Here is a 56,907-nt window from a genome sequence, read left to right as displayed (position 1 = left end):
CACCTTCGTCCGGAACGGGTCGCTGACGCCCGTCGCGGTGGGCGCCCCAGGCAGGTGGTCGGCGTTCACGTAGGTCTGGGCGCAGGTGATCAGGTTGCCGCCGGCGGTCTTCATGTCGCCGGAGAGCCCGTCCAGCAGCGTCTTCCAGGCGGTGCTGCACCCCTGCAGCGCCACCCCGCTCTGCCAACCCGCCAGGCTCCCGGCCGCCTTGTCGCTGGGCTCCGCCAACTTGGCGGTCTCGTCCGGGACTTTCCCGGCCACCGTCAGCGCGTTGTTCCCGGCGGCCGTCAACTCGCCCGGTTTGACGGTGAATCCGTTGCCGTCCGCCATTGTGTCCCCCCGGAGTCGCTGTGGCAGTCGTGGGCTATGGTAGCGGTGAGTACTGGGGGGAGCACTCATGGCTGATCCGGATCAGAAGTTAGCGGGGAACCGTCTCGCCCTGGCGAGCCTGAAGAACGCCAAACCGGAGGACCTGCACGCGGCGGGCGACGCCTACGACGCGCTGCACAAGGCGTACGCGCAGCACACCGCCGACTGGAAGAGCGGAACCACCGACCGGGTCCACGCCTCCGGTTGGAGCGGACCGGCCGCCGACGCCGCCATTCCCTCGCTGGACGCGACGACCACCCAACTGCACGCCGCCGACATCGAACTGGCCACCGTCGGCCAGACCCTGCGGGACTACGCCGACCTCTTCGGCCTCGCCCAGTCGAAGCTCCGGCAGGCCCTCACCGACGCAGCGGCGAAGGGCCTGACCGTCAGCGATACCGGCGCGGTGAGCTGGCCCGCGCCGACCGGCCCGGTGGACGCGAGCTGGGAGGCGAAGCAGAAGACGGCGGCCGAGGACATCGCCACGCGGATCGGCGCCGCCCTCACCGAGGCGGGGACGGCCGACCAGGCACTGGCCGCGCTGCTCAGGGGCTTCGCCCAGCACGCCACCGGAAAGTCGGGCCTGACCCTCGCGGTCGCCGAGGCCGACCAGAAGGCGGCGAACGGGCCGAACTCGCCGTACCTGAGGGACATGCCGGCGGCGGGGGCGCCGCCGACGGAGGTCAACCGCTGGTGGAACGGCCTCGACCCGGCGGGCCGGCAGTGGTTCATCGACCACCACCCGGAGAAGGTCGGGAACCTGGACGGCATCCCGGCGGAGGTGCGGGACCAGGTCAACCGGGCGTACCTGGAGAAGCGGATGAAGGAACTCGACGGCAAGAACCGGACGAAGGAGGAAGAGGAGGAGTTCCAAAAGCTCAAGCCCATCCGGGACCGCCTGGATCAGGACTCCAAGGCGAAGGACGGTCGGCCGCACACCTACCTGATCGGTATCGGCGCCGAGGGCCAGGGCCGCGCGATCCTGTCCTTCGGCAACCCTGACACCGCCACCGACATTTCGTCCTACGTGCCCGGAATCACCACGACCCCCGACTCGCTCGGTATGGCGAAGCCGGGAACCACGCCCGGGACCAACGAGGCGGAGAACGCGTTGAACGTCTGGCGGGAGGCCAACAAGAAGGTCAAACCCGGCGGATCGGTGGCGTCCATCATCTGGCTCGGTTACGACCCGCCGGACATCGACGTCACGGCGACGACGCCCGAGCGGGCGCTCAAGGGAGCACCCGACTACGCGAGGTTCGTCACCGGGCTCCGGGCGACCAACACGAGCGGCCAGTGCCCGCACATCACCTCGATCGGGCACAGCTACGGCTCGCTCCTCGTCGGACAGGCCACGAAGATGGCCGCCCACCAGGGGAACTACACGCTGCCGGACGACGTGGTGATCATCGGCAGTCCCGGTGTGGGCGTGAAGCACGCCGCGGACCTGGGCATGCCCGCCGGCCATGTGTGGGCGGGCGCGGCCGCCAACGACCCGGTCACCCAGCTCCCCTCGCCGAAGACCCAGTTGGCGCCCTGGCCCTTCGGCGGGCTGATCGGAGCCGACCCGCACGACCTCTGGTACGGGAGGGATCCGGCGAGCGACTCCTTCGGGGCGACGCGCTTCACCGTCGACGGCTGGAGCAAGTCGGGGAGCTGGGTGGACTTCGGGATGCACACCAAGTACCTGGCTCCGGAGACCGGCGGCCCCTCGCTGGGCAACATCGCCGCCATCATCTCGGGCAGGCCCGACGACGTCCACGTGACGGAGGGCCGATGACGGCCCGCTGGAAGGTGATCGGTTCGATCGTGCTGTCGCTCGTCGTCCTGGTGTCCGTCGGTGCGGTGTTGTTCTCCAACGGATACGGGCCGTTGGCACTGGCCGACCGACCGGGCCGATTGGGCACGAGCGAGGCGAAGAGCCGGATCGACCGAGTCCTGCGCGCCACCATGGACGGGATCTCACCTTCACTCGCCTATGCGGGGGCCGACTTCGAGGTGATGAGGAAGCACGATCTCTGGGACGGCGAGCCGAGCATGCGATCGGACGTCACCGAGATCGTCACCGCGCGGACCGTGGTGTCGCGGGCGAAACTGCCGACCCTCATGGATCAGGTGGCTCGGACCTGGAAGACGCTCGGGAACAGCATGCCCCCGCCACCGAACGATCCCTCCGATGAGATCCAAGAGTTGAGGGGGATCGGCGAGGATGGCGGGGAGACGCTCCTGACGCTCTACGCGAAAGCGCAGGCGGATTCGACCTACCTGGTGAACATCAGGGCAGAAGCCTCCAATGTGCTGTACCAGCCGGCCCACGAGTACGAGCCCGTGTCCCCGCTCGCCAGGACACCGCGCGACGCCAGGGGCTACGTGATCACCGACCCGGTGACCGATCCGTACTGGTCGCACTGACCCCCTCACTCCCAGTCCCACCGGATCCCCAGGATGCACGGCTGCAGCGCTGTGGCGACCAGGTGGACGCAGTGGTGGCCGTCCAGGGTCAACTCCTCGGTTTCGTACGGTTCTTCGCCCGGTGAGTGGAGGGCGAAGCGGTGGCAGCGGACGGGGAGGGCGGCGGGGTGGAAGGTGACCTGGAGGACGTACTGGCCGGCGCCGGAGTGGAACCCGCGGACGTACTCGCAGCTGGGGTCGGGGGAGGGGGCGTCGTCGAAGCCGTAGCCGAGCAGGTGGGTGTCGCCGGCGCGGAGGCGGCGGTCGAGGAGGAGTTCGGCGGCGAGCAGGTGGTGAGCCTGGTCGCGGCGGATGCGGCCGGGGCGGCAGTTCTCCTCGGCGCGGACGCCGACCGTGGTGATGTCGCTGCCCGGGTCGCCCTGGTAGAGGGCGAGGTAGCGGTCGATGCCGTCGCGGTGGGCGCGCAGGGCGTGTTGGGAGTCGCGGCGGGTGAGTTGGCGGTCGGGGCCGATGCGGATGCGTTCGATGTGGGTGACGGTGTGCAGGCCGGTGTCCCGTGGGCCGGCGAGGGCGGTGAGCAGGTCGTCGACGGCGGTGGCCGGTGAGATGAGGTCGCGGTAGGGGCGTACGGGCGGGCCGGCCGGGGTGGTGTCGGCGGCGCGGCGGGGGCCGAGCAGCCGGGTGAGGGAGTGCTCGGGCAGGTCGAGGACGTCTTCGAGGGCGGCGACGGCGCGCAGGGATTCGGGGCGTTCGGGGCGGCGGCGGCCCTGCTGCCAGTAACTGAGGCTGGTGAGGCCGACGTTGACGCCGCGCAGGGCGAGGTGGCGGCGGATCCGGTGCAGCGCGAGGCCGCGGGCGCTGATGGCGGTGCGCAGGGCGAGGTGGAACGGGCCGGTGCGCAGGGCGGCGGCGAGGTCGGGGTGGTCGCTGCGTTGGATGGCGGCCTCCTCGGAGGGGGAAGCGGGCTGACCGGCTTTTGACCGTGAATATTCACATCAGAGTGGCGGTTTGTCACCGTCCGGGCCGTGGTGCGCGGGGGTTTCCGGGGCCTCGTTCACACCGGATCGCGACCGTTCACACCTGAACCCGGGCTTCCGCCAAGCCCGTTGACCGGTCTCGGGTGAGGCGCGATGCTCGGGGCGCGATCCGGACCGCACCCCCACACAGCACTCACTGCACTTGTGCAAGGAGGCAATTCCCCCATGCAAGTTCCACGGATACGGCTGCGCCGTGCGGTCTCGGTGCTCGCCCTCGGCGTGCTGGGCCCGGCGCTCACCGCCGCGGTGGCGGCGCCCGCGGTTGCCACCCCCACGCAGGACCGGGCCCCCCACCAGGTCCGCCAGGCCGCCGCTCCCGGGAGCACGGCCGATCTGGCCGGCACCTTCAAGAAGCTCAACATCACCATGCAGCAGCAACAGCAGACGAACTGGTGCTGGGCGGCGAGCGGGAACACCATCGCGACCTGGTTCGGCTACAGCTACAGCCAGAACCAGTTCTGCAACGCGGCGTTCGGCCGCTCGACCAACTCCAGCTGCCCCAACAGCCAGGCCACGCTGGCCGATGTGCAGAACGGGCTGAGCTGGGTCGGTATCAACCCGGGCTCCTACGTCACGGGTTATCTGCGCTACACCACCGTTCAGACCGAGGTGGACGCCAACCGGCCGATGGAGACCCGCATCCAGTGGAGCTCCGGCGGCGGGCACATGCACGTCCTCTACGGCTACGACACCGGCAACAACTGGGTCTACTGGGGTGACCCGTGGCCGTCCAACTACCGCTACAACTGGGCGGATTACTGGTACTACGTGAACAACGACACGTTCTCGTGGACCCACTCCCTGTACCGGATCGGCGCGTGAGGGGCGACCATGACCGAGCTCAGTAGTCTCCGTCGGGCCGCCGCCGGCGCCCTGCTCACCGCCGGCCTCGCGCTGGTGCTCGCCCCGGCCGCGCACGCCGACGCTCCGGCCGCGCAGCCCGACGCCCAGGCTCCGGCGGCCGCCGCCCCGGCCCCGCTGCCCGCCGCCGAACTGGACCAGGCTCGCAGCGCGGTCCGGGATCCGGCCGTCCTCGACAAGGTCGGTCACTTCTTCGCCCGCAAGGGCGTCCCACCGACCCAGCAACTGACCATCGGTGCCGCCGAGGAGGCGCGGGCGGCGAGCGCGTCGGCGCCGCGGCTGGCCGGTGACACGGTGCCGGTGTACGTGCTGGACGCGGGCTTCGTGGCCGGGACGCCGGGCGCCCCGGTGGCGAAGGCCGAGTTCACCGCCAGCAAGGTGGTAGCGGCGGACGGGCAGACCGCCTCGGTCTGGACGGTCCGGCAGGGCGAGGCCTGGCGGGTGGTCAACATCGCCTCGGGCGGCGACGAGAGCGACTACGCGGCGAAGGCGGCGGACAGCGGCGGCGGCACCGCCTTCCGCGAGCCGCAGGTCAACGCCTGGTACGTGCTGCGCGACGGCCGGGTGCTGCCGCTGGACGACGAGGCCCGGCGTTCGGTGGGCGCGGGCGGGGTGTCGCTGGCCGCGTACCAGCAGCTGGTGCACCAGCGGTACGGGGACAAGCTGCCCGGGTCGGCGTACGACCGGGCGGGCAAGGGCGGCGGCTACCAGGTGGACGCCGCCCAGGTGGACGCCGCCGCGCAGCCGGTGGCCGCAGCGGAACCGGCGGCGGGCGGCGGATCGGTGCTGCCGGCCGTGACGGCGGCCGCGGCCCTGGGGGCCACCGCGCTGGTGGGCGCGGGCGCCGTCCTGCGGCGGAGGACGGGCGTCCGCCGCGGGTGAAGGGGGAGCGGGGTCCGGCCGGTCGGCCGGACCCCGCTGCCTGTCCGTCGGGGCCGGGGCGCAGACCCCGGTCTCAGAGCCCGGTCTCAGACTCAAGTCTCAGACGCCGGTCTCAGATCCCGGCGAAGCCGCTCTCCAGCAGGCCGAAGGTGTGGTCGACCAGGTCCGCGATGGACTCCCGCCCCCCGGCGGCAGCCCACTGCAGGAGGGCTTCGGCGGTGGCCGCGGCGATGACGGCGGAGGTGACCCGCATGTCGTACGTGGGCTCCTCGACGCCGGCCCGCCGGGTGAGCACGGCGAGGAACAGCTCCTGCGGGTTGTTGCCGGCGCGATGGAGTCCGGCGCGCAGCGCGGGGACCTCGGTGACCAGCCGCATCCGGGTGAACAGCTCCTCGCGCTCGTGCTGGAGCAGTTCGCGGACCAGGCTGGTCATGGCCTCCCGGCAGGAGGTCAGGAAGGGTTCGTCGGCGGGCCGCTCCAGCAGGGCGGCGACCATCGCCGGATCGTACTCGTCGGAGAGGACCAGGTCCTCCTTGGTCGCGAAGTAGCGGAAGAAGGTGGAGGGGGAGACCTCGGCGGCGGCGGCGATCTGCTCCACGGTGGTGTTCTCGTAGCCCTGCTCGGAGAACAGCCGGTACGCCTCGCGGCGGATGCTCTGGCGGGTCTTCAGCTTCTTGCGCTCGCGCAGCGACAGCGGCGCCTCCAGTTTCGCCTGGACCGGGTTGGTCGAGGCGTCCGGGAGGGCCGCGGTCGGCTGCTGGGGAGTCATGCGTCCGATTATCCGCGATCCCCGGTGGCGGTTTGGGGATCGCCCGGCATCCGGGCCGCGACCAGCACCGCCGAGACCACCGCGACCAGGCCGGCGACCAGCAGGACCAGCCCCATGCCGTGCGTGTACGCGGCGTGCGCGGAGGCGCTGAGGGCGGTCGCGTCCCCGGCTCCGCCCCCGGCCGCGTCCCCGCTTCCGGCCCGGGCGACGGCGTCGGCGGCGATCACCGACTCCCCGGCCCGCTGCGCGGCCCCGGCCGGCAGCCCGCCGGTGTCCAGCGCGCCGCGGTACGCGCCGGACAGCAGGCTGCCGAAGGCGGCGATGCCGAGCGCGCCGCCGACCTGCCGCAAGGTCTGCAGCAGTCCGGAGCCGACCCCGGCCCGGGCCTGGGGCAGGGTGGCCAGCGCGCAGGCCTGGGCGGTGATCAGCGCCAGCCCCATGCCGCCGCCGAGCACGGTGAGCCAGACCGCGGCCCGCCCGTAGCCGTCGCCGACGCCGGTGCGGCTGCCGAACAGCAGGGCGGCGGCGAGCAGGGTGAGGCCGAGGGCGATCACCGTACGGGCGCCGAGCCGACCGACCAGCGGGTCGGTGAGCCTGGCGGCGACGATCAGCCCGAGCATCATCGGCATCAGCCGCAGCCCGCTGCCGAGCGCGTCGGCGCCGAGCACGCTCTGGAAGTAGGGCGGCAGGACGAAGAAGGCGCCGAACATGACGAAGGAGATCAGCGTCGCCGCGACGGAGGCCCAGCGGAAGGTCGGGTCGGCGAGCAGGGCGAGGTCGAGCATCGGATCGCGCCGTCGTCGGCTGCGCAGCACCAGGACGGTGAGTGCGAGCAACGAGCCGGCCAGGGTGGTGAGCACCAGCGGGTCGGTCCAGCCCCGGTCGGCGCCCTCGATGATGCCGTAGGTGAGCGCGCTCAGTCCGGTGGCGGCGAGGGCGGTGGCGAGCAGGTCGATCCGGGGCGCGGCCGGGTTGCGGCTCTCCGGCAGCAGCAGGACGCAGGCGACGATGCCGATCGCGGTGAGCGGGATGTTGATCGCGAAGATCGAACCCCACCAGAAGTGCCGGAGCAGGAGGCCGCCGATCAGTGGCCCGAGTGGGGCGCCGACGGAGAGCGCGGCGGCCAGGACGGCGGTGGCGCGGCGCTGTTCGGCGGGCGGGAAGAGGCCGGGGATCACCGCCAGGGACATCGGCATCACCAGTGCGCCGGCCAGGCCCATTCCGGCGCGGGCGGCGATCAGGGTGGTGGGGGAGCCGGTGAGCATGCCGACGGCGGACGCGAGGCCGAACAGGGCGAGGCCGACGGTGAGGGTGTGGCGGCGGCCGAAACGGTCGCCGAACAGTCCGGCGGGGAGCATCGCGGCGGCGAAGACCACGGTGTAGGCGTCGACGATCCACTGCTGTTGGCCGGTGTCGGCCGGTAACTGCGCGGCCAGGGTGGGCAGGGCGACGTTGAGGATCGTCATGTCGAAGCTGATCACCAGGACGCTCAGCGCGACGGCGACCAGGGCGAGCCAGCGGCGCCGGTCGGCGGCCCGGGTTGCGGCTCGGGTGGCGGTGCCGGTGATGGGCATGGTTGGCCTCCAGGAGGGCTCCAGCGAAAGTCTCTCTCAAATGAGAGTAACTATCAAAAGATGGATGCCGTCAATACGCTGGACTGCTCCCGAGTTGTTACGCTCCGTGATGTGTCCTGGAAGTGCTGTTTGCGCACGAGGAATTGACGCAACGTTGATCTGTCGTTCGCCGCCCGGAGGCGGCGGGGAGTGACTGTCGGTAGATACCATGTGGCAATCGGTCAGTGCTGGCCGACGCGTGCCGAGAGCGGAGAAGGGGTGGGGCGGCAGGAGCCGACCACGAGCCCGGCACCGGGAAAGGGGAGCCGAAGTGGCCGACACGGACGACACGCACGACAGCAAGGCGAAGGCCCAGGTGTGGGGCGCGGCGGTGGTGGTGGCCTCCGCGCTGGCCGTGGTCGCGGCCTATCTGATCAATGGCGCCCCGCTGGTCCTGGTGGTCGCCGGAGTCCAGACCGTGCTGCTGATGGTGTACGTCGGCCGCCGCTGGCGTGCGCAGCACGGCCGTCCGACCCGGTCCGGGCACCGTCCGCGCCGGGGCATCCCGGACGCCGCGCACTGCGAGCGCTGCCGCCGGGCCCGCGAGGCGCTGGACGCCCGGCAGGCGCGCCCCGACTCCGCCCCGCAGTCGGAGCCCGGCGCGGGCGACCGCTCGCCGTACCCGCGCCGCCCGCAGGTCCGGGCGCCGTACGAGCGTCCCTGGACGGCCGAACGGGCGGCCGCCCGGTCCGTGGACCGTTCGACCGCCCGTCGTGGTGCGCCGGGTTCAGCCGGCCGTGCTGTACGCCACCAGTGAGACGCCGACGTACTGGACGATGAACGCCCCGAGGGTGAAGGCGTGGAACACCTCGTGGAAGCCGAACCAGCGCGGTGAGGGGTTGGGTCGCTTGAGCCCGTACACCACGCCGCCGATGCTGTAGAGCACTCCGCCGACGATCATCAGCACCAGGACGGCGACGCCGCCGGTGCGCAGGAAGTCCGGCAGGAAGAACGCGGCGGCCCAGCCCAGGGCGAGGTACACCGGTGTGTACAGCCAGCGCGGCGCGCCGACCCAGAAGACCCGGAACGCTATCCCGGCGAGCGCGCCGCCCCAGACCGCCCAGAGCAGCAGCTGCTGGTTCGCGCCCTTGAGCAGTAGCAACGTGAACGGCGTGTAGGTGCCCGCGATGATCAGGAAGATGTTCGCGTGGTCCAGCCGGCGCAGCACGGCGTCGCCGCGCGGGCCCCAGGTGAAGCGGTGGTACACCGCGCTGACCCCGAACAGCAGCCAGGCGCTGACCGAGTAGATCGCGCAGGCGATCTTGGCGGGCGTGGAGTCGGCCAGGCAGATCAGCACGATCCCGGCGGCCACCGTGGCGGGGAACATCGCGGCGTGCAGCCACCCGCGCCACTTCGGCTTGCTCTCCCTGTTCTCGGCAGGGCCGTCGTTCTCGGCGGGGCCGTCCGCGAGGCTCTCGGCGAGCGCAGCAGCAGTCATGCGCAGCATGCTACCGGCTACCTACGGGTCCGTAGGTTACCGGTGCGTATGGAAGTGGCGCTCATCACTCTTGGACGTTTTGGAGCATTTGAAGTGTGGCGCCGCGCACTCCGGCCCGGATGTCGGCGGCCTATTACCCGCCAGTAATCATACTTACTGTCGTAAAAGATGCGTCAATTTCGACGCTTCGCCGCGTTCCGGGCTTGAGCCCGGGGCTACGCTGCAAGCACCCTCAGACCCCCGCGACGCCATCTCCTCGCCGAGATGGTGTGAAACGGAGCGATCGTGTCGTACGAGATCTCTGCTCTCAGCGCATCCGCGCCCACCCGCCACAAGCAGCTGCTCGCTTGGGTGAGCGAGATCGCCGAGCTCACCCAGCCGGACCGCATCGAGTGGTGCGACGGTTCCGACGAGGAGTACCAGCGCCTCGCGGACCTGCTGGTGGATCAGGGCACCTTCAAGAAGCTCAACGAGGAGAAGCGCCCCAACTCCTACTACGCCGCCTCGGACCCGACGGACGTGGCACGCGTGGAGGACCGCACCTACATCTGCTCCGAGCAGGAGAAGGACGCCGGCCCGACCAACAACTGGAAGGCCCCCGCCGAGATGCGCGAGGTCTTCCAGGGCGAGCAGGGCCTGTTCCGCGGCGCGATGAAGGGCCGCACGATGTACGTCGTGCCCTTCTCGATGGGCCCGGTCGGCTCCCCGCTGGCCGCATACGGCGTCGAGATCACCGACTCCGCCTACGTCGCCGTGTCGATGCGCGTGATGACCCGCATGGGCCAGGCCGTGCTCGACCAGCTCGGCGAGGACGGCGACTTCGTCAAGGCCGTCCACACCGTCGGCGCCCCGCTCGCCGAGGGCGAGGCGGACGTGCCGTGGCCGTGCAACAGCACCAAGTACATCTCGCACTTCCCGGAGACCAAGGAGATCTGGTCCTTCGGCTCGGGCTACGGCGGCAACGCCCTGCTCGGCAAGAAGTGCTACGCGCTGCGCATCGCCTCGACCATGGCCCGCGACGAGGGCTGGCTGGCCGAGCACATGCTCATCCTGAAGCTCACCCCGCCGTCCGGCGAGGCCAAGTACGTCGCGGCCGCCTTCCCGTCGGCCTGCGGCAAGACCAACCTGGCCATGCTCCAGCCGACCGTCCCGGGCTGGAAGGTCGAGACGATCGGCGACGACATCGCCTGGATGCGCTTCGGCGCCGACGGCCGCCTGTACGCCATCAACCCTGAGGCCGGCTTCTTCGGCGTCGCGCCCGGCACCGGCGTGGACACCAACGCCAACGCCATCGAAACCCTCTGGGGCAACACGGTCTTCACCAACGTCGCCCTCACCGACGACGGCGACGTGTGGTGGGAGGGCCTCACCGAGGAGCCCCCGGCGCACCTGACCGACTGGCGCGGCAACGACTGGACCCCCGAGTCCGGCACCCCCGCCGCCCACCCGAACGCCCGCTTCGCCGTCCCGGCCGCGCAGTGCCCGACCATCGCCCCCGAGTGGGAGGACCCGGCGGGCGTGCCGATCTCGGCGATCCTGTTCGGCGGCCGCCGCGCCACCGCCGTCCCGCTGGTGACCGAGTCCTTCGACTGGCAGCACGGTGTCTTCCTCGGCGCCAACATCGCCTCCGAGAAGACCGCCGCCGCCGAGGGCACCGTCGGCGAGCTGCGCCGCGACCCGTTCGCGATGCTGCCGTTCTGCGGCTACAACATGGGCGACTACTTCGCCCACTGGCTGAAGGTCGGCGCCCAGGCGGACGCCGCCAAGCTGCCGAAGATCTACTACGTCAACTGGTTCCGCAAGAACGCCGAGGGCAAGTTCGTCTGGCCCGGCTACGGCGAGAACAGCCGCGTGCTCAAGTGGATCGTCGAGCGCCTGGAGGGCACCGGCGAGGGCGTCGAGACCCCGATCGGCGTGCTGCCGACCGTCGACGGCTTCGACCTCGGCGACCTGAAGCTGTCCCAGGAGGACCTCGACCTGCTCTTCACCGTGGACGCCGACATCTGGCGCCAGGAGGCCGCCCTCGTGCCGGCCCACCTGGAGACCTTCGGGGACCACACCCCGAAGGAGCTGTGGGACGAGTACCGGAGCCTGGTCGCGCGCCTCGGCTGAGCCTGAGCCTCAGCGAGCGAGAGGCGGTCGCGCGGCACGAACCGAGCGCCCCGCCGAGCGACAGGACGGCCGGAGTTCCGCCGGACGATCTTTCCCCGACCAAGGAGATCGTCCGGACCGGGACTCCGGCCGTAGTGCTTCACCCCGTGGAATGCCGTCGTGCTGCACCCCGGGGAGGGGTCACGGCTGCGCGTAGCCCCCCAGGAACTCGCCGATGCGGGTCACGGCGTCGGTGATCTCCTCGGCGCGCGGCAGGGTGACCAGCCGGAAGTGGTCCGGCTCGGGCCAGTTGAAGCCGGTGCCCTGGACCAACAGGATGCGCTGGGAGCGCAGCAGGTCGAGGACCATCTGCGCGTCGTCCTTGATCTTGTGGACCTTGGGGTCCAGCCGCGGGAACGCGTACAGCGCGCCCTTGGGCTTGACGCAGCTGACGCCCGGGATCTGGTTCAGCAGCTCGTACGCGGCGTCGCGGGAGGCGAGCAGCCGGCCGCCGGGCAGCACCAGGTCGCGGATCGACTGCCGGCCGCCGAGCGCCGCGGCCACCGCGTGCTGGGCGGGCATGTTGGCGCACAGCCGCATCGAGGCGAGCACGGTCAGGCCCTCGATGTAGCTGCGGGCCCGCTGCCGGTCGCCGGACAGCACCATCCAGCCGGAGCGGAAGCCCGCGACGCGGTACGCCTTGGACAGTCCGTTGAAGGTGACGCAGAAGAGGTCCGGGGCGAGGGTGGCCAGCGGGACGTGCTCGGCGTCGTCGTAGAGGATCTTGTCGTAGATCTCGTCGGCGTAGATCACCAGCTTGTTCCGGCGGGCGATCTCGACGATGCCCTCCAGCACCGGGCGCGGGTAGACCGCGCCGGTCGGGTTGTTCGGGTTGATCACCACGATGGCCCTGGTCCGGTCGGTGACCTTGGCCTCGATGTCGGCGAGGTCCGGGTACCACTCGGACTGCTCGTCGCAGCGGTAGTGCACCGCGGTGCCGCCGGCCAGCGAGACCGAGGCGGTCCACAGCGGGTAGTCCGGGGCCGGGACGAGCACCTCGTCGCCGTCGTCCAGCAGGGCGGTCATCGCCAGCTGGATCAGTTCGGAGACGCCGTTGCCGAGGAAGACGTCGTCGACGGAGAGGCCGTGCAGCCCGCGGTCCTCGTAGTGCATGACCACCGCGCGGCGGGCGGAGAGCAGGCCCTTGGAGTCGCCGTACCCGTGCGCGCTCGCGAGGTTGCGCAGGATGTCCTGGAGGATCTCCGGGGGCGCGTCGAAGCCGAAGGTGGCCGGGTTGCCGGTGTTGAGCTTGAGGATGCGGTGGCCCTGTTCCTCCAGCCGCATCGCCTCCTCCAACACCGGGCCGCGGATGTCGTAGCAGACGTTGGCGAGCTTGCTGGACTGGATGACCTGCATGCCTGCCTACTTTAGGGGTACGACGGGCCCCGCGTCGGGTGTCCTGCGGCGCGGGTGAAAGCGCCCGGAGCAGCCCCCTTCGATCGGCAGGCGGGGGCATTCGGCTGCCTTTCAAACCGGCGGCCGGATGTCCGGAATGCTCCTGTACACGAGGAATGCGGGCTCGATGGTGTGCGGAACGAGACGGACGGCACACCGGCGGGCGGTCCGGGCGCGGGAGGATGTGGCCGGTGCGTCGGATCGAGGAGGGGGTGTGCCGGTGGTACCGGTCGTGGCCGCGGCGGTGCTGGTCGGTCTCCTGGCGGCTCCGCCGCTGCGCGGGCTGATCGCCTACTTCGCCGTGCCCGAGGGCGAACCCTGGTGCGGGGCCTGCCCGTTGTGCGGGCGTGCGGTGCGGCTGCTGCCGCCGAGCGGGCGCTGTCCGGGCTGCCGGGGGCGGCTGGGCGCGGGCGCCGGGACGGTGGAGGCGGTCGCGGCGGCGGTCGCGGCCGGGGTGGCGTACGCGGCGGACGGGCCGGTTGCCGGGGCGCTGGGCTGGGCGGGCGCGCTCGGGGTGGCGCTCGGCTTCGTGGACGGGCGGGTGCGCCGGCTGCCGCACCGGCTGAACCTCTCGCTGCTCGCCGGGGTGGCCGCACTGCTGGCGGTGGCGGCGCTGGCCGAGGGGCGCCCCGGGGTGCTGCTGCGCTGCCTGCTGGCCGCGCTGGCGATCGGGGCGGTGCTCGAACTTGCCGTCTGGGCCCGGGCGTTGGGGCCCGGGGACTCCCCGCTCGGGGGCGCGCTGGGCGGACTGTTGGGCTGGTACGGCTGGTCGGTGGTGCTCGGCGGGCTGTTCGCTGCGGTGGTGCTCGCCGGGCTGTGGGCGGTGCTGCGGGCCGCCGCCGCCCTGCTCCGCCGGCGCCCGGTGCGCGGACTCGACGTCCCGGTGGGCCCGTTCCTGCTGCTCGGGGCGCTCACCGCGGTGCTGGCGAGGTAGCGGGCGGGCGCAACGGCGGGCAGTCGCAGCGGCGGACGCAGGCAACGGCGGACGGGGCCCGTCGTACCGGAGGCGGTACGACGGGCCCCGCCGTCGGCGCGCGGGCCCCACCCTCAAGGAGCGGCGCGCCGAAGGGGGTTGAGGCCTCAGGGCATCTTGTGGACGAACGGGCCGACCGCGTTGGAGAACGCGTTGCCGTTGTTGGCGTCCCAGTTGGTCGACCAGGTCATCGCGCCGCGGATGGTGGGCCACTTGGCCGGCGGGACGAAGCTGCCGCAGTTGGTGCCGGTGGCCAGGCAGTCCAGCGCGTTGTTCACCACGGTCGGCGAGACGTAACCGCCTCCCGCCGCCTTGGCCGAGGCCGGCACGCCGATGCCGACCTGGTCGGGCCGCAGACCGCCCTGGATGTGGGTGCAGACCTGCGAGGTGATGAAGTCGACGGTGCCTTGGTTGTAGACCTTGCCGTCGCAGCCGTTCATTCCGCCCGAGTTGTAGAACTGGGTGTTGACGACGGTCAGGATGTCCTTGGTCTTCAGCGCCAGTTGGAAGTAGGCGCCGGCGGTGCTGTACATCCCGATGGTCTCGGGCGCCATGGTCAGCACGAAGCCGGAGCCGACCTTGGCCTGCAGGGCGTGCAGCGCGTCGCCGAGCGGACCGGCCTGGACGCCGTTCTCCAGGTCGACGTCGACGCCGTCGAAGCCGTAGTCCTTGATGATCGCGTAGGCGCTGTTGGCGAAGTTGGCACCGGCCGTGGCGTCCCCGACGGTGATCGCGCCGTTCTGGCCGCCGATGGAGAGGACGACCTTCTTGCCGGCCGCCTGCTTGGCCTTGATGTCGGCGCGGAACTGGGCGTCGGTGTAGCCGCCGAGGGCCTTGGACAGGCCCGGGTCCAGCGTGAAGCTGATTGCGCCGGTCTGGGTCGGCACGGCGTCGGCGAAGGAGACCGCGATGATGTCGTACGCGCTCTGGACGTCGCTCAGCCGCTGCGGGGTCGAGCCGTTGTCGAAGTTCTGCCAGTAGCCGGTGACCACGTGCGCGGGCAGGCCGGTGGCCGGCGGGGTGGTGGAGGTCGGGGTGGCCGTGGGGGTCGGCGTCGCGGTCTGGGTGGGCGTCGTGGTGGGCGTCGCCGTCGGGGTCGCGGTGGCCGTCGCGGTCGGCGTGGGGGTGGGGGTCGCGGTGGGCGACGGGGTGCCGGTGCCGCCGGGCCCGATCAGTGCGACGTCGTCGGCGAGGTAGGCGCCCTGGCCGTACCAGCCGTGCAGGTAGACGGTGACGCTGGTGGCGTTCGCCCCGGTGGTGAAGGTGGTGGACAGCTGGTTCCAGCCGGTCTGGTTCGACCAGGTGGACGGGTCGGTGCCGCCGGTGCCGCGCGCACCGAGGTAGACGTACGGGCCCTGGACCCACGCGCTCAGCGTGTAGCTGGTGTTGGGCAGCACGCTGATGGTCTGGGAGCACTCGGCGGTGTCGCCGGCGCCCGGGGTGGCCTGCAGCGCGCCGGTGCCGGAGTGGACCGGCGAGGAGACGGCGGCCGCGGCGCCGGTACAGCTCCAGCCGCCCAGCCCGCCGTCGAAGCCGCCGTTGGTGACGAGGTTGCCGACCGCCGCGTCGGCGCCGCCGGCGAAGAGGGCGAGGCCGGTGCCGGCCAGGGCGAGGGCGGTGGCCCCGGCCGCGACGGCCGGGAGGGGGCTGCGCCGGCGCTTGTGGGAGGGCTGGTTCAGCGTACGGGCCATGGGGCGACGCTCCTGGGGAAGGAGCGGCCGCCGCGGTGGGGGGCGCGGCGGCCGCGTGTGGGGGAGGGGAGGTCCGTGAGAAGCCGGTGGGGGTGGGACCGGAGAGAATCGTTCCGTCCCGGATCAAAAGCTGGACTAGACCATTGCTGGTCGTCAAGCATCGGACGAACGGCTTACGGTTCCGTTAAGGATTCGGAGACCGTTCCGTGTCCGCACCGCCGACTCCCGTGTCCGCCCGCCGACTCCCCGTACGGCCGCCGGGCGGCGCCCCTGCGACCCCCGACACGCCCGTCGCGACAGACTTCGTACAGGACCGTGACCAGACCGCTACCTGCTGCTTTACCGTGCGCCTGCGCGCCGGAGTAGGCTGCGCCGGGGTGGTGACGCACCAGCTGAACGAGCACGGAGGGGTCCGGGAACCATGGGTCTGCGCGATGTCGCCGAACGGACGCCGGGGCTGCGCACCCTGCTGGGCGGGATGTACGGGCTCTACGGCCGCCGGGTCGAGGTCCACCTCGCCCGCACCCCGCACCACATCGGCGTGATCCTGGACGGCAACCGCCGCTGGGCCAAGGCCGCCGGCGGCTCCACCGCGTACGGACACCAGCGCGGCGCCGACAAGATCAGCGAGTTCCTCGGCTGGTGCGACGAGACCCACGTCAAGGTCGTCACCCTCTGGATGCTCTCCACCGACAACCTGGACCGCCCGGCCGACGAGCTCGTCCCGCTGCTCGGCATCATCGAGGACGCCGTCACCGGCCTGGCCGCCGCCCGCCGCTGGAAGGTCCACCCGGTCGGCGCGCTGGACCTGCTCCCGCAGCACACCGCCGACGTGCTCAAGCGCGCGGCCGAGGAGACCGCCGACATCGACGGCATCACCGTCAACGTCGCCGTCGGCTACGGCGGCCGGCACGAGATCGCCGACGCCGTCCGTTCGCTGCTCCAGGAGCAGGCCGGCCGCGGCACCTCGATCGAGGAGCTGGCCGAGATCCTCACCGTCGAGCACATCGCCGAGCACCTCTACACCCGCAACCAGCCCGACCCGGACCTGATCATCCGCACCTCGGGCGAGCAGCGGCTCTCCGGCTTCCTGCTCTGGCAGAGCGCGCACAGCGAGTTCTACTTCTGCGAGGCGTACTGGCCGGCCTTCCGCAAGGTCGACTTCCTGCGCGCCCTGCGCGCCTTCGAGCAGCGGAACCGGCGCCTGGGCCTGTAGGACCCTGCCTTCCGCGGACCCCGGGACCGGCCGAGCCGGTGAAGTGACCGCCGTAGGGCTGGAGTACCCGGAGCCCCCGCGAGGCCAAACGTTCACCGGCAATGATCCGTCAGTTCTCCGGGAGCGCGAATGCACCGCCCCCCGCCTGGGAATACTCCGATCAGACCGGCCCCGAGGCCACCGGGGCAGCGGGGGCCGGCTTGCCGCGGATGACGCAGGGTCATCCGCTCTGGAGGCCTAGTGGTCAGTTCCAAGAGCCGCCGGACACCAGACCGGCGCACGTACGTTCTCGACACCAGCGTGCTCCTGGCGGACCCGCTCGCCATGACCCGATTCGAGGAGCACGAGGTCGTCCTCCCGGTGGTGGTGGTCACCGAGCTGGAGGCCAAGCGGCACCACCCGGAGCTGGGCTACTTCGCCCGCCAGGCGCTGCGCCTGCTCGACGACTACCGCATCCGGTACGGCCGGCTCGACGAGCCGATCCCGGTCGGCGAGCTCGGCGGCACCATCCGGGTCGAGCTCAACCACTCCGACGTGTCGATACTGCCGGCCGGCTACCGCGCCGGTGGCGAGGCGGACACCCGGATCCTGGCGGTCGCCCGCAACCTGCAGGCCGAGGGGTACGACGTCACCGTCGTGTCCAAGGACCTCCCGCTGCGGATCAAGGCCAGCTCGGTGGGCCTGCTCGCCGAGGAGTACCGGGCGGAGCTCGCGATCACCTCCGGCTGGACGGGCATGTCCGAACTGCACGTCGCCGCCGACCGGGTGGACGCGCTGTTCGCGGCCGGCCACGAGGCCGCGGTGGAGGTCGAGGGGGCGGACGAGCTGCCGGTCCACACCGGACTGGTGCTCAGCTCGGAGCGCGGCCGGGCACTCGGGCGGGTCACCGGCGACGGGCGGGTCCGGCTGGTGCGCGGCGAGCGCGAGGCGTTCGGCCTGCGCGGGCGCAGCGCCGAGCAGCGGGTGGCGCTGGACCTGCTGCTCGACCCGGACATCGGCATCGTCTCGATGGGCGGCCGGGCCGGTACGGGCAAGTCGGCGCTGGCGCTGTGCGCGGGTCTGGAGGCGGTGCTGGAGCGGAGGCAGCACCGCAAGGTGATGGTCTTCCGGCCGCTGTACGCGGTCGGCGGACAGGAGCTCGGCTACCTGCCGGGCTCCGAGGCGGAGAAGATGGGCCCCTGGGCGCAGGCGGTCTTCGACACCCTCTCGGCCGTCACCACGCCGGACGTGATCGAGGAGGTCATCTCCCGGGGGATGCTGGAGGTGCTGCCGCTGACCCACATCCGGGGGCGCTCGCTGCACGACGCCTTCGTGATCGTGGACGAGGCGCAGTCGCTGGAGCGGAACGTCCTGCTGACGGTGCTCTCCCGGATCGGCCAGGGCTCGCGGGTGGTGCTCACCCACGACGTGGCGCAGCGGGACAACCTCCGGGTGGGCCGCTACGACGGTGTGGTGGCGGTGGTGGAGAAGCTGAAGGGGCATCCGCTGTTCGCGCACATCACGCTCACGCGCTCGGAGCGTTCGCCGATCGCGGCGCTGGTCACGGAGATGCTGGAGGACATCCACCCGTGATTCGTCCCTGATCGGGACATAGTCGGACAATGCGGTCAACTCGTGACCTGGGGCCCGTTCCTGACGGAGCGGGCCCCACCCGTTTCATCACATCGAGTGCTTTCTGTCCGGAGAACTCCCGTGCGGTGAATGTGACATGCGCCACGCGGGCGGGAATTGCGTCGACAGTGCCCGGTGCGGCATGGTGAGGGTTCTGTCAGGCCCCGCGTACGGCGCGGCAGGGCTTCCGGACCCCGGAAGTCAGGCCCGGAAGGTCCGCCAACTCCCGTCGGTGGACGCACAATTGAAAACCGATGAGCCGTACGCCGCCCGATTCCAACGCCCGGTCGCCTCACCTCGGCCGGACGCCGGGCCAGCACCTCCCGTGACCAGAGCACCGTGCGGAGGTCCGTGCCAAGGGGCATGTTGCGCCCGCACGGTCACGCGTGGGCGATGCTGGAAGGAATCCATGTGACTCGGATCTCGGTCCGGGGAGTCGCCGTGGCCTCCGCCACCGCCGTCACCGCTGTCGGTGCCGTCGTGGGCATGGCCTCGGGCAGCGAGGGCAAGACGACGCAGACGGTCGACGTCGCCGGCGCGACCCTGCTTGCAGAAGTCCCCTCCGGCGCCCAGGCGCAGATCGTCAGCGACAACATCGGTCAGCAGGCGACCGCGCAGCAGGCCTCGGCCGACGCTGCCGCCAAGGCCGCCGCCGAGCAGAAGGCCGCCGAGGAGGCCGCGCGCCAGAAGGCCGCCGCGGACGCCCAGGCGAAGGCCGACGCCCAGGCCAAGGCCGACGCCGACGCCAAGGCTGCCGATGACGCGCGCAAGGCCACCGAGGCCGCCAACCGGTCCAAGGCCCGTTCGGCGATGACCGCGGTCGACGACAGCACCCCGCCCGTCTCGGTCAGCCCCGGTTCCGTCCAGGACCTCGCCCGGCAGATCGTCGGCAGCGACGCCCAGTTCCAGTGCTTCAGCCAGATCGTGAAGCGCGAGAGCGGCTGGGACTACACGGCGACCAACAAGAGCTCCGGCGCGTACGGCCTGGTCCAGGCGCTGCCCGGAAGCAAGATGGCCTCCGCGGGCGCCGACTGGCGCACCAACCCGGCCACCCAGATCAAGTGGGGCCTCAGCTACATGAACAGCCGCTACGGCAGCCCCTGTGGCGCGTGGTCGTTCTGGCAGGCCCACAACTGGTACTAGGAGCGGCTGCCGCTCCGGCGGCGCACTCCGCGCACGGCCTCCGGCCGCTCGCCCCTCTCGGGCGGGTGGGTCGGGGGCCGTCGTGCTTCCCGGGGCGCTCGGGGTGCCCGGGGTGCTCGGGGCGCCGCTTCGGCCGCCGTTCGGGGTGTCGCACGGGGCGTCGCTCGGCTTCGTTCGGGCCGACGTTCGGCGGGGTGGGCCCGCGCCGCCCGGGCTGCGCTGACCAGTGCGCTCTCGGGCGGTGCGGTCCCGGTTGCGGACGCGGGGCGCAGGAAGGGGTCCTGGATGCTTCCCGCACCGGCCGGTCCGCCGGCGGATGGCTCTGGGGGTGACTCCGGAGGCGACTCGGGCGGCGACTCCGGAGAGGGCTCGGGGTCTCGTCCCGAGTCCTCCCCTGCGAGGTACGTCCGAAACCATAGGGATCATTGCTATTTGTCCCATTTCCCGAGGTGGGTTGTTCGAGCCGAACCCACCGGCGGTCGGACTCCCCGCACCCCCGCCGGGTAGCGTCATCCCTGACGGCCGCGGCAGGAGCCCGCGGCGTACCGCCGGGCACGGCGGGTCGGGCCGGGGAGCGGTGGTAGCGAGGATGGCGCGGGGCGGAAAGGCCTTCAAGGCCGTGGCCAAGGGCATGGCCGTGGTGGCGAGCGCGGCCGCCGTGATCGAACGGCGCCGGCGTGCCGCGATGGCGGCCGACCCGCACGAACTCGCCGTCCCCCTGCTCGCCGACGGGCACGTGCCGGCACTCGCCGAGACACCCGGCCCGGTCCCGGTCCCGCGGACCGACCCGGGTCCGGCGCCGGTGGCACCGACCGGCTCCCCGGCGGCCGCGGCTCCCGTCTCCGCCGGGGCCCCCGCGCCCGCCGCGCACGCCCCGGCCGTACCCGCGGTGCCCGCCGCGCACCCGGGGCTCGGGCGGGAGTACCACCCCGGACGGCCCGCCACCCCCGCCGAGGCGGTGCCGTGGGGGCTTCGGGTGGCCGCCGAGTCGACCTGGCGGCTGCTGCTGCTCGGCGCCGCGCTCTACGTCGTCTTCTACGTGGTCGACATGCTGCGGTTGGTCGCCTTCTCGGTGCTGGCCTCGCTGCTGATCACCGCGCTGCTGGAGCCCTCGGTGTCCTGGCTGCGCCGGCACCGGGCGCCGCGCTCGCTGGCGGCGGGCGGGGTGTTCCTGAGCGGCCTGGCCGGAATCGGGCTGGTCGGCTGGTTCGTGGTCTGGCAGGTGACCACCAACCTGACCGACGTCACCAACCAGGTCAAGACCGGTGTGAACCAGCTGAAGGACTGGCTGGTCACCGGGCCGCTGCACCTGACCCAGCAGCAGATCACCGACTTCGCCAACCAGATCACCAAGGCGATCACCACCAACACCGACCAGCTGACCTCGGCCTCGATCACCGGCGCGCAGATCGCCGTCGAGATCCTGACCGCGGTGCTGATGACCTTCTTCACCACCTTCTTCTTCCTCTACGACGGCGAGCGGATCTGGAACTGGGCGCTGCGCGGGCTGCCCCGGCACTCCCGCTTCGCGATGGCCGGCGCCGGCCCGAAGGCCTGGGCCACGCTCACCGCGTACGTGCGCGGCACCGTCTGCGTGGCCTTCATCGACGCGGTCTGCATCGGGATCGGCATCGACCTGCTCGGGGTGCCGCTGGCGATGCCGCTGGCCGTGATCATCTTCCTGGGCGCCTTCGTCCCGCTGGTCGGCGCGCTGGTCACCGGCACCGTCGCGGTGCTGATCGCGCTGGTCACCCAGGGGCCGTGGACGGCGCTGATGGTGCTGGTGGTGCTGGTCGCGGTGATGCAGGTCGAGAGCCACATCCTGCAGCCGCTGATCCTCGGCCGGGCCGTCCGGGTGCACCCGCTGGGCGTGGTCCTCGGCGTCGCGGCCGGCGGCATCATCGGCGGCATCGGCGGTGCGGTCGTCGCCGTCCCGCTGATCGCCGTCACCAACACCGTGATCACCCACCTGCGCCGCCGCAACGAGGCCGGCCAGGCCGTCTTCACAGCGCTGGAGGCCGCCCGCGAAGCGGCCGAGCGCACGGCGGCCGGCCACTCGGCGGGCCAGGTTGATCCGTCGGCTCAGGCCGCTCAGGCCGCTCAGGGCGCTCCGGCCGCTCAGGCCTCCTCGGCCGCGGAGTAGCGGAGGGCGGACGGCGCGGGTGGGCCGCCGCGTCGACCGGGGCCGGTGTCAGTCGCGGCGCCCGGCCGCCCCGGTGATCCGGCTGCCCTGGCCGCTGACGATCCGTCCGATGTTGTCGACCGAGGTGTGGTCGTCGTGCGGGCCGTCGTCCCAGTAGGCCGAGTGCGCGGTGAAGTCGGGAGACCCGCCGTCCACGGCGAAGCGGCGGGCGCCGAAGTCGGCCCCGGCCGGGTCCGCGGTGTACCAGCCGAGGTGGGAGATGTGGTCCCAGGAGGCGGCGCCGACATAGGTGTGGTCGGCCCCGACCGAGAACTCCGAGGCGTGGGAGGCCCCGGTACCGGGGCTGCCGACGAGGATGACGTCGTCGGCCGCGATTCCGGCCGGCTTCTGCGCGGCGAGGCCGACCAGGAGGGAGCCGAAGCTGTGCCCCTGGGCCGTGACGTGGGCCGGCGTGCCCTGGTGGGTGACGCGCTGCCCTTCGAGGAACCTGCGGTAGGCGTCGACGCCGCCCCGGGCGCGGCTCGGATCGCCGGCTTCCACGAAGGCGAGCGGCGCGTCGTAGCCCAGCCAGGCGATGGACGCCGTGCTGCGCGTGGGGTCGGCGCGCCTGGCCGCGTCGTACACGGCCTTCGCCCGGTCCGCGTCACCGCCGCCGATGCGTTGCAGCCTGGTGTCCAGGCCGCCGACCAGCGAGGTGACGTCGTCGGCCGTGTCGGGATCGCCGAAGGAGAGGATGCCGCGGCCCTGCCCCTTCGCTCCGATGCCGAGCAGGAGGACGGGTGGCTCCGTTCCGTCCGTGTCCCGCAGGCGCCGGGCGATGCTCCGGAACCCGGCGAGCTTGAGGTCGCCGTACGGGTCGGGGCCGCCCTTCTCGTACGCGGCGATGAGCCTCGGCAGGAGGATCCGGTTGGCCCGGTCCCGGGCGAGGGCGGGGATGCCGTCGCGGTTGCCGACCAGGTCGGGGTGTTCCTCGATCAGCCACTGCTGTCTGTCGGCGGGTAGTGCGGTCCACCAGGCGTTGACCTCGGCGGGTGCGGCGTCCTCCCCGGGCACGCCGCCGAGCAGCAGGTTCTCCGGGAGGAGGCCGGGGTCGAGCCGGTCGGTGGTGGCCGTGACCGGGTCGAGCCCGCTGCCGTCGCGGGCCCGTCCGGTGTAGTGCCGGAGCCGGGCGGAGAGGGCCTGGTCGACGGCCTCGGCCTCGGTCAGCGCGGTCGCGATGCGGCCGGCCAACTGCCGGGCGGTGCGCTCGCAGCTCCGCTCGTACTCGGGGTCGTCCCGGTCGGCGTGGCTGCCGGCCGGCCAGGAGACGGAGCCGCGCTCGTCGACGGACATCCCTTCGGTTCGGACGTCGGCCAGCGCCTTGCGCAGCGCGGACTGGGCGAGGACCAACGCGTCGGCGCCGACCCGGATCGACCGTCCGATCTGCCGGAGCTCGCTCCGGGCGGCCTTCAGTTCGCCGGTGCTGCGGTGCAGCGCCGGGCGGGCCAGGTCGGCGGAGGGCCCCGACCAGCCGGAGCCGGCGATGCGGCCGTCGACGCCGTCGCGCCAACGCTCCTGGAGCCGGCCCACCGCGCGGTGGGCCGTGTCGTAGGCGTCGGCCGCGGCGTACAGGTGGGTGAGGTCGGTGTCGCGCAGGGTGGCGAGGTCCATCCGGTCGGCCCCTAACCGAAGTGCAGGACGAAGTTCTGCTGCTGCTGTGCGGTCGGGGCGTCGGTGCGGGTGTCCGGTCCGAACGCCGAGTCGATCCGCTGGTCGGCGCTCGCGTAGCCGAGGCCGCTGTCGACGAGGCCCTGGCCCTGCCGCGCCAGGGTGGTGTGCAGGTCGGTCAGCAGGGTGTGCCAGGCGCCGGTACAGGCGTCGAGGGCGGCGCCGCAGCGGAGTCCGGTGAGTCCGGCCGTGGACTGGTGCGTGGTCTCGGCCAGCGCCTTGAGGTCTCCGGGGAGCTCGCCCGCCGTCTCGATGGCGGTGCTCCCGGTCTGCTGGAGTTCGTTCGGGGCGACCTGGAAGCCTCCGCCGTTCTCCGGGTGGTCGGACATCCGGGTTCTCCTCCGGACCTGCATCGTGCACGGATCGCCTTGCACAGTAGCGGAGTTGAGCGCGCCGGGGGCGGGAAAACGCCGACGGTCCCCCTCCTGGGCTGGAGGGGGACCGTCGGGGGTGGTGCCGGGTGCGTCAGGCGGTGACGGCGGCCAGGGCGGCCTCGGAGTCGAGGACGCCGGCCACGGCCTGCAGGACGGCGGCGATCTTCATCGAGGCCTGCACGACCTCGCGCTCGACGCCGGCCTTGCGCAGGACGGCCTCGTGCGAGTCGAGGCACTGGCCGCAGCCGTTGATGGCCGAGACCGCGAAGCACCAGAGCTCGAAGTCGACCTTCTCGACGCCCGGGGTGCCGATGATGTTCATCCGCAGACCGGCCCGCATCGTGCTGTACTCCTTGTCGGAGAGCAGGTGCAGCGTCCGGTAGTAGACGTTGTTCATCCCCATGATCGCGGCCGCGCCCTTGGCGGCGGTGTACGCCTCGGGGGAGAGGTTGGCCTTGGCCTCGGGCTCCAGCTCGCGCAGCAGACCGGGGCTGCGGGTGGCCATCGCGCAGGACAGCACGGTGCCCCAGAGCTGCTGGGCGGGGAGGTCGGAGTTGCCGATGACCGAGCCCAGGTTGAGCTTGAGGTCCTTGGCGTAGTCCGGGAGGGCGGCCTTCAGGTCGTCGAGGGCCATGGGTCAGCCCGCCAGCAGGGCCTGGGCGTCGAGGGTGTCCTCGCCCTTGGTCCAGTTGCACGGGCACAGCTCGTCGGTCTGCAGGGCGTCCAGCACCCGCAGGACCTCCTTGGGGTTACGGCCGACGGAGCCGGCGGTGACCATGACGAACTGGATCTCGTTGTTCGGGTCGACGATGAAGACGGCGCGCTGGGCGGTGCCGTCCTCGGCCTCGACGCCGCAGGCGCGCATCAGGTCGTGCTTGACGTCGGCCAGCATCGGGAAGGGCAGGTCGCGCAGGTCCTTGTGGTCCTTGCGCCAGGCGTGGTGCACGAACTCGGAGTCGCCGGAGACGCCGAGGATCTGGGCGTCGCGGTCGGCGAACTCGTCGTTCAGCTTGCCGAACGCGGCGATCTCGGTCGGGCAGACGAAGGTGAAGTCCATCGGCCAGAAGAAGACGATCTTCCACTTGCCCTCGTAGGACTTGTGGTTGATGTCAGCGAAGGCGCTCGCCGCCTCCAGGTCGACACAGGCCTTGAGGTCGAACTCGGGGAACTTGTCACCGATCGTGAGCACGTGCGCTTCTCCTGAAGTGAGATGAGGGGAGCTTTGTCCGGATTCCGGACACCCAGCACAATTCCACATCGTGGACTGATCGGAGAAATAGCTAGACTGGATGTATCTGATCGGAGATGGCTATCAGTACTGAATTCCCCACGTCGCGGCCGCGCTCCCGCAAGGCCGCCGCCGCCAGGAACGACCTGACTGTGGCGAGTGCCACACCGGGTTCCACGACGAGTTCCACGCCGAGTGCCACACGCAGTCCGCGCACCCCGACCGTCGCCCAGCTGCGGGCCTTCGTCGCGGTGGCCGAACACCGGCACTTTCGGGAGGCCGCCGCCGCCAGCGGGACCAGCCAGCCGGCGCTCTCCGGAGCCGTCGCGGCGCTGGAGGACTCGCTGGGCGCACAGCTGGTCGAGCGTACGACGCGCAAGGTGATTGTCACCCCTCTGGGGGAGCGCGTGCACCAGCACGCCCGCCGGGTGCTCGCCTCCCTGCAGGCCCTGACCGAGGAGGTCGAGGCCGCCCGCCGCCCGTTCACCGGGCCGCTGCACCTCGGCGTCATCCCGACCGTCGCGCCCTACCTGCTGCCCACCGTGTTGCGGCTGGTCCGCGACCGCTTCCCGGAGCTGGAGCTGCACGTCCACGAGGAGCGCACCCCCTCGCTGCTGGAGGGGCTGGCCGCCGGGCGCCTGGACGTCCTGCTGCTGGCGCTGCCGGCCGGCGGGTCCGCGCCGACCGTGGACATCCCGCTGTTCGACGAGGACTTCGTGCTGGTCACGCCGCCCGACCATCCGCTCGCCGGGCGGATCGACGTGCCGCGCGACGTGCTGCTCGACCTGGACGTGCTGCTGCTGGAGGAGGGCCACTGCCTGCGCGACCAGGCGCTGGACATCTGCCGCGAGGTCGGCACCGACCCGGCGGGCTCGACCACCCGGGCGGCCGGACTGTCCACCCTGGTCCAGCTGGTCGCCGGCGGGCTGGGGGTGACCCTGCTGCCCGCCACCGCGCTGGACGTCGAGGCCGGGCGCGCCGACCGGCTGGCCGCCGTCCGCTTCGCCGATCCGGCGCCCGGCCGTCGGATCGGACTGGCCGTCCGCCCGGGCTCGGCCCGCGGCGCCGAGTACGAGCGCTTCGCGGGCGCGCTGCGCGAGGTGCTGGCGGAGCTGCCGGTCCGGATCGTGGGGTCCTGACCGGACGGGGTTGGGACTCGGGCCCGGCAGGGCTCAGGCCCGGGCCGGCTCCCCGTGCCAGCCCGCCCCGGGGCGGGTGGCCGGGGCGCCCAGACAGAGCCCGACCGTCGTCGCGACCAGCAGGTCCAGCGCCCGCAGGGTGTCCGCCTCGGGCCGGTCGCCGGTGCCGCGTAGGGAGAGGTGGCGGACCGTCAGTCCGTCGAAGCCGCTGAGGAAGTGGACGGCGATCTCGCGGGCGGGCAGGGCCAGGGCCAGTCCGTGGGTGGCCGCGAGGGCGGTGAGCATCTCGGCGGCGGTGCCCTCGATCTCGCGCTGGAGCCCGAGCATGATCTCCTGCACGTCCGGGTCGCGCATCGCCAGCACCCCGAACTCGCTGAGCAGCACGCAGCGCCCCTCCTCGCCGGTGGTGGCGTCCCAGAGCGCATGCACCAGGGTGCGGACCTGTTCCCCGAAGGGGCCGTCGCCGGGGGAGGCGGCGCGCACCTGGCCGATGGCCTCGGCGGTCAGCTGCTCCACCACGGCCCGGTAGAGGTCCTTCTTGGTGCCGAAGGTGTAGTGCACCGTCGCCTGGGCCACGCCCAGCTCGGCCGCGATCGCGCGGGTGCTGCCGGCCGCGACCCCCTCCCTGGCCATCAGGTCGAGTGCGGCCTGGACCAGTTGCGGGCGGCGTTCGGAGGCGGGGACATGAGCCATCCAGCCAGGGTATCGCCACGGTCGGGGAACCGTGTCGAGCGATCCGGTCGGTCGATCTTGTCGAGTGATTCGGTCGCCCAACTTTGTCACCCGACAAACTTGAGCGTACGGTGGAACGCGACCCGCCCCGACCGACAGTCGGCCGACATCCGATCGACAGCCGACCGACTCCACGACCGCATCCCTGACCGACCCCGAGGACCGCCCCATGGCCACGTACCTGTACCGACTGGGCCGCTACTGCTTCCGCCGGCGGCGTGCCGTCCTGGCCGTCTGGATCGCCGTGCTGATCGCGATCGGCGGGGCCGCGGGCGCCTTCGCCGGCAAGACCAGCGACGAGTTCAAGGTGCCCGGTACCGAGGCGCAGGCGACCCTGGACCGGATCAAGGACACCTTCCCGGCGCAGGGCCACGGCTCCGCCCAGGTCGTCTTCGCCGCCGGCGGCCCCGGCGGAATCGCCTCACCCGAGGCGGCCAAGGCGGTCGGCGAGGCCGTCGGCCGGATCGCCCACGTCCCCGGCGTGGCCGCGGTGCCCGACCCGTACGCCACCGGCGCGGTCTCGCCGGACCAGCGGGTCGCGATCGCCCTGGTCTCCTTCGACCACAAGCTCGCCGACGTCACCGACCAGCAGCGCGAGGCGGTCAAGGCGGCCGCCGAACCGGCTCGGGCGGCCGGGGTGGACGTGGCCTTCGGCGGCGACGCCTACAACAGGTTCGCCCAGATCGAAGGCGGCTCCGAGTCGATCGGCCTGCTGGTGGCCGGGGTGGTGCTGGTGATCACCCTGGGCACGCTGGTCGCGGCCGGGCTGCCGCTGCTGACCGCACTGGTCGGCATCGGCGTGTCGATGGCCGGACTGCTGGCGCTCACCGGCTCGTTCCAGATCATCACCACCGCGCCGGTGCTGGCCCTGATGGTCGGCCTCGCCGTCGGCATCGACTACGCGCTGTTCATCCTGTTCCGCCACCGTCGCCACCTGGACGAGGGCCTGGAGCCGGAGGAGGCGGCCGCCCGGGCCACCGCCACCGCCGGCAGCGCCGTCGTCTTCGCCGGCCTGACCGTGGTCGTCGCCCTCGCCGGGCTCGCCGTCGCGGGCGTCCCGTTCCTCACCGTGATGGGCCTGGCCGCCTCCGGCGCCGTCGTGGTGGCCGTCCTGGTCGCGATCACGCTGCTGCCCGCGGTGCTGGGCTTCGTCGGCCGCGCCATCGACCGGCTGCCGGTCTGGAAGCGGGCGCTGCGCACCAGCGGCAGGACCACCATGGGTGAGCGCTGGGCGCGCTTCGTGGTCCGCCGCCCGCTGCCCGTCCTGCTCGTCGGCCTGGCCGGCCTCGGCACCCTGGCGGTGCCCGCGGCGAGCCTGGACCTCGGCCTGCCGGGCGGCGGCTCGCAGGCCGTCGGGACGGACGCGCGCACGGCGTACGACCTGGTCAGCGACGGTTTCGGGCCGGGCTTCAACGCGCCGCTGGTGGTCGTCGTGGACGCCCACGGCGCGCCGCTGCCCGCGCAGGCGGTGCAGGGCGTGGCCGGCAAGCTGCAGACCCTGAAGGGCGTCAGGACGCTGCTGCCGCCGCAGGTCGACGAGGCCGGCCGGACCGCCCTGGTGCCGGTCATCCCGCAGACCGGCCCGGACCACCCGGACACCAGGGCGCTGGTCGACGAGATCCGCGACCAGCGCGCGGAGTTGAAGGCGGCGACCGGCGCCGACATCGCCGTCACCGGCACCACAGCCGCCAACATCGACGTCTCCGCCAAGCTCGGCCAGGCCCTGCCGCCGTTCGTCGCGGTGATCGTCGGCATCGCGCTGGTGCTGCTCGCGCTGGCGTTCCGCTCGGTGCTGGTGCCGCTCAAGGCGGTGCTGGGCTTCCTGCTAAGCATCGCGGCCTCGCTCGGCGCGGTGGTCGCGGTCTACCAGTGGGGCTGGCTGGACGGCCTGATCGACGTGCCGAAGGTCGGCCCGGTGGTCAGCTTCGTGCCGATCCTGCTGATCGGGGTGCTGTTCGGGCTGGCGATGGACTACGAGCTGTTCCTGGTCTCCGGGATGAAGGAGCAGTACGTGCACGGCAAGGCGCCGCGCGAGGCGGTCGTGGGCGGGGTCAAGGGCGGTGCCCGGGTGGTGACGGCGGCCGCACTGATCATGGTCTCGGTGTTCGGCGCCTTCGTCTTCGGCCACGACCCGATCGTCCAGCCGATCGGCTTCGCCCTCGCGGTGGGCGTGCTGGTGGACGCCTTCGTGGTGCGGATGGCGCTGGTGCCGGCCGCGATGGCGCTGTTCGGCAAGGCGGCCTGGTGGTTCCCGAAGCCGCTGGAGAAGGTCGTGCCGAAGGTGGACATGGAGGGCGAGCAGCTGATCGCGCGGCTGGAGGAGGAACCCGCCAAGGAGCCGGTCGCGGTCTGACCCCCAGCGCGCGGGGCGTCCGGTGGCACCCGTTCCGCCGGGCGCCCGCCCGGCTGTCGGTGGGCGCTCCCCCTCAGCTGACGACGGGCAGCCGCTGCTCGAACCAGACCACCTTGCCGGTGCCCAGTCGGGTCGCTCCCCAGCGCTCCGCGCACCGGGCCACTATCTGCAGCCCGCGCCCGCGTTCGTCCTCCGGCCCGGTACGGCGCGGGCGCGGCAGCAGCGGGCTGTCGTCGCCGACCTCGCAGCGCAGCCGGGTCGTGCGCACCAGGCTGAGGGTGATCGGCCGGGTCGCGTGCTGGACGGCGTTGGTCACCAGCTCGCTGACCATCAGCTCGGTGGACTCGATGAGTTCGTCCAGCCCCCAGCGGCGCAGCGTGTGCGCGGCCAGCCGGCGGGCCCGGCCCGGCGTCTCGTTGCGCGGCTGCAGGTACCAGTGCGCGACGTCCCCGGCCGGGATGCCGTCGAAGCAGGCGCCGAGCAGGGCGATGTCGTCGCCGCGGTCGCCGGGCGGCAGGATCCGCAGCGCCTCCTGGCACAGCTGCTCGGGGGACTGCCAGCGGGCGGCGGCGATCCGGGCGCGCAGCACTTCCAGTCCGTCGCTGATCGGGCGGCTGCGGGTCTCCACCAGCCCGTCGGTGAACAGCAGCAGCGCCGAGCCGGGCGGCGCCGGCAGCTCCACCGAGTTGAAGTCCACCCCGCCGACCCCGATCGGCGCCCCGGAGTCCAGCTCCACCAGCTCGGCCGTCCCGTCCGGGCCGACCAGTACCGGCGGGACGTGCCCGGCGTTGGCCAGCACCACCCGGTTGGCGATCGGGTCGTAGACCGCGTACACGCAGGTGGCCAGGTGCTGTTCGCGCCCGAGCCGCTGGGCCTGCTCGTCCAGGTGGTAGAGCACCTCGTGCGGCGGCAGGTCGAGGGCGGCCAAGGTCTGGGCGCTGGTGCGCAGTTGGCCCATGATGGCGGCCGAGGTGAGCGAGTGGCCCATCACGTCGCCGACGATCAGGGCGACCCGGTTGCCGGGCAGCGGGACGGCGTCGTACCAGTCGCCGCCGACCTGGGCGCCGCGCTCACCGGGCAGGTAGCGCTGGGCGAGCCGGACGCCGTGCGGCTGGGGCAGGCGCAACGGCAGCATGCTGCGCTGGAGTTCGTTGGCTATCTCCCACTCGCGGGCGTACCGCAGGGCGGTGTCCACGGCCAGCCCGGCCTGGGTGGCGAGGTGCGCGGCGGTCGCGGTGTCCGCGGCGTCGAAGACCGGGCGGCCGCTGCGTTCGGGAGGGCGGCGGATCAGCACCAGCAGCCCGAGGACGGCCTTGCGGCCGCGCAGCGGCAGGGCGAGGACGGAGGTGCCGGGGGCCAGCCGGGCCACCCCGCGGGTGCCGTACAGCTCGCGCAGCAGCACCTCGGTGCGCTCGGCGGCGGGGGTGCCGAGGACGGCCGCCTCGGCGGGGCGGCGGCTCAGCAGGGCGTGCGCGAGCGCCCCGCCGCGGGTCACCGGGGTGGCCGGGCCGCTGTCGGCGGTCGAGCGGGCGCCGTAGCGGGAGCGTCGCCGGTCGTCGAAGCCGCCCGGGCGGCCGCGGCGGCCGATCCGGGTGCCGGTGCTGTGGTGGATCCGCAGCTCCTCCGGGAAGCCGGGCTCGCGTTCGACGTTGGGCAGCGGGTCCCGCAGGTGGATCACGGCGGCGTCGGCCAGCGCCGGGACCAGCACCCGGCCGATGTTGCGCAGCGTCGCGGCCAGGTCGAGGGCGCTGTTGATCCGCCTGGTCGCCGAGTCGAGGTAGGCGAGCCGGTCCGCCACGTCGACGCGCTCCGGCCGTACGGTCGGCGGCTTCGCCGGTGCGTGCGCCCGGGCCGGGACCTGGCGGCGCTGGCCCGGGACGGCGGGCGGCTGCTCCGCCTCGGTCTTGAGCTGGTCGCGCACGGCTGCCTGTCCTGGATTCGGTGTGGTCGGTGAGCTGTTGTGGTCGGTGAGCTGTTCTGTTGCGAGGGCCGTGCGGACGACCCGTTGCGGAGGCCGTGGCTCCGGCCCGGTTGTCGGTGCTCCTTCAGCCGACGCGTCGACAGCACAGGAACAGCTGTTCCTCCGGCGGCAGCGTGGTACTGGCCGGCGCGTACGGATGCCCCGAGCACTCCTCGACGGCGAAACCGGACGCAACCAGGACCCGCTCCAGATCCTCCCTCAGATACCCACTGATCCGCAGCTCTCTGCCAAGGAACGGAAGCGGAACGTGATCCAGGTCCGCCTCGACCATGCCGAGCGCCAGCAGGCCGCCCGGCCGCAGGAGTTCGCGCAGCCGCCCGAGGACGGTCGGGACCTCGTCCTGCGGCAGCAGGATCAACGAGAAGAACGCGGTGACGGCGGCGAAGGTGCCGTGGCCCTCGGGCCCGAGCGCGGGGGCGTTCCAGACCCGATCGGCGCGCGAGGTGGCCAGATCGTACAGGTCGATCCGATGGAACACCGGCGGAAAGTCGCCGGGGACGGAGGTCTCACGGGCCAGGCCGAGCATCACGTCGGAGAGGTCCACGGCGGTCACCCGCAACCCGCCCCGGACGAGCTGGCGGACGGTCGGCTCGCCCGTGCCGCAGCCCACGTCCAGCACCCGGGCGCCGGGTTCGAGCCCGGCGAGCAGCCGCCGACCGCAGGCCAGCTGCCCGTCCTTGGCGGGGAAGGCCTCGCCGTACCCGGCCCCGATGGTGTCGAAGGCGACCGCCTGCAGGGCCCGGGCCGCGCGGCGCCGGCGTACCTCGGGCTCGTCGTCCCCGGCGTCCTCGCCGACGGGGAACGCATCGGATATCCGTCCGGTCGTCACGTTGAGGGCACCCTTCCACCCGTGGCCTCCGGTCGGCTCCGCGGCGGCCCCTGGGCCGCAGCCGGTGGCGGTGCGTCACGCTCCCCGCATCACACCGACGGACCGCACCCGACGCGTTTCCGGCAGACACTCGTGTGCGTACTGGCATCTGAGAATATGCGTGATCACTGCGTCGTGGGGTCCCTTTCCGGCCAACTCGTCGTGCTTGGGGCATTGTGGCCGGGGTTGCGGAAGCACGACGGTGCGGGCCGGGGTGGTGCGGCGGGCCCCGCACGCCGCACGGCGCGCCGGGGTGGCGCCGCTGACCTGCGGTTTTCCCACTCTGCAGGCTGACTATCCGACGTTTATCAAACGTCAATCGGCCCGGTGCACAGTGGAGTCCAGCGCCGGGGAAGCGTTGAGGGCGCTCCCGCAGCCGGGGGGCTGCGGGAGCGCCGACGCGGATCGGGGGAGGCCCTCCGAGGGGGGAACGACGGAGGCCTTACGGCGCGGGGGGAGAGAAGGGCTCGGTGTGCTGCTGTCGGGAGATGAGGTCCGCCACGGGGGAGGCCTCTGGCACACCGAGCCGCGTGAAGATCGCGTGCGCCTCCTGGAGACAGGCGAGCCCGCGAGCCGGCTGCGCCAGGGCGAGCAACACCTCGCCCAGCGCGGCGTTGGCAAGGCCCTGGCAGTAGGCGGAGTCCAGCTCCTGGGCGATCGCCAGCGACGCGCCCGCCGCCTCGGCGGCCTCGGCAGGCTGCCCGGCGACCAGCAGGGCGGAGGCGAGCCGGGCCAGGGTGTAGCCCTCCCACAGGAGGTTCCGCTGCGACTGGTACAGCCCGTGCGCCTCCCGCAGGTGCGGGACGGCCTCGGCGCCGGAGAGCACCACGCCGAGCTGGTAGAGCGTCTGCGCGAGCAGCGGGCCGTTCTTGGACTCGCGCGCGGCGGCCACGCCGTCGCCGGCCGACTTGATCGCCGTCTCCGTCATGCCGAGCCGGTGCTGCGCCCGGGCCATGTTGCTGACCACCCGTGCCTCGGCCGTCGGTGAGCCGACGGCCTGGCTGGTGGCACGGGCCTGTTCGTAGAACGACAGGGCCTCGGCCGGACGGTTGCCGACGTTCAGCATCACGCCCAGCATGTTGGCCGTGGCCACGAGCAGGACGGTCGGGTCGTCCGGCGCCTGGTGGCCCAGGCTCCGACGGAAGGACTGTTCGGCGCCCTGGAAGTCGCTGGTGACGGACTGCAGGGTGCCGCGGGCGAAGTGCACTCGGGCGAGCGCGGCCGAGTCGTCACGACGATGCGCGTCCGCACCGATGGCCTCCAGGGTCCGGAGCGCTCGGGGGCCGCGGGTCGGGTCCGGGTCGATGCTGATCAGGTAGTTCAACAGGTCGACAGCTGCGCGCTGCAGGGTGCCGGGGCCGCTCGCGGCGGCCTCGACGGTGCTGAGCAACAGGCCGCCCTCGGTGCGCAGCCAGTCCTGTGCGGCGTGACTCGTGGGCAGGCCGAGTCCCGGCGACGCGAGTGCGGTCAGCTGTTCGAGTACGGGTTCGTCCGGCTCGATCACCTGGGCCGCGTTTCGCACGGTCGGGATCAGCAGTTCGAGGAGCCGGAGCACCGCCTGCTCCTGCTCACCGGTGTCTCCCATCCGCTCGTTCTGCCGCTGGGCGTAGAGGCGGAGCAGGTCGTGGTAGCGGTAACGGCCCGGGGCGAAGCACTCCAGCATGTTCGCCTCGACCAGGGCCTCGGCGAGGTCCTCGGCGGTGTACTCGTCCACGCCGAGCAGCGCCGCGGCGGCCGCCAGCGGGATGTCGGGGGAGTCGATCAGGGCGAGGAATCGAAAGGCGCGGGCCTCGGGCTCGGACAGCTGTCCGTAGCCGAGGCCGATGGTGGTCTCCACGGCGAGGTTGCCGAGCTGGAGTTCGTCCAGCCGCCGGCGCTGGTCTGCTAACCGACTGGCCAGGTCGGAGACGCTCCAGCGCGGGCGGCTGGCCAGCCGGGCGGCGGCGATGCGGACGGCGAGCGGGAGGAAACCGCAGGCGGTGACCACCTTCATGGCGGCCTCGGGCTCGGCGGCGACCCGCTGCTCGCCGACGATGGCCGAGAACAGCGCGAGCGCCTCGTCCGGGGTCAGCTCCTCGACGTCGAACAGCTGGGCACCGGGGATACCGGCCAGCCGGGAGCGGCTGGTGGCGAGAACGGCGCAGCCGGAGACGCCGGGGATGAGCGGCCGGATCTGGTCGGCGTCACGCGCGTTGTCGAGCAGGATCAGCATGCGGCGGCTGGCGAGCAGCGAGCGGTAGAGGGCGGCGCGCTGTTCCAGCGAGTCGGGGGTCTCGGTGACTCCGAGCGCGTGCAGGAAATCGCCCAGGACGACCACCGGGTCGGCGGGCGAGGTGCCGGCTCCGCGCAGGTCGACGTACAGCTGGCCGTCCGGGAACTCGGCGCGGACGCGGTGGGCGACGTGCACCGCGAGGGTGGTCTTGCCGACCCCGCCGATGCCGGCCAGCGAGGTCACGACCACGGCCTGACCGGTGGCGTTCATCAGAACCGCCGAGAGGTCGCTCGCCAGTTCCGAGCGCCCGCTGAAGTCGGACACATCGGCGGGGAGTTGGGCCGGAGCGTGAGGTGCGGCCGGGCCGTCCTCGCGGACGGCGGGGGCGGGGACGACCGGGACGGCGAGCGCCGGGTCGGCCGCGAGGATGCGGGTGTGCATCGCGGACAGGCCCGCGCCCGGTTCGACCCCGAGCTCCTCGATCAGCAGCTTGCGGGTGTCGGTGTAGACGCCGAGTGCCTCGGCCTGGCGTCCGCAGCGGTACAGCGCCAGCATCAGCAGTTCGCGCAGGCGCTCGCGCAGCGGGTATTCGGTCGTCAGGTTGTTGAGCTCGCCGACGATCTCGGCGTGCAGGCCGATGTCGAGCGCGGCGGCGCACCGCTCCTCGGCGGCGGCCGCCTGTCGCTCGGCCAGTCGCAGCCGCTGGGCGTCGGCGTAAGGTCCGGGGATGCCGGTGAGCGGGCGGCCGCTGAACAGGTCCAGCGCCTGTACCAGCAGCCGGTGCGCCTCGTGCTTGTCGCCCGCGGTGCGGGCGGCCGCGGCCTCGGTGGAGAGCCGTTCGAAGACCGACAGGTCGAGGGCCTCGCCCGGGATGCGCAGCGCGTACCCGTCGGCCACCGAGACCAGCAGCTCGGCGGGTCTGCGGACCTCGCGGCGGGGCTCGATGACGGAGCGCAGGCGGGAGACGTAGGTGCGGAGTGCGGCCACGGCCTGGGCCGGGGGCCGCTCGCCCCAGAGTGCGTCGACGAGGTCCTGGGTGGTGACCGGGCGTCCGGAGTGCAGCAGGAGGGTGGTCAGAACGGCCTGTTGCTGAGGGGAACCGAGGGAGAGCGGCCTGCCGTCGAGCCAGGCCTGGACCGGACCGAGGACTTGGAAGCGCAGCGCAGGGGTCTGCGGCGTCTCCCGAAACTGCATGAAGTCCCCCGATGGCCTGTGGTGTCGATTCCGTGAAAGGGCGCTCGGCGGTCCGCCGTGGTGGTTCAGCTTAGGCGGACGCCCGACTCTGCCGGACGGCGCCGCAAGCCGCACGATGTTTATCGGACATTTAATCAACCCTACGATACTGTCCCCGCGCCCGCGCCACAGAGGCCGGGCTGGACACAATTGATGACCGAAAGGCGGCCGCCCAATGGCCAACGACCAGAGCGAGACCCCGGTGCAGTCGGCGCCCGAGAACGCGGCGCAGACCGGCACCCCGGCCGCCGCTGTGGAGGCGGGCAAGGCGGTGGAGGGCGCGGTGACCGCGTCCCCGAACCCGACCGAGTACACCGCGCCGACCGACGCGGAGAAGGACGCTTTCGAGAACGGCCCGTTCGGTGACGAGGGCCGGCACATCGAGGAGCCCGACGAGCCGGCCACCGGCACGCATGGCGGCCCGTACCGGCCGGAGAACGCGATCGGCGGCAACCCGTAAGCCGTTGTGGCCGAGTGCCCCCGCGCCCCCGTCCGGGCGCGGGGGCGCCGTCGGTTGTGGGCACGCCAATTCCCCGTCAGTGGAAGCCGGGTGGCCGAAACGCGCGCGCAGTGCACTCATGGTGACCGGCGATATCCGTAACGTGCCCGGCGGCGGGTGCGGGGCGTTCCGGAATTCCGGATTCACCGGTCGGATTGACGGGGTCGGAATGCTGCAGTTTGCGTGCTTTTTGCCGCGATTAGCGCGGAAGATCGTATTCGGCTGATTCGCGTGGCCGCGGAACGGGCGAGACGTCGTGCGGTTCGACGGCCCATTCGCGGCCGCCCCCCTCGGGGCGGAGGTAGAGCTCGCCGCCGATCGTGTCCATGTAGATGCCGGTGCGTCCGGTCCTCCGGTCGAGGACGAGTTCACCCACGTGCGGCCGGTAGGCCGGGGTGTTGCGCTGTCGGATGGTCACCGCTGTGCTCCTCGCTCCGGTAGGCGACTGGCCAGCATCTCTAGAGAAGCTAAAATCTCTAGAGATGTCAACGGTCGTATCTGCTTACCGGCGGCCGGAGGCACGCCTACGATTTGTCCGAGGGAGAGGGAGCGGCGATGACCGGCAGCAGTGGCGACAAACAGCCCAAGTACCAGCGGATCGCCGACGCGCTGAAGGCGGCCATCGACACCGGCCGGTACCGCGCGGGTGACCGCCTGCCCGGCGAGAACGACCTCATGGACGAGTACGGCGTCGCCCGGATGACCGCCCGCCAGGCGCTGGGCGTGCTGCAGAGCGAGGGCATCGCCGAGGCGCGCCGCGGCGCCGGGGTGTTCGTGCGGGACTTCCGGCCGCTGCGCCGTCGCGGCATCCAGCGGCTGGCGCAGGGCCAGTGGGGCTCCGGTCGGTCGATATGGTCGGCGGACATCGACAACCGCACCCTGGTGGTCGACCAGGTCTCCGTCGCCGAGCGGGCCGCGCCCGACCACGTGTCCCGGGTGCTCGGGGTGGACCCCGGCGCCCCGATGTGCGTACGGCACCGCCGCTTCGTCCTGGACGGCAAGCCGGTGCTGCTCTCGACCTCGTACCTGCCCGCGGGCCTGGTGGCCGGCACCGCCATCACCCGCGAGGACACCGGCCCCGGCGGCACCTACGCCCGGCTGGCCGAGATCGGCGCCAAGCCCGTCCACTTCCGCGAGGAGGTCCGCTCCCGGATGCCCAGCACGGAGGAGTCCACCCGCCTGGAGCTGTCCGCCGGCACCCCGGTGATCCTGATCTGCCGCACCGCCTTCGCCGACGAGGGCCAGGTCGTGGAACTCAACGAGATGATCCTGGACGCCGCCTCCTACGTCCTGGAGTACGACTTCGACGCCTGAGTCGCGCTGACCCGTCGATCATTCGGAGGATCGGTACCGAATCTCCGGTGTCAGAGGCCACACCGGCACGAAACCGCCCCGGCCGCAGGGGCGACCGGGGCGGTTCAGGGGCGCGCGGAGGTGCACGCCTTCGGGCTACTCCTTGGAGCGGACGCGGAGGTTGGTGATCAGCGGGCCCTCGGTGGTCTCGCGGAAGAAGTCGTTGCCCTTGTCGTCCACCACGATGAACGCCGGGAAGTCCTCGACCTCGATGCGCCAGACGGCCTCCATGCCGAGTTCGGCGTACTCCAGGACCTCGACCTTCTTGATGCAGTCCTGGGCGAGGCGGGCCGCCGGGCCGCCGATGGAGCCGAGGTAGAAGCCGCCGTGCTGGGCGCAGGCGTCGGTGACCTGCTTGCTGCGGTTGCCCTTGGCGAGCATGACCATCGAGCCGCCGGCCGCCTGGAACTGGTCGACGTAGGAGTCCATCCGGCCGGCCGTGGTCGGGCCGAAGGAGCCGGAGGCGTAGCCCTCGGGGGTCTTGGCCGGGCCCGCGTAGTAGACCGGGTGGTCCTGGAGGTACTTGGGCATGCCCTCGCCGGCGTCCAGGCGCTCCTTGATCTTGGCGTGGGCGATGTCGCGGGCGACGACCAGGGTGCCGGTGAGGGAGAGGCGGGTCTTCACCGGGTACTTGGAGAGTTCGGCGCGGATCGCGGACATCGGCTGGTCGAGGTCGACCCGCACCACGTCGTCGTCCAGGTGCTCGTCGGTGGTCTCCGGCAGGTACTTGGCCGGGTCGGTCTCCAGCTGCTCCAGGAAGACGCCCTCGGCGGTGATCTTGCCGAGCGCCTGGCGGTCGGCGGAGCAGGAGACGGCCATGGCGACCGGCAGCGAGGCGCCGTGCCGCGGCAGGCGCACCACGCGCACGTCGTGGCAGAAGTACTTGCCGCCGAACTGGGCGCCGATGCCGATCTTCTGGGTCAGCTCGGTGACCTTGGCCTCCAGCTCCAGGTCGCGGAAGCCGTGGCCGGTCTTGGCGTTGCCGGAGGTCGGCAGGTTGTCCAGGTAGTGCGCCGAGGCGTACTTGGCGGTCTTGAGCGCGAACTCGGCGCTGGTGCCGCCGATCACGATGGCCAGGTGGTACGGCGGGCAGGCCGCGGTGCCGAGCGAGCGGATCTTCTGCTCCAGGAACGAGAGCATGCTCGCCTCGTTCAGGATGGCCTTGGTCTCCTGGTACAGGTACGACTTGTTGGCGGAGCCGCCGCCCTTGGCCATGAAGAGGAACTTGTACGCGTCGCCGTCGGTGGCGTACAGCTCGATCTGGGCCGGCAGGTTGTTGCCGGTGTTCTTCTCGTCCCAGGTGGTCACCGGGGCCATCTGGGAGTAGCGCAGGTTGAGCTTGGTGTACGCGTCGTACACGCCGCGCGCGATGGCGGACTCGTCGCCGCCCTGGGTGAGCACGTTCTGGCCGCGCTTGCCCATGACGATCGCGGTGCCGGTGTCCTGGCACATCGGGAGGATGCCGCCGGCCGAGATGTTGACGTTCTTCAGCAGGTCGAGCGCGACGAAGCGGTCGTTGGGGCTGGCCTCCGGGTCGTCCAGGATGCGGCGCAGCTGGGCGAGGTGGGCGGGGCGCAGGTAGTGCGAGATGTCGTGCATCGCCTCGGCCGTGAGCAGCCGCAGCGCCTCGGGCTCGACCTGGAGGAAGGTCCGGCCGCCGGCCTCGAAGGTGGAGACACCCTCGGAGGTCAGCTTGCGGTACGGGGTCGGGTCAGCGCCCAGGGGGAGCAGGTCGCTGTACTCGAAGTCTGGCGTGGGAGCCATCGGGGCGGTCCTTAGGTGTCCAGTGGTCCGGCTGCGTCGGCGAAGCACCATCCAGGGTAGGACCCGGGCGCAGGCGGCATGCGGACAGGGCAGCCTTGCGTGACGGGGCTCACTCGGGCAGGAGTGCGAGCGGCTAGGCTGGGCCCCGTGGACAACTCGCCGTCGCACGACGATCCGGGGCAGCCGCCGGTGCCGGCGCCCGTACCGATGACCAAATCCGAGGCCGAGCCCAAGCCCCACCTCACGCCCGAACCCAAGCCGGACCCCGCGCCCGGGGCCGCGTCGTCGCACGCCCCGGTGGCGCAGGCGGAGATGCGGGTCTCGGACGCCGATCGCGAGCGGGTCGCGGAACTGCTGCGGGACGCCTACGCCGAGGGCCGGCTGGACGCGGACGAGCACGCGGAGCGGATCGAGGCCGCGTACGCCGCCAAGACCTTCGGCGAACTGGCGCCGCTGACCAGGGACCTGCCGGCCCGCCCGCTCTCCTTCGAGAAGCAGCCGCTGGGCGCGGCGGCCCCCGCTGCGCCGCCGCAGCCGCCCGCGCGCCAGGAGTCGCCCTCGGTGGTGGCGATCTTCGGCGGTGCGTCCCGCAAGGGCCGCTGGCGGGTGGGTTCGCACCTGAAGGCCTTCGCCGCGTTCGGCGGGGTGGAGATCGACCTGAGCGACGCCGTGTTCGAGTCTCCCGAGGTGGAGATCGTGGTCGTGGCGATGTTCGGCGGGGTCGAGGTCCGGGTGCCGGAGAACGTCAGCCTGCACGGCGGCGGGCTCGGCCTGTTCGGCGGTTTCGACGTTCGGGAGCAGACCGCGGCGGACCCGTACGCTCCGGTTGTCCGGGTCAAGGGCCTTGCGCTGTTCGGTGGTTGCACCGCCAAGCCGCGCCAGGGCAAGAAGATCAAGGAGTGGGTGCGGCGCCAACTCGGCACCGAGTAGCAGCCGTTGACCTGCCCAGCGCCCGGCCGTGGATCAACTCCCGGTCGGGCGCTCGGCGTTGTGCCCGGTGCACTCCGTAGTCGATTGCGTGCAGTGTGCATGAATCGCGGCCGGACGGGGTAGTTCCTTCCGCACATCGCTTCTTGTGCGGCTGCGCACCGGAGGCGGCCCAACGGCCGTTCCGGAGGGTTCGACAGCGGGGGCTCGCAGCCGGGCAGGGGAGCGAGGTTCCCCCGTGTCCGAGAGCCTCGTCAGGAGTACGGCCGTGCTGCATCCGATCGAGTCCCGCACCACTTCGCCCGTCGCTGCCGCGCAGTTGCTGGAGCGCCGCACCGGCGTCAGTCCGCAGCCGCAGCCCCCCGGCGGCCCGGCGGGTGCCGCCGCGGGCGAGGACAACCCCTGGCACACCGGTGCGGCCTGCCGACGGGACGAGGTGGGTTTGTTCTTCGCGCCCTCCAAGGAACCGACCGCGGCCCGGCTGTCCCGCGAGGAGCAGGCCAAGCGGGTCTGTGCGCGCTGCCCGGTGCTGCTGGAGTGCCGCGAGCATGCGCTGGCGCAGCCGGAGCCGTACGGGGTCTGGGGCGGGCTGACGGCCGCCGAGCGGCGGGTGGTGCTGGCCCGGCGCCGCCGCCGGGACGGGGAGCTGCGCGAGGCGGCCCGGGTGCCGGCGGCCGCGCGGGCCCGGATAGCCGGGTGACGGCCGGCCGAAGACCCCGGCGCCGCGGACCGGGCGCCCGAAGGTCCGGGTCCGGACGCGCGGCGGCCCCGGCGGAGGGGGATTCCGCCGGGGCCGCCGCGCGCTGTTCCGTGGGGCGTGTTCTCCGAGAACGCCCTGGCCGGGTGCGTCAGTTGGCGCGGTCGAAGTCGATCGCGCTGTACGCCCGCAGCTTCGAGAGCTTGTGGGTGGAGTTGATCTCGCGGATCGTGCCGCTCTTGGAGCGCATCACCAGCGAGCTGGTGGTGGCGGTCTCCGAGCGGTAGTGCACCCCGCGCAGCAGCTCGCCGTCGGTGATGCCGGTGGCGACGAAGAACACGTTCTCGCCGCTGACCAGGTCGTCGGTGGTGAGCACCCGGTCCAGGTCGTGGCCGGCGTCGAGGGCCTTCTGCCGCTCGGCGTCGTCCTTGGGCCACAGCCGGCCCTGGATCACGCCGCCCATGCACTTCATCGCGCAGGCCGCGATGATGCCCTCCGGGGTGCCGCCGATGCCCATCAGCAGGTCGACGCCGGTGCCCTCGCGGGCGGCCATGATCGCGCCGGCCACGTCGCCGTCGGAGATGAACTTGATCCGGGCGCCCGCCTCGCGGATCTCCCGGACCAGGCCGTCGTGGCGCGGGCGGTCGAGCACGACGACGGTGACGTCCTCGACGGCGCTGCCCTTGGCCTTGGCGACCCGGCGGATGTTGACGGCCGCCGGGGCGGTGATGTCGACGAACTCGGCGGCCTCGGGGCCGGCCACCAGCTTGTCCATGTAGAACACGGCGCTGGGGTCGAACATGGTGCCGCGGTCGGCGACGGCGAGCACGGCCACGGCGTTGTTCATGCCCTTGGCCGTGAGGGTGGTGCCGTCCACCGGGTCCACCGCGACGTCGCACTCGGCGCCGGTGCCGTCGCCGACCCGCTCGCCGTTGTAGAGCATCGGGGCTTCGTCCTTCTCGCCCTCGCCGATGACGACCACGCCGTTCATCGACACGGTCGAGACGAGGGTGCGCATCGCCTTCACGGCTGCGCCGTCTGCGCCGTTCTTGTCGCCACGTCCGACCCACCGGCCGGCGGCCATCGCGGCCGCCTCGGTGACCCGGACGAGTTCGAGCGCGAGGTTCCGGTCCGGAGCCTCGGGCGCGACCTCCAGGGCACTGGGAAGGTGGTGCGGGTACTGCGTGGTCATCGTCGTTACCTCTCTGTACGCGACGGCCAGTGAGCGCCCGACTACTGCCAGGTCGAACGCCGTGGTGAGGGTTCTGCGATCGTATCTGCCCACGAGATGACTGTCTGTGGCGCGGGTCGCCCCAGCGGTGCGATAAGCATCGTTTCGCCCGGTTCACCCGTCCGTGGACACCCCGGGTGGCCGGGCCGGGATGTGGATGAGTCACCATGTGGGGGTGGCTGCAGAGAGCAAGGGCATGAGGGGCCGCCAGACCGTACGGGACATGGTCCTGTCGATGCTGGCGGTCGGTTTCGTCGTCTGGGTCGGGTACCTGTTCCTCCCGCACGACGCCGACAGCGACCCGGTGCACGTGGTCGAGTACAAGGTGGCGGCGGCCACCGCCAAGCGCGCCGCGCCGTACCCGCTGCTCGCTCCGGAGGGGCTGCCCGACAAGTGGCGGGCCACCTCCGTCAGCTACCGGCCGGCCGACCAGAACAACGGCAAGGGCAACGCCTGGCACCTGGGCTTCGTGACGCCGTCGGGCCAGTACGCGGCGGTCGAGCAGAGCGACGCGCCGCGCGACTCGCTGCTGTCCGACAAGGTCGCGGGCGGGCAGCCGGACGGCACCTCCGAGGTGGCCGGCCGCACCTGGGAGCGGGTGCAGGGCGAGAAGGCCCGCGCGCTGACCGCGCCGACCGGCTCCGGGACCACCCTGCTCACCGGCACCGCCTCCTACGAGGAGCTGGCCGAGCTGGCCCAGGCGCTCAAGTAGCGCCAGGCCCGGGCGCTCAAGTAGCGCCAGGCCCGGGCGCTCAAGTGGCACCAGGCCCGGGGAACGCGAACGCCAGAGGGCCCCGCACCGGACGAACCGGTGCGGGGCCCTCTGCTGCGGGCTGTGGCGCGGGGGCGTCAGACCGTGGTGACGACCTCGTCGTACGCCAGGCGCGGCGAACGCGGGAACCAGGCGTCCTCGCCCGGCTTGCCGATGTTGACCACGGCCAGCACCGAGTGGTCGCCGTCGGCGAAGAACTCCTTGTTGATGCCCTCGGCGTCGAAGCCGGTCATCGGGCCGGCGGCCAGGCCGGCGGCGCGCACGCCGATGAGGAAGTAGGCGGCCTGCAGGGCGCCGTTCAGCGCGGCCGACTGCTCGCGGACCGGGCGCTCCGAGAAGAACACGTCCTTGGCCTGCGGGAAGTGCGGGAACTGGGTCGGCAGCTCCTCGTGGAACTCGTTGTCCGCGGCCAGGATGGCGACCAGCGGGGCGGCGGCGGTCTTCGCCTTGTTGCCGTCCGCCAGGTGCTGGACGAGGCGCTCGCGGCCCTCGGCCGAGCGGACCAGCACGACGCGCAGCGGCTGCGCGTTGAAGGCGGTCGGGCCGTACTTGACCAGGTCGTAGATGGCCTGGACCTGCTCCTCGCTGACCGGCTCGTCGGTGAAGGTGTTCGCGGTGCGGGCCTCGCGGAACAGCAGGTCCTGGGCGGCGGCGTCGAGAGCCAGGGCGTCGGTGGTCATGCTTCTGCACCTCATGCGGGAGGGGGTTCGTCGGTGTGACCGGCCGTGGCCGATCACCTGCTCCAACATAGGTGAATATTCAACGATTCCCCAAGGGAATGTGACCCGCATCACTTGCCCCATCGGCCTCACTCGCCGCCGGGCACCCCGCCCTCCTCGGCGGCCAGCGCGGCGTCCAGCCGGGCCCGGGCGCCGTCCAGCCAGCGCTGGCACACCTTCGCCAGCTGCTCGCCGCGCTCCCACAGGGCCAGCGACTCCTCCAGCGACGTCCCGCCGTTCTCCAGCTGCCGGACGACGTCCAGCAGCGCGTCCCGGGCGTGCTCGTAGCCCAGTGCGTCGTCCGGGCCCGGTGCCGCCGCGTCCTGCTGCTCCTGCTGCTCTGCCATGCGTGCCAGCGTAGGGGGTGGGACCGACAGCCGGCCCGGCCGTCCGCCGGACAGCCCAGGGCCTGCCCTAGTCGACGGTGACGTCGAAGCCGCCGCCCGCCACCATGGCGTGCAGCCCCTCGCCGGACGCGGCCTGCGCCGGGTCGGTCACCACCGTGCCGTCCGCCCGCTGGAGCACCGCGTAGCCGCGTTCCAGGGTGGCCGCCGGGGAGAGCGCGACCACCCGGGCCAGGGTGTGCCCGAGGTCGCTCTGCGCGTGGTCCAGCCGGTGCCGCAGGGTGCGCCGGGCCCGCTCCAGCAGGCCCTCCACCTCCTGCCCGCGGCCGTCCAGCATCCGGTGCGGGGCGGCCAGCGAGGGGCGGCTGCGCAGCCCGTCCAGCCCGTGCTGCTCGCGCTCGACCCGGGCCAGCACGTGCCGGCGGGCGCGGTCGCGCAGCTGGTGGACCTTGGCCAGCTCCTCGCCGACGTCCGGAACCACCCGTTTGGCGGCATCGGTCGGGGTGGAGGCGCGAAGGTCGGCGACGAAGTCCAGCAGCGGCTGGTCCGGCTCGTGCCCGATCGCGCTGACCACCGGCGTACGGGCGGCCGCGACCAGCCGCACCAGCCCCTCGTCCGAGAACGGCAGCAGGTCCTCCACGCTGCCGCCGCCGCGGGCCACGATGATCACGTCCACCTCGGGATGCTCGTCCAGCTCCCGCACGGCCGCGCTCACCCGCTCCACCGCGCTGACCCCCTGCACCGGGACGTTGCGCACCTCGAAGCGGACGGCCGGCCAGCGCCGCCGGGCGTTCTCCAGCACGTCCCGCTCGGCCGCCGAGCCGCGCCCGGTGACCAGCCCGACGCACTGCGGCAGGAACGGCAGCGGCTTCTTGCGCTCGGCCGCGAACAGGCCCTCCCCGGCGAGCCGCCGCTTCAGCTGCTCCAGCCGGGCCAGCAGCTCGCCCAGCCCGACCGGCCGGATCTCGGAGGCGCGCATCGACAGCTGCCCGCGCGCCGCGTACCACTCCGGCTTGGCGTGCACGACGACCCGTGCGCCCTCCTGCACCACCTCCGCGACCTGGTCGAACACCGAGCGGAAGCAGGTCACCGTGAGTGACACGTCGGCCTGCGGGTCGCGCAGGGTCAGGAACACCACGCCCGCCCCGGGGCGACGGCTGAGCTGGGTGATCTGTCCCTCCACCCACACCGCGCCGAGCCGGTCGATCCAGCCGCCGATCAGCGCGGAGACCTTGCCGACCGGGAGCGGTGCTTCGGGGGAGCTGGTGTTGGCCATGCGTACGAGGCTAGCGGCGCGGGCCGACACCGCCGGCGCCCGAACCGTGCGAGCCGCCCGGGCCGGTCGAACCGGTGGAGCCCTGGACGCCGAGCACCACCAGGCCGACCGCCAGCCAGGTGAGCCCGACGAGCTGAGCGGTGGTCGAGGCCTCGTAGACCACCGCACCGATCACCGCGATCCCCAGCGCCGGGACGACCAGGTGCCGCAGGCGGTCCCGCGAGCCGTGCCGCACCGTGTACCAGCCGATCACCGAGGCGTGCAGCAGCGCGAAGGCGGTCAGCGCGCCCACGTTCACCACCGAGGTCAGCTGGTCGAGACCGTCGTCCCGGTTCGCCGCCCAGACCGCCGCCGCCATGGTGATCACCGCGGCCGCCAGCAGCGCCCGGCGCGGCACCGCGCTGGCCGGGTCGACCGTGCCGAGGACGCGCGGCAGCCGCCCGTCCCGGCTCATCGCGAAGACCAGCCGCCCGGCCGCCGCCTGCCCGGCCAGGGCCGCGAAGGCCGCGCCGATCGCCTTGCCGGCCGCGACCAGCACGTGCAGCCAGTGCCCGACCCCGCTCTCCACGGTGTCGTAGAAGGCCGAGCCCTGCGCCGCCGGGTCGGCGGCCAACTGCTGCGGGCTCATCGGTTCCAGCACCGCCGCCAGGTAGGTCTGGGCGACGAACAGCACCCCGGCCAGGGCCAGGCACCAGAGCACCGCCCGGGCCACCGCCGCCGAGGCGCCGACCGCCTCCTCCACGAAGGTGGCGATCGCGTCGAAGCCCAGGTAGGAGAGCACCGCGACGGACACCGCCGAGACCACCGCGGTCAGCGAGAAGTCGCCGACGGCGGTGAACGGGGTGTCCCAGCCGCGCCGGGCGCCGTCCTGGGCGAGCGCCACCACGGCCGCCGCCATGAACGCCAGCAGCACCGCGATCTCCATCGCGAGCACCGCGAAGCCGACCACCGCCGCCGTCCGCACCCCGACCAGGTTGAGCGCGGTGGTCACCACGACCGCGATCGCCGTCCACAGCCAGCGCGAGACGCCCGGCACCAGGGAGTGCAGCGCGATCCCGGAGAACAGGTAGGCCACCGCCGGGATCAGCAGGTAGTCCAGCATCGCCATCCAGCCGGCGATGAACCCGGGGCCCTCGCCCAGCCCGGCCCGTGCGTAGGCGAACACCGATCCGGTCTGCGGCACCGCGCGCACCATCTGGGCGTACGAGAAGGCGGTCAGGCCCATCGCCACCGTGGCCGCCAGGTAGACGGTGGCGACCGCGCCGTGGCTCTTGGCGTCCAGCACGCCGAACACGCCGACCGGGGCCATCGGGGCGATGAACAGCAGTCCGTAGACCATCAGATCGCGGACGCCCAGGCTGCGGCGCAGGCCGCTCGGCGTCGCCTGCTCGTTCACAGGGCTCATAGGCACCACATTTGAGCACTCGCGACCGGGTCTGCACGGAACATGCCCGCCGTCGGCGCGGCTCCCCTCCGCGGGCGGCGCGGTTCCCCATCGCCCGTACGATGGAGCCATGTCCAACACCGCGCAGCGCCGTGTCCTGCTCGCCGCCCCCCGGGGCTACTGCGCGGGAGTCGACCGCGCCGTGATCGCCGTGGAGAAGGCCCTGGAGCAGTACGGGGCCCCCGTCTACGTCCGCAAGCAGATCGTCCACAACAAGTACGTGGTGCAGACCCTGGAGAAGAAGGGCGCGATCTTCGTCGACGAGACGGAGGAGGTGCCCGAGGGCTCGATCGTGGTCTTCTCCGCGCACGGCGTCGCCCCGTCCGTCCACGACGAGGCGCGGGCCGGCAAGCTCGCCACCATCGACGCCACCTGCCCGCTGGTCACCAAGGTGCACAAGGAGGCCGTGCGCTTCGCCGACGAGGGCTTCGACATCCTGCTGGTGGGCCACGAGGGCCACGAGGAGGTCATCGGCACCATGGGCGAGGCCCCGGACCGGATCCACCTGGTGGACGGTGCCGAGGACGTCGCCAACGTGAAGGTCCGGGACGAGTCCAAGGTCGTCTGGCTGTCCCAGACCACGCTGTCGGTGGACGAGACCATGGCCACCGTCGGCGAGCTGAAGAACCGCTTCCCGGCGCTGGTCAGCCCGCCCAGCGACGACATCTGCTACGCGACCCAGAACCGCCAGGTCGCGGTCAAGCAGCTGGCCCCCGAGACCGACCTGCTGATCGTGGTCGGCTCCAAGAACTCCTCCAACTCGGTCCGCCTGGTCGAGGTCGGCCTGGAGTACGGCGCCAAGGCCGCCCACCTGGTGGACTTCGCCGAGGAGATCCGCGAGGAGTGGCTGGAGGGCGTCACCACCGTCGGCCTGACCAGCGGCGCCTCGGTGCCGGAGATCCTGGTCGACGGCGTGCTCGAATTCCTGGCCGCGCGCGGCTACGACACGGTCGAGACCGTCAAGACCGCCGAGGAGCACCTGATCTTCTCGCTGCCCAAGGAACTGCGCCGTGACCTGCGCGCCGAGGCGGCCGGCAAGCTCTGACACCTCCGGAGAGCCCGGTGCCCCCCGCGGGGTGCCGGGCTCTCCGGCGTTTCACCGCCCTGCTCGCCGCCGGCCGGCGTTTCGCTTTCCGCTGTGCGGGCCCGTGCGCCCTCTCGTAGTTTTGTGCACAGGCTGTGGACAAGCGGGTCCGCGGGCGGACGGCGGAGGGCGGACGTGATGACGGCGGTATTCGGCGTGGACATCGGCGGCTCGGGGATCAAGGGCGCGCCGGTCGACCTCGCCCGGGGCGCGCTCACCGAGGAGCGCCACAAGGTGCTCACCCCGCAGCCGTCCGCCCCCGAGGCCGTGGTCGCCGCCGTCCGCGAGGTGGTCCGCCACTTCGACCACCGCGGGCCGGTCGGGCTGACCTTCCCCGGCGTGGTGGTCGGCGGCCGGACCAGGACCGCGGCCAATGTGGACAAGGGCTGGATCGGCCTGGACGCCGAGGGCCTGTTCCGCGAGGCACTGGACCTGCCCGCGACCGTCCTGAACGACGCGGACGCCGCCGGGCTCGCCGAGATGACCCACGGCGCCGGGCGGGGCCGGCGGGGCGTCGTCCTGGTGCTCACCTTCGGCACCGGCATCGGCAGCGCGCTCTTCACCGACGGTGCGCTGGTGCCCAACACCGAGCTGGGCCACCTGGAGCTGCGCGGCAAGGACGCCGAGCGCCGGGCCTCCTCGGCCGCCAAGGAGCGGCACGGGCTGGACTGGGAGCAGTGGGCCGGACGGGTCGACGAGTACCTGGACCTGGTGGAGATGCTCTTCTCTCCGCAGCTGATCGTGATCGGCGGCGGGGTGAGCCGCAAGCACGAGAAGTTCCTGCCGCTGCTGAAGGACCGCGACGCGCAGGTGGTGCCGGCGGAGCTGCGCAACGACGCGGGCATCGTCGGTGCCGCCATGGCGGCGGCCCGGGCGGCGGGCTGACCTGCGGGTCCCGGCCCCGGTGCTCCCGGTGTCCTGCGCTCCCGGTGGCCGCGTCAGTCAGCGGGAGCGCTGGATCCGGCGCTGGGCGATGAAGCGGGCGAGCACGATCAGCGCGGCGAGCCCGGTGCCGGTGAACAGCCAGCCGGCCCGCAGCGCCAGCCCGGTCGCCAGCGAGACCACCTGGGCGGTGACGCCCGAGGAGCCGACCGGGGCGAGCAGCACCAGCGCCAGGGCGAAGGCGATCGGCCCGCTGATCGGCGCGGCCAGCAGGTCGACGTAGCGGACCCGGACGGCCAGCTGGAAGCAGACCACCAGGTAGCCGAGGCCGAACAGCCAGCCCAGGCCGTCGAAGAGCAGCCGGTCCACGCCCGCCACCGCGAGCGTGGCCAGGACGGCGACGACGCCGGTGCCGACGGCCGTCAGCCGGGTCGGCCGGCCGGTCCGTCGCCGCCCGTACAGCTGTGCGTCGCCGCGCCCGCGCAGCGGCAGGCGCAACCGGGGGGCGGCCGGTCGGGCGGGGGGCGGCCCGGCCACCGGGCGCAGCCGGGAGGCGGGGGCTCCGTCGGCCCCGGGAGCCCGGCCTGGACCGGGGACGGCGGCTGCGGCCGCGCCGTTCGGCGGACGGCGTCTGGGCCCTGGCGGCTGGGTACGGATGCTCTGCTCCACCCGCCCAACGTACGGTCCGATCATCGCCACACTGTGTAATGGACCGTTCAGGTCTTGTCCCGTGTCTCCGGGCGGCGTACTCATGTGATCGTCGCTCGGGTGGGCTGACCTGCTCGTCGACCGAGGCGTGAGGCTCCGCGGACGCTGCCCGTAGACTTGGGGGTCGGCCCGCACGGTGCCGACCCAACTCCTCCAAGCCCCGGGACTGCGCTTCATGTCGCTCACGATCGGAATCGTCGGCCTGCCGAACGTCGGCAAGTCGACCCTGTTCAACGCCCTGACCAAGAACGACGTGCTGGCGGCCAACTACCCGTTCGCCACCATCGAGCCGAACGTCGGTGTGGTCGGCGTCCCGGACGCGCGGCTGGCCAAGCTCGCCGAGATCTTCGGCTCCCAGCGCATCCTCCCGGCCACCGTCGACTTCGTCGACATCGCCGGCATCGTGCGCGGCGCCAGCGAGGGCGAGGGCCTGGGCAACAAGTTCCTCGCCAACATCCGCGAGTCGGACGCGATCTGCCAGGTCGTGCGCGCCTTCACCGACCCGGACGTGGTGCACGTGGACGGCAAGGTGTCGCCCAAGGACGACATCGAGACCATCCACACCGAGCTGATCCTCGCCGACCTCCAGACCATCGAGAAGGTCCTGCCGCGGCTCCAGAAGGAGGCGCGCCTCAAGAAGGACACCGCGCCCGTGCTGGCCGCCGCCGAGGCCGCCCAGGCGATCCTGGAGACCGGCAAGACCCTCTTCGAGGCGGGCTTCGACACCTCCCCGATCCGCGACCTCCACCTGCTGACCGCCAAGCCCTTCCTCTACGTCTTCAACGTGGACGAGGCCGAGCTGGCCGACGAGGACTTCAAGAACGCCCAGCGCGAGCTGGTCGCCCCGGCCGAGGCGATCTTCCTCAACGCCAAGATCGAGTCCGAGCTCATCGAGCTGGACGACGCCGAGGCCCTGGAGCTCCTCCAGTCCATGGGCCAGGAGGAGCCCGGCCTCGCCACCCTCGCCCGTGTCGGTTTCGACACCCTCGGCCTGCAGACCTACCTGACGGCCGGCCCCAAGGAGACCCGGGCCTGGACCATCAAGAAGGGCGCCACCGCCCCCGAGGCCGCCGGAGTCATCCACACCGACTTCCAGAAGGGCTTCATCAAGGCCGAGGTGATCTCCTTCGACGACCTGGTCGAGACCGGCTCCATCGCCGAGGCCCGCAGCAAGGGCAAGGCCCGCATCGAGGGCAAGGACTACGTCATGCACGACGGCGACGTGGTGGAGTTCCGCTTCAACGTGTGAGCCGGCCCCACGGAGAACCGTCCGCCCCGCACCGAGCGGGCCGGGCGGTTCCCCGTTTCCGGCGGCGGTGCCGGAGGGGTCGAGCTCAGCCGAGCAGGTGGGCGTTGACCGCGCGGGCCTCGTCGGCGAGTTCGGGCAGCTCCACGACCTCGACGCCGGCCGCCTCCAGCAGGGCCGTGCCCTGGCAGTCGGTGACGAAGAGGTCCGGCTCGCGCCAGGCGACCACCACGCGCGGCACCCCCGCGGCGATGAGCAGGCGGGCGCACGGCACCGGCCGCGAGGCGCGCTGTCCGCAGGGCTCCAGCGAGCTGTAGACGGTCGCCCCGTGCAGCCGGGGGTCGCCGGCCGGGAGCTTGGCCAGGGCCGCCTCCTCGGCGTGGTCGTGCGCGTCCGTCTCCCGGCTGTACCCCTCGGCCAGCACCTCGCCGTCGGCGCCGACGATCACCGCGCCGACCGAGAAGGCCGTCCTGGACGGCGGGCAGCGGCGGGAGAGCTCGACGGCCCGGCGCAGGTGGTCGAGGTCGGTGGCGGCGGGGCGGTTCACGGCGCGGACTCCTTCGGGGCGTACCTGAGCAGGACGACGTCGCCCACGGTACGTGCCTCCAGCAGCCGCATCCGCCGGGCCGGCCCGCCCGGGAACGCGGCCGGGCGGACGAACCGGGGCGCCTCGGCCTGGCCGACCAGCAGCGGGGCGACGGCCAGCTGCAGCTCGTCCGCCAGGCCCCGGGCCAGGAACTGGGTGTGCACGCCCCCGCCGCCCTCGACCATCAGCCGGCGCACACCGCGCGCGCCCAGGTCGTCCAGCACCGCGCCGAGGTCCACCGCGTCACCGAGCGCGACCACCTCGGCCAGCCCGCCCAGCCGGGGGCGCAGCACCGCCGCCCCGGCGTCCGTGGTGTAGGCGAGTCTGGCGCCGCCGGTGTGCCAGAAGCGCAGCCCGGCGTCGAGGTCGCCGCTCGCACTGAGCGTCACCTTCAGCGGGTACTCGGCCCGGCCGGCCGCCAGCCGGGCGGCCCGGCGCGCGGGGTCGTTCACCAGCAGGCGCGGGTTGTCGGCGCGCAGGGTGTTGCCGCCGACCAGGACCGCGTCGGCGGCCGCGCGCTCCTCGTCCACCCGGTCGAAGTCGGCGGCGTTGGAGAGCAGCAGCCGGTCGGGGGAGGCGTCGTCGAGGTGGCCGTCGAGCGACACCGCGGCGCTCAGCAGGACGAAGGGGCGCTGGCCGGGCATGGGCGGGGACCGTTCTGTCGGGGGCGCCTCCACGGTACGGCGGCCGGGTGCCGCCCGACCCCCGGTCGATCACGATGTGAGACAGAACTTCTCGGGATGCGGGACGAAGAGTAGCGTCGGCGGCGTCGAGGAGCACGGAAAGCCGACCACGCGCCAGGGGGGATCCCATGTCCGCACCGCAGCCCGCCGCCGTCTACACCCACGGCCACCAGGAGGCCGTCCTGCGCTCGCACCGCTCCCGGACCGCCGCCGACTCGGCCGCCTACCTGCTGCCCGAACTGCGGCCCGGGCAGACCGTGTTGGACATCGGCTGCGGGCCCGGCACGATCACCGCCGACCTGGCCGAGCTGGTCGGCCCCGAGGGGCGGGTGGTGGCCGTGGACACCTCTGCCGAGGTGCTGCAGCAGGCCGCGGAGTACGTCGCCGGGCGGCCCGGGCCGGCCGCCGAGGTCGTGTTCGAGCAGGCGGACGTCCACCGACTGCCGTACCGGGACGGCGAGTTCGACGTCGTGCACGCCCACCAAGTTCTGCAGCACGTGGCCGATCCGGTGACCGCGCTGCGCGAGATGCGGCGGGTGACGGCCCCCGGCGGCGTGGTCGCGGCGCGCGACGTCGACTACGCCTCGATGACCTGGTTCCCGGAAGTGCCCGCGCTGGAGCGCTGGTTGGAGCTGTACCGGCGGACCGCCCGCGCCAACGGCGGCGAGCCGGACGCCGGCCGACGGCTGCTGTCCTGGGCCCGGGCGGCCGGCTTCGCCGAGGTCACCGCGAGCGCCACCACCTGGACGTACGCGACGCCCGAGCAGCGCGCCTGGTGGGGCGGGATGTGGGCGGACCGGGTGACCGGCACCGCGCTGGGCCGCGCGGTGGTCGAGCGGGGGTACGCGGAGCCGGAGGGGCCGGAGCGGATCGCGGCCGGCTGGCGGGAGTGGAGCACCGCGGGGGACGGCTGGTTCTCGATGCTGCACGGCGAGATCCTGGCCCGCGGCTGAGCGGGCGCAGGGGCGGTTGAAGGGGGCCCGGACGGCGGCGGGCAGGCGTTCGAAAAGATCGGGTAAAGTCGCGCGACCGTTCACACCGGGCCCGTTCGGGTCCGAGCCATGGTGCCGAACGCCGAGCCGATACCCGTCCGGCGGGTTGGGGGAGTCCACGTGTCCGAGCCTCAGTCCGAGCTGCCCGCCCCGGTGGGAGCCGAGCCCGCGCGGACGGGTGCGGACGCCGGTGCGGACACCTCCGGAGGCACCGGGGTGGCGGTTCCGGCCGCGGAGCTGGACCCCCGGGTGGACTTCCGCAAGGAGCACGACGAGCCCGCGCAGTCCGCCGGGCCCGCCGAGCCCGAGCCCGCCCTGCCCGCCGACCCCTGGGCCGCCCCCGCCGGGCCCACCCGCGCGAACCCGCAGGCCGTGCCCCCGCACGCCGTCCCTCCGTCGGCCGCCCCGCCCCAGCCGCCGCACCCGCTGCCGGCCGGCGGTTGGGCCTCCGTCCCGCCCTCCGCGCACTCCGGCTTCCAGCCCGGCCCCCAGCCCGGCCACCCGTACGCCCCGCCCCTCGCCCCGGCGCCGGCCCCCACCAACGGCTTCGCGGTCGGCTCCCTGGTGACCGGTCTGGTCCTGGTGGCACCACTGGCCCTGCTGTTCGGCATCGTGGCGCTGGTCCAGATCAACCGTCGCCGGGAGCGCGGCTTCGGGATGGCGGTGACCGGCGTGGTGCTCGGCACCATCGGCACGGTACTGCTCGCCCTGCTCCTGGGCGCGGGGGACTTCAGCTCCGCACACCCGGGGCGGTTCGGCCAGCCCCCGAAGCAGCCGGCCGGCTCCGTGCACTGGTCGGCCCTCAAGGCCGGCGACTGCTACAGCTCCCCCGAGGGCGGCTCGGTGACCGGGGACGGCGGCGACGAGACGGTGTACTGGGTGCGCCGGGTGCCCTGCGCCGACCCGCACCACGGCGAGGTGGCCGGCACCGTCAAGCTCCCCGGGAGCAGCGGCCCCTACCCGGGCGAGGACGAGGTCCGCGAGTCGGCCGGCCGGCTCTGCCGCAAGGTGCTGGACGACTACGCGCTGGACCAGTGGGCCGTCCCGGACGGCATGGACGACGTCTACCTCTACCCGACCGCGCGCAACTGGGCGGCCGGCGAACGGTACGTCACCTGCGCCTTCGAGGACAGCGACGACCAGCACCGGGGGTCGGTGCACACCGACAGGTCCGGCCTGACCGCGCCCCAGCTGGCCTACCTGGAGGCGGTCCGGGGCTTCGACGACGTCTACCTGGGCCAGCCGAAGAAGGACGTCTCCGTCGCGGAGACCGAGTACCGGGACTGGGCCCGCCGGATGGCCACCGCCTCCCGCACCGAGGCCGCCCTGCTCGGTTCGCCGACGGCGGGCTGGCCGGTCGACGTCCAGCCGAAGATCTCCAAGCTGGTCGAGGCGCAGTCGCAGGCGGCCGTCGCCTGGGACGCCGCGGCCTCCGGTGGCGATCTGGCGGGCGACGTCCGCCGGGCCAAGGCGCTGGTGGCCAAGACGGTGCCGATGAACGTGGAGATCCGCCGCGCACTGGGCCTGTCCACCGGAGAGCAGGCACCCGACCTGCGGGTCTGAGCCGCCGCGGCCGCGGTTACCAGCCGTTAACCGCGCCCGTACCTGCCGGTAGCGCGCCGCGCATAGCCTCGCGGGCGTGCCCCCCGGCTCGACCCCCACGCGAGCCGGGGGCACCACGACGGTCGTCGGTGCCCCGGGGAGCGCCGGGTACCCTCCCGCCATGGGCACCTATCGGGTGATGCGACAGGACGACAACGGAAACCTCTTCCTGGTCGCCAAGGGCCTGGACCGGGCCGAGGCGCAGCGGCTGGCCGCCGAGTTCGAGGCCCGCGGCCACAAGCAGCTGTACTGGGTCGAGGAGGACGGCCCGGCCCGGGCCGCCGAGTCGGCCGGAACCGGGGACGGCGCACCCCGGAACGCCTGAGGCCATAGGGTCGGGGCCATGGACGCCACCCCCGCCACCCCCGCCGCGCACTCCACCGGGCAGGCCGCCGAGCAGGCTGCAGCGCCGGCCGCCGGCCGCCGGCAGCCACGCCGCGCCCCGGATCGTGGTCGGCGGTGCGCTGGTCCGGGACGGCCGGGTACTCGCCGCCCGGCGCAGCTCCCCGGAGGCGGTGGCCGGGCGGTGGGAGTTCCCGGGCGGGAAGGCCGAGCCCGGCGAGACCGAGGCGCAGGCGCTGGAGCGCGAACTGCTGGAGGAGCTGGGCGTACGGGCGCGGGCGCTGTCCCGGCTGCCCGGCGCGTGGGCCGTGCGCCCCGGCTTGGAGCTGCGCTTCTGGGCCGCCGAACTGCTGGCCGGCGAGCCGCGCGCGCTGGAGGACCACGATGCGCTGCGCTGGCTGGGCCCGGACGAGCTGGACGCCGTCGACTGGATCGACCACGACCGGGACGTGCTGCCGCACGTGGCCCGGCTGCTCACGGTCGGCGACGAAGCGGCCGCCGGGCCGTCCACGGCCGGCGACGCGCAGTCCGCCGGGTAGGTCAATCGGACAAGACGACCCGGCGACCGGGATAGCCTGGGTTCTGCTGGGTATGTCACTTTTCGGCACTATTCGTCACCATCGGTGAGCCGCTCCCCAGCCGGCGAAGCCGATCCCGACCAGAGCCGGAGGCCCCGTCGGTGTCGAGTACCGGGAACGGCGGCGGGGGAGAGCGGCGGGCAGGCACCGCGGGGAGCGCCGCCGCCCGCGCCCGGCTGCGCCGCGCCGCCCGTCCGGCCGCCCCCCTTCCGCCGTCCGGCCGCCGCCGGAGCACCGTCTCCGCCCCCGAGGCCACCCGTCCCGCCCAGCCGGCGCCGACCCTCGCCCTGCCCGAGCCGGGCGCGCAGAGCGGCAGCGGCCTGCGCAGCCGCCCCGGCCGGCCGTTCCCCGGCGGGCCCGGCGACGCCCCGAACGACCTCGGCGCCCCGCCCGAGGGCAGCCTGCTCGACATGCTCAAGGTCGCCATCGCGATCCTGGACACCGCGGGCCGGGTGGTGCTCTGGAGCCCGGCCGCCGAGGAACTGCTCGGCTGGCCGAACGAGCTACTGGTCGGCCGCCGGATCGACGAGCTGATCCCCGACCGCGAGCAGGTCGCCCGGATCCGCGCCGCGATCCAGGACGCCCTGCGGCACGGCCGCTGGGCCGGCTCCGCCGAACTGCGCGACCGGGACGGCGTGCCGGTCGCGGTGGACACCCGGATCTCCCTCCTGGTGGACGGCGACGGCACCCCGTTCCTGCAGGTCAACATGGCCGAGGCGGCCGCGGTACGGGCCGTCGAGCGCGATCTGGCGGTGCGCGACGCGCTGTTCGAGCAGTCCCCGCTGGGCATCGCCATCCTGGACACCGATCTGCGCTACACCGCCGTCAACCAGACCCTCGCCGAGATGAACGGCGTCGCCCCGGACGACCACGTCGGCCGCACCACCGGCGAGACGCTGCCGGAGCGGGCCGCCGACGAGATCACCGCCATCCAGCGCCAGGTGCTGGCCACCGGCGAGCCGGTCATCGACGTCACCCTGGCCTCGCCGGTCACCACCCGGGCCGGCTACCGGTCGATCTCCTACAGCCGGATGACCGACCGCTCCGGCCGGGTGCTGGGCATCTCCGGCACCGTGATGGACGTGACCGAGCGTTACCGGGCCGTCGCCAAGGTCGAGCACGCCCGGCGCCGGCTCTCGCTGCTCAACGAGTTCGGCTCCCGGGTCGGCGACCTGCTGGACGCCTCCCGGATCGCCCAGGAGCTCGCCAGCTCGGTGGTCCCCCGGCTCACCGACCACTCGGCGGTGATCCTGCTCCAGGCCGTCGCGCACGGTGACGACCTCCCCCGACACGGCCACGACCGGCGCACCTCGCTGCTCCAGCTCGGCACCGCCTCCGTCCAGGACGGCCCCGAGGTCGACGTGATGCTGCGCCGCGGCGCCCGGATCACCTTCGCCGAGGACTCCGCCTGCGGCCGGGTCCTGCGCACCGGCGTGCCCGAACTGCTCTCCGGCGCCGACCAGCTGGACGACGTCACCTACCCCGGCGACCCCAAGATGCAGGCCGCCCACGACCTCGGCGTGCACTCGATGCTGGTCGTCCCGCTGCGCGCCCGCGGCATCGTGATCGGCCTGCTGCTGGTCAGCCGGGCCGGCTACCGGGAGGGCTTCGACCGGGACGACCTGGCCTTCACCGTCGAACTGGCCG

49 protein-coding genes and 1 pseudogene (2 of these 50 running past the window's edge) are annotated in these 56,907 nt (G+C 72.9%); 26 read left to right on the top strand and 24 right to left on the bottom strand.

The window, feature by feature from the left end:
* A protein-coding gene (locus BX285_RS02415) for a hypothetical protein (protein ID WP_097236449.1) crosses the window boundary here: on the bottom strand, positions 1-330 show its 5' portion. The gene continues 30 nt to the left of window position 1, outside the view; only the first 330 of its 360 coding nucleotides appear in the window; the start codon lies at positions 328-330; its stop codon lies off the left edge, out of view.
* A 67-nt stretch (positions 331-397) separates the two neighbouring features.
* Here BX285_RS02415 and BX285_RS02410 point away from each other — a divergent pair, with 67 nt between their 5' ends.
* Entirely contained in the window at positions 398-2,149 is a 1,752-nt protein-coding gene (locus BX285_RS02410; RefSeq protein WP_121174346.1) for an alpha/beta hydrolase, read from the top strand.
* Complete coding sequence (locus BX285_RS02405; protein ID WP_121174345.1) at positions 2,146-2,781, top strand: hypothetical protein; 636 nt, start codon at positions 2,146-2,148, stop codon at positions 2,779-2,781. Before BX285_RS02410 ends, BX285_RS02405 begins: the two co-directional genes overlap by 4 nt.
* A gap of 5 nt (positions 2,782-2,786) precedes the next feature.
* Here BX285_RS02405 and BX285_RS38085 read toward each other — a convergent pair whose 3' ends face one another.
* A complete protein-coding gene (locus tag BX285_RS38085; protein WP_097236446.1) occupies positions 2,787-3,719 on the bottom strand; it encodes a hypothetical protein in 933 nt (310 codons plus the stop codon).
* 264 nt (positions 3,720-3,983) lie between these two features.
* On the opposite strand from BX285_RS38085, the gene BX285_RS02395 reads away from it, so the two are divergent.
* Together BX285_RS02395 and BX285_RS02390 are read left to right on the top strand one after the other, a co-directional pair.
* Positions 3,984-4,640, top strand: a complete 657-nt coding sequence (locus BX285_RS02395) for a papain-like cysteine protease family protein (RefSeq protein WP_121174344.1) — start codon at positions 3,984-3,986, stop codon at positions 4,638-4,640.
* Between the two features lie 9 nt (positions 4,641-4,649).
* The gene (locus BX285_RS02390) at positions 4,650-5,561 is read left to right on the top strand and encodes a hypothetical protein (protein ID WP_121174343.1); all 912 of its coding nucleotides are present in this window, start codon (positions 4,650-4,652) and stop codon (positions 5,559-5,561) included.
* A 112-nt stretch (positions 5,562-5,673) separates the two neighbouring features.
* Here the strand turns inward: BX285_RS02390 and BX285_RS02385 are convergent, their stop codons facing one another.
* Positions 5,674-6,330: a TetR family transcriptional regulator gene (locus tag BX285_RS02385; protein WP_121174342.1), complete on the bottom strand. Its 657-nt coding sequence runs from the start codon at positions 6,328-6,330 to the stop codon at positions 5,674-5,676.
* Positions 6,331-6,338: 8 nt separating this feature from the next.
* Positions 6,339-7,904: an MFS transporter gene (locus tag BX285_RS02380; protein ID WP_121174341.1), complete on the bottom strand. Its 1,566-nt coding sequence runs from the start codon at positions 7,902-7,904 to the stop codon at positions 6,339-6,341.
* 310 nt (positions 7,905-8,214) lie between these two features.
* Between BX285_RS02380 and BX285_RS02375 the strand changes: the two genes are divergently transcribed.
* Positions 8,215-8,700, top strand: coding sequence for a hypothetical protein (locus BX285_RS02375; RefSeq protein ID WP_121174340.1), 486 nt, complete (start codon positions 8,215-8,217; stop codon positions 8,698-8,700).
* Here BX285_RS02375 and BX285_RS02370 read toward each other — a convergent pair.
* Positions 8,671-9,381, bottom strand: coding sequence for a hemolysin III family protein (locus tag BX285_RS02370; protein WP_097240036.1), 711 nt, complete (start codon positions 9,379-9,381; stop codon positions 8,671-8,673). The two genes, BX285_RS02375 and BX285_RS02370, sit on opposite strands and share 30 nt — an antisense overlap.
* Before the next feature lie 285 nt (positions 9,382-9,666).
* On the opposite strand from BX285_RS02370, the gene BX285_RS02365 reads away from it, so the two are divergent.
* Positions 9,667-11,493: a phosphoenolpyruvate carboxykinase (GTP) gene (locus BX285_RS02365; RefSeq protein WP_097236440.1), complete on the top strand. Its 1,827-nt coding sequence runs from the start codon at positions 9,667-9,669 to the stop codon at positions 11,491-11,493.
* 180 nt (positions 11,494-11,673) lie between these two features.
* Here the strand turns inward: BX285_RS02365 and BX285_RS02360 are convergent, their stop codons facing one another.
* Positions 11,674-12,888, bottom strand: coding sequence for a pyridoxal phosphate-dependent aminotransferase (locus BX285_RS02360; protein ID WP_121174339.1), 1,215 nt, complete (start codon positions 12,886-12,888; stop codon positions 11,674-11,676).
* Positions 12,889-13,141: 253 nt separating this feature from the next.
* Here BX285_RS02360 and BX285_RS02355 point away from each other — a divergent pair, with 253 nt between their 5' ends.
* Positions 13,142-13,861, top strand: coding sequence for a prepilin peptidase (locus BX285_RS02355; RefSeq protein ID WP_121174338.1), 720 nt, complete (start codon positions 13,142-13,144; stop codon positions 13,859-13,861).
* Positions 13,862-14,007: 146 nt separating this feature from the next.
* On the opposite strand, the gene BX285_RS02350 is transcribed toward BX285_RS02355, so the two are convergent.
* The gene (locus BX285_RS02350) at positions 14,008-15,591 is read right to left on the bottom strand and encodes a chitinase (RefSeq protein WP_121174337.1); all 1,584 of its coding nucleotides are present in this window, start codon (positions 15,589-15,591) and stop codon (positions 14,008-14,010) included.
* 421 nt (positions 15,592-16,012) lie between these two features.
* Here BX285_RS02350 and BX285_RS02345 point away from each other — a divergent pair, with 421 nt between their 5' ends.
* The 4 genes from BX285_RS02345 to BX285_RS02330 all read left to right on the top strand — a co-directional run bounded on the left by BX285_RS02345 (position 16,013) and on the right by BX285_RS02330 (position 21,704).
* Positions 16,013-16,807, top strand: coding sequence for an isoprenyl transferase (locus tag BX285_RS02345; protein WP_179852772.1), 795 nt, complete (start codon positions 16,013-16,015; stop codon positions 16,805-16,807).
* A gap of 240 nt (positions 16,808-17,047) precedes the next feature.
* Positions 17,048-18,379, top strand: a complete 1,332-nt coding sequence (locus BX285_RS02340; RefSeq protein WP_097236437.1) for a PhoH family protein — start codon at positions 17,048-17,050, stop codon at positions 18,377-18,379.
* 450 nt (positions 18,380-18,829) lie between these two features.
* The gene (locus BX285_RS02335; protein WP_121174336.1) at positions 18,830-19,561 is read left to right on the top strand and encodes a transglycosylase SLT domain-containing protein; all 732 of its coding nucleotides are present in this window, start codon (positions 18,830-18,832) and stop codon (positions 19,559-19,561) included.
* Between the two features lie 589 nt (positions 19,562-20,150).
* Positions 20,151-21,704: an AI-2E family transporter gene (locus tag BX285_RS02330; protein ID WP_121174335.1), complete on the top strand. Its 1,554-nt coding sequence runs from the start codon at positions 20,151-20,153 to the stop codon at positions 21,702-21,704.
* Positions 21,705-21,752: 48 nt separating this feature from the next.
* Here BX285_RS02330 and BX285_RS02325 read toward each other — a convergent pair whose 3' ends face one another.
* The 4 genes from BX285_RS02325 to BX285_RS02310 form a co-directional block, all read right to left on the bottom strand.
* Positions 21,753-23,354, bottom strand: a complete 1,602-nt coding sequence (locus BX285_RS02325; protein ID WP_121174334.1) for an alpha/beta hydrolase — start codon at positions 23,352-23,354, stop codon at positions 21,753-21,755.
* An 11-nt stretch (positions 23,355-23,365) separates the two neighbouring features.
* The gene (locus BX285_RS02320; protein WP_121174333.1) at positions 23,366-23,740 is read right to left on the bottom strand and encodes a hypothetical protein; all 375 of its coding nucleotides are present in this window, start codon (positions 23,738-23,740) and stop codon (positions 23,366-23,368) included.
* Between the two features lie 136 nt (positions 23,741-23,876).
* Positions 23,877-24,419, bottom strand: a complete 543-nt coding sequence (locus BX285_RS02315; protein WP_121174332.1) for an alkyl hydroperoxide reductase — start codon at positions 24,417-24,419, stop codon at positions 23,877-23,879.
* Between the two features lie 3 nt (positions 24,420-24,422).
* Positions 24,423-24,974 (bottom strand): peroxiredoxin, encoded by a 552-nt coding sequence (locus BX285_RS02310; RefSeq protein ID WP_097236431.1) that lies wholly within the window; start codon positions 24,972-24,974, stop codon positions 24,423-24,425.
* Positions 24,975-25,165: 191 nt separating this feature from the next.
* On the opposite strand from BX285_RS02310, the gene BX285_RS02305 reads away from it, so the two are divergent.
* Positions 25,166-26,152: a LysR substrate-binding domain-containing protein gene (locus BX285_RS02305; protein WP_257032434.1), complete on the top strand. Its 987-nt coding sequence runs from the start codon at positions 25,166-25,168 to the stop codon at positions 26,150-26,152.
* A gap of 33 nt (positions 26,153-26,185) precedes the next feature.
* Here the strand turns inward: BX285_RS02305 and BX285_RS02300 are convergent, their stop codons facing one another.
* On the bottom strand, positions 26,186-26,845 hold the full coding sequence (locus BX285_RS02300) for a TetR/AcrR family transcriptional regulator (RefSeq protein WP_121174330.1): 660 nt from the start codon (positions 26,843-26,845) through the stop codon (positions 26,186-26,188).
* Between the two features lie 208 nt (positions 26,846-27,053).
* Between BX285_RS02300 and BX285_RS02295 the strand changes: the two genes are divergently transcribed.
* Positions 27,054-29,237 (top strand): MMPL family transporter, encoded by a 2,184-nt coding sequence (locus tag BX285_RS02295; protein WP_121174329.1) that lies wholly within the window; start codon positions 27,054-27,056, stop codon positions 29,235-29,237.
* 73 nt (positions 29,238-29,310) lie between these two features.
* Here BX285_RS02295 and BX285_RS39095 read toward each other — a convergent pair whose 3' ends face one another.
* The 3 genes from BX285_RS39095 to BX285_RS02280 all read right to left on the bottom strand — a co-directional run bounded on the left by BX285_RS39095 (position 29,311) and on the right by BX285_RS02280 (position 35,492).
* On the bottom strand, positions 29,311-31,158 hold the full coding sequence (locus BX285_RS39095; RefSeq protein WP_179852770.1) for an ATP-binding SpoIIE family protein phosphatase: 1,848 nt from the start codon (positions 31,156-31,158) through the stop codon (positions 29,311-29,313).
* A 124-nt stretch (positions 31,159-31,282) separates the two neighbouring features.
* Positions 31,283-32,047: a class I SAM-dependent methyltransferase gene (locus BX285_RS02285; protein ID WP_257032433.1), complete on the bottom strand. Its 765-nt coding sequence runs from the start codon at positions 32,045-32,047 to the stop codon at positions 31,283-31,285.
* A 481-nt stretch (positions 32,048-32,528) separates the two neighbouring features.
* Positions 32,529-35,492 carry a BTAD domain-containing putative transcriptional regulator gene (locus tag BX285_RS02280; RefSeq protein WP_183106985.1) on the bottom strand — a complete coding sequence of 988 codons (2,964 nt, stop codon included), beginning with the start codon at positions 35,490-35,492 and terminating at the stop codon, positions 32,529-32,531.
* A gap of 214 nt (positions 35,493-35,706) precedes the next feature.
* On the opposite strand from BX285_RS02280, the gene BX285_RS37055 reads away from it, so the two are divergent.
* On the top strand, positions 35,707-35,991 hold the full coding sequence (locus BX285_RS37055) for a hypothetical protein (RefSeq protein WP_097236426.1): 285 nt from the start codon (positions 35,707-35,709) through the stop codon (positions 35,989-35,991).
* A gap of 238 nt (positions 35,992-36,229) precedes the next feature.
* Here BX285_RS37055 and BX285_RS02275 read toward each other — a convergent pair whose 3' ends face one another.
* Entirely contained in the window at positions 36,230-36,448 is a 219-nt protein-coding gene (locus BX285_RS02275) for a hypothetical protein (RefSeq protein WP_121174327.1), read from the bottom strand.
* Between the two features lie 137 nt (positions 36,449-36,585).
* On the opposite strand from BX285_RS02275, the gene BX285_RS02270 reads away from it, so the two are divergent.
* Positions 36,586-37,344 carry a GntR family transcriptional regulator gene (locus BX285_RS02270; protein ID WP_097236425.1) on the top strand — a complete coding sequence of 253 codons (759 nt, stop codon included), beginning with the start codon at positions 36,586-36,588 and terminating at the stop codon, positions 37,342-37,344.
* Between the two features lie 135 nt (positions 37,345-37,479).
* On the opposite strand, the gene BX285_RS02265 is transcribed toward BX285_RS02270, so the two are convergent.
* Positions 37,480-39,147 carry a fumarate hydratase gene (locus BX285_RS02265; protein ID WP_097236424.1) on the bottom strand — a complete coding sequence of 556 codons (1,668 nt, stop codon included), beginning with the start codon at positions 39,145-39,147 and terminating at the stop codon, positions 37,480-37,482.
* Between the two features lie 147 nt (positions 39,148-39,294).
* Between BX285_RS02265 and BX285_RS02260 the strand changes: the two genes are divergently transcribed.
* On the top strand, positions 39,295-40,077 hold the full coding sequence (locus BX285_RS02260) for a DUF1707 domain-containing protein (RefSeq protein ID WP_259470408.1): 783 nt from the start codon (positions 39,295-39,297) through the stop codon (positions 40,075-40,077).
* Between the two features lie 319 nt (positions 40,078-40,396).
* Positions 40,397-40,774 carry a WhiB family transcriptional regulator gene (locus tag BX285_RS39090; RefSeq protein ID WP_097240032.1) on the top strand — a complete coding sequence of 126 codons (378 nt, stop codon included), beginning with the start codon at positions 40,397-40,399 and terminating at the stop codon, positions 40,772-40,774.
* Positions 40,775-40,922: 148 nt separating this feature from the next.
* On the opposite strand, the gene glpX is transcribed toward BX285_RS39090, so the two are convergent.
* Complete coding sequence (gene glpX, locus BX285_RS02250) at positions 40,923-41,963, bottom strand: class II fructose-bisphosphatase (RefSeq protein ID WP_030055344.1); 1,041 nt, start codon at positions 41,961-41,963, stop codon at positions 40,923-40,925.
* 214 nt (positions 41,964-42,177) lie between these two features.
* Between glpX and BX285_RS02245 the strand changes: the two genes are divergently transcribed.
* Positions 42,178-42,714 carry a DUF4245 domain-containing protein gene (locus tag BX285_RS02245; protein ID WP_259470407.1) on the top strand — a complete coding sequence of 179 codons (537 nt, stop codon included), beginning with the start codon at positions 42,178-42,180 and terminating at the stop codon, positions 42,712-42,714.
* 137 nt (positions 42,715-42,851) lie between these two features.
* Here BX285_RS02245 and BX285_RS02240 read toward each other — a convergent pair whose 3' ends face one another.
* From BX285_RS02240 to BX285_RS02225, 4 genes are all read right to left on the bottom strand, one after another.
* A complete protein-coding gene (locus tag BX285_RS02240; RefSeq protein ID WP_097236422.1) occupies positions 42,852-43,454 on the bottom strand; it encodes a malonic semialdehyde reductase in 603 nt (200 codons plus the stop codon).
* 128 nt (positions 43,455-43,582) lie between these two features.
* Entirely contained in the window at positions 43,583-43,840 is a 258-nt protein-coding gene (locus BX285_RS02235) for an exodeoxyribonuclease VII small subunit (RefSeq protein WP_097236421.1), read from the bottom strand.
* A 67-nt stretch (positions 43,841-43,907) separates the two neighbouring features.
* Positions 43,908-45,113, bottom strand: a complete 1,206-nt coding sequence (xseA, locus tag BX285_RS02230) for an exodeoxyribonuclease VII large subunit (RefSeq protein WP_121174325.1) — start codon at positions 45,111-45,113, stop codon at positions 43,908-43,910.
* A gap of 10 nt (positions 45,114-45,123) precedes the next feature.
* Complete coding sequence (locus tag BX285_RS02225) at positions 45,124-46,518, bottom strand: APC family permease (RefSeq protein WP_121174324.1); 1,395 nt, start codon at positions 46,516-46,518, stop codon at positions 45,124-45,126.
* A 109-nt stretch (positions 46,519-46,627) separates the two neighbouring features.
* Here BX285_RS02225 and BX285_RS02220 point away from each other — a divergent pair, with 109 nt between their 5' ends.
* Together BX285_RS02220 and ppgK are read left to right on the top strand one after the other, a co-directional pair.
* Entirely contained in the window at positions 46,628-47,602 is a 975-nt protein-coding gene (locus BX285_RS02220; protein WP_097236418.1) for a 4-hydroxy-3-methylbut-2-enyl diphosphate reductase, read from the top strand.
* Positions 47,603-47,779: 177 nt separating this feature from the next.
* Entirely contained in the window at positions 47,780-48,526 is a 747-nt protein-coding gene (gene ppgK, locus BX285_RS02215; RefSeq protein ID WP_097236417.1) for a polyphosphate--glucose phosphotransferase, read from the top strand.
* Between the two features lie 57 nt (positions 48,527-48,583).
* Here the strand turns inward: ppgK and BX285_RS02210 are convergent, their stop codons facing one another.
* Positions 48,584-49,060: a DUF6542 domain-containing protein gene (locus BX285_RS02210; protein ID WP_097236416.1), complete on the bottom strand. Its 477-nt coding sequence runs from the start codon at positions 49,058-49,060 to the stop codon at positions 48,584-48,586.
* 346 nt (positions 49,061-49,406) lie between these two features.
* Between BX285_RS02210 and ychF the strand changes: the two genes are divergently transcribed.
* On the top strand, positions 49,407-50,480 hold the full coding sequence (ychF, locus tag BX285_RS02205; protein ID WP_097236415.1) for a redox-regulated ATPase YchF: 1,074 nt from the start codon (positions 49,407-49,409) through the stop codon (positions 50,478-50,480).
* Between the two features lie 85 nt (positions 50,481-50,565).
* On the opposite strand, the pseudogene BX285_RS38075 reads toward ychF, so the two are convergent.
* Positions 50,566-51,707: pseudogene (locus BX285_RS38075) on the bottom strand (dihydrofolate reductase family protein).
* A gap of 167 nt (positions 51,708-51,874) precedes the next feature.
* On the opposite strand from BX285_RS38075, the gene BX285_RS02190 reads away from it, so the two are divergent.
* The 5 genes from BX285_RS02190 to BX285_RS02170 form a co-directional block, all read left to right on the top strand.
* The gene (locus BX285_RS02190) at positions 51,875-52,699 is read left to right on the top strand and encodes a methyltransferase domain-containing protein (RefSeq protein ID WP_121174321.1); all 825 of its coding nucleotides are present in this window, start codon (positions 51,875-51,877) and stop codon (positions 52,697-52,699) included.
* Positions 52,700-52,858: 159 nt separating this feature from the next.
* Positions 52,859-54,301 (top strand): DUF4190 domain-containing protein, encoded by a 1,443-nt coding sequence (locus tag BX285_RS02185; protein ID WP_183106984.1) that lies wholly within the window; start codon positions 52,859-52,861, stop codon positions 54,299-54,301.
* A 160-nt stretch (positions 54,302-54,461) separates the two neighbouring features.
* On the top strand, positions 54,462-54,665 hold the full coding sequence (locus BX285_RS02180) for an SPOR domain-containing protein (protein ID WP_121174319.1): 204 nt from the start codon (positions 54,462-54,464) through the stop codon (positions 54,663-54,665).
* A gap of 124 nt (positions 54,666-54,789) precedes the next feature.
* Positions 54,790-55,221, top strand: a complete 432-nt coding sequence (locus BX285_RS02175; protein ID WP_121174318.1) for an NUDIX domain-containing protein — start codon at positions 54,790-54,792, stop codon at positions 55,219-55,221.
* A gap of 140 nt (positions 55,222-55,361) precedes the next feature.
* Positions 55,362-56,907: the 5' portion of a SpoIIE family protein phosphatase gene (locus tag BX285_RS02170; protein WP_121174317.1), read on the top strand. Its footprint extends 1,205 nt past the window's final position; only the first 1,546 of its 2,751 coding nucleotides appear in the window; the start codon lies at positions 55,362-55,364; the stop codon falls past the right edge of the window.

Source organism: Streptomyces sp. 1114.5 (assembly GCF_003635085.1).
Classification (GTDB): Bacteria; Actinomycetota; Actinomycetes; order Streptomycetales; family Streptomycetaceae; genus Kitasatospora.
The sequence above is the reverse complement of the archived record's forward strand: the minus strand, read 5'-3'. Positions and strand labels throughout refer to the sequence as shown.

Bases quoted from the DNA above. Each gene is read 5' to 3' on its own strand.
- BX285_RS02270 (WP_097236425.1), top strand. From the start codon at position 36,586: ATGACCGGCAGCAGTGGCGACAAACAGCCCAAGTACCAGCGGATCGCC.
- BX285_RS02225 (WP_121174324.1), bottom strand. From the start codon at position 46,518: ATGAGCCCTGTGAACGAGCAGGCGACGCCGAGCGGCCTGCGCCGCAGC.
- BX285_RS02345 (WP_179852772.1), top strand. From the start codon at position 16,013: ATGGGTCTGCGCGATGTCGCCGAACGGACGCCGGGGCTGCGCACCCTG.
- BX285_RS02190 (WP_121174321.1), top strand. From the start codon at position 51,875: ATGTCCGCACCGCAGCCCGCCGCCGTCTACACCCACGGCCACCAGGAG.
- BX285_RS02315 (WP_121174332.1), bottom strand. From the start codon at position 24,419: ATGGCCCTCGACGACCTGAAGGCCGCCCTCCCGGACTACGCCAAGGAC.
- BX285_RS02330 (WP_121174335.1), top strand. From the start codon at position 20,151: ATGGCGCGGGGCGGAAAGGCCTTCAAGGCCGTGGCCAAGGGCATGGCC.
- BX285_RS02220 (WP_097236418.1), top strand. From the start codon at position 46,628: ATGTCCAACACCGCGCAGCGCCGTGTCCTGCTCGCCGCCCCCCGGGGC.
- BX285_RS02380 (WP_121174341.1), bottom strand. From the start codon at position 7,904: ATGCCCATCACCGGCACCGCCACCCGAGCCGCAACCCGGGCCGCCGAC.
- BX285_RS02235 (WP_097236421.1), bottom strand. From the start codon at position 43,840: ATGGCAGAGCAGCAGGAGCAGCAGGACGCGGCGGCACCGGGCCCGGAC.
- BX285_RS02350 (WP_121174337.1), bottom strand. From the start codon at position 15,591: ATGGCCCGTACGCTGAACCAGCCCTCCCACAAGCGCCGGCGCAGCCCC.
- BX285_RS02405 (WP_121174345.1), top strand. From the start codon at position 2,146: ATGACGGCCCGCTGGAAGGTGATCGGTTCGATCGTGCTGTCGCTCGTC.
- xseA (WP_121174325.1), bottom strand. From the start codon at position 45,113: ATGGCCAACACCAGCTCCCCCGAAGCACCGCTCCCGGTCGGCAAGGTC.
- ychF (WP_097236415.1), top strand. From the start codon at position 49,407: ATGTCGCTCACGATCGGAATCGTCGGCCTGCCGAACGTCGGCAAGTCG.
- glpX (WP_030055344.1), bottom strand. From the start codon at position 41,963: ATGACCACGCAGTACCCGCACCACCTTCCCAGTGCCCTGGAGGTCGCG.
- BX285_RS02390 (WP_121174343.1), top strand. From the start codon at position 4,650: ATGACCGAGCTCAGTAGTCTCCGTCGGGCCGCCGCCGGCGCCCTGCTC.
- BX285_RS02325 (WP_121174334.1), bottom strand. From the start codon at position 23,354: ATGGACCTCGCCACCCTGCGCGACACCGACCTCACCCACCTGTACGCC.
- BX285_RS02385 (WP_121174342.1), bottom strand. From the start codon at position 6,330: ATGACTCCCCAGCAGCCGACCGCGGCCCTCCCGGACGCCTCGACCAAC.
- BX285_RS02370 (WP_097240036.1), bottom strand. From the start codon at position 9,381: ATGACTGCTGCTGCGCTCGCCGAGAGCCTCGCGGACGGCCCCGCCGAG.
- BX285_RS02395 (WP_121174344.1), top strand. From the start codon at position 3,984: ATGCAAGTTCCACGGATACGGCTGCGCCGTGCGGTCTCGGTGCTCGCC.
- BX285_RS02295 (WP_121174329.1), top strand. From the start codon at position 27,054: ATGGCCACGTACCTGTACCGACTGGGCCGCTACTGCTTCCGCCGGCGG.
- BX285_RS02240 (WP_097236422.1), bottom strand. From the start codon at position 43,454: ATGACCACCGACGCCCTGGCTCTCGACGCCGCCGCCCAGGACCTGCTG.
- BX285_RS02180 (WP_121174319.1), top strand. From the start codon at position 54,462: ATGGGCACCTATCGGGTGATGCGACAGGACGACAACGGAAACCTCTTC.
- BX285_RS37055 (WP_097236426.1), top strand. From the start codon at position 35,707: ATGGCCAACGACCAGAGCGAGACCCCGGTGCAGTCGGCGCCCGAGAAC.
- BX285_RS02410 (WP_121174346.1), top strand. From the start codon at position 398: ATGGCTGATCCGGATCAGAAGTTAGCGGGGAACCGTCTCGCCCTGGCG.
- BX285_RS02360 (WP_121174339.1), bottom strand. From the start codon at position 12,888: ATGCAGGTCATCCAGTCCAGCAAGCTCGCCAACGTCTGCTACGACATC.
- BX285_RS02280 (WP_183106985.1), bottom strand. From the start codon at position 35,492: ATGCAGTTTCGGGAGACGCCGCAGACCCCTGCGCTGCGCTTCCAAGTC.
- ppgK (WP_097236417.1), top strand. From the start codon at position 47,780: ATGACGGCGGTATTCGGCGTGGACATCGGCGGCTCGGGGATCAAGGGC.
- BX285_RS02265 (WP_097236424.1), bottom strand. From the start codon at position 39,147: ATGGCTCCCACGCCAGACTTCGAGTACAGCGACCTGCTCCCCCTGGGC.
- BX285_RS02320 (WP_121174333.1), bottom strand. From the start codon at position 23,740: ATGTCCGACCACCCGGAGAACGGCGGAGGCTTCCAGGTCGCCCCGAAC.
- BX285_RS02300 (WP_121174330.1), bottom strand. From the start codon at position 26,845: ATGGCTCATGTCCCCGCCTCCGAACGCCGCCCGCAACTGGTCCAGGCC.